Source organism: Saccharobesus litoralis, from assembly GCF_003063625.1.
GTDB lineage: Bacteria > Pseudomonadota > Gammaproteobacteria > Enterobacterales > Alteromonadaceae > Saccharobesus > Saccharobesus litoralis.
In genome coordinates, this window is the sequence record NZ_CP026604.1 from 230,686 (window position 1) to 288,356 (window position 57,671).

38 protein-coding genes (1 of these 38 running past the window's edge) are annotated in these 57,671 nt (G+C 40.0%); 25 read left to right on the plus strand and 13 right to left on the minus strand.

The genetic code is table 11. From position 1 onward, the window contains the following. Positions 1-230, plus strand: partial view of a GGDEF domain-containing protein gene (locus tag C2869_RS00825; RefSeq protein ID WP_108601150.1) — the 3' portion only. 685 nt of this gene lie to the left of the window's left edge; only the last 230 of its 915 coding nucleotides appear in the window; its start codon lies off the left edge, out of view; it ends in the stop codon at positions 228-230. 182 nt (positions 231-412) lie between these two features. Here the strand turns inward: C2869_RS00825 and C2869_RS00830 are convergent, their stop codons facing one another. Next, a complete protein-coding gene (locus tag C2869_RS00830; RefSeq protein WP_108601151.1) occupies positions 413-2,461 on the minus strand; it encodes a methyl-accepting chemotaxis protein in 2,049 nt (682 codons plus the stop codon). Between the two features lie 167 nt (positions 2,462-2,628). Beyond that, the gene (locus C2869_RS00835) at positions 2,629-5,046 is read right to left on the minus strand and encodes a beta-galactosidase (RefSeq protein ID WP_108601152.1); all 2,418 of its coding nucleotides are present in this window, start codon (positions 5,044-5,046) and stop codon (positions 2,629-2,631) included. Positions 5,047-5,374: 328 nt separating this feature from the next. Between C2869_RS00835 and C2869_RS00840 the strand changes: the two genes are divergently transcribed. The 7 genes from C2869_RS00840 to aldA all read left to right on the plus strand — a co-directional run bounded on the left by C2869_RS00840 (position 5,375) and on the right by aldA (position 13,615). Then, positions 5,375-6,457, plus strand: a complete 1,083-nt coding sequence (locus tag C2869_RS00840) for a glycoside hydrolase family 117 protein (RefSeq protein ID WP_108601153.1) — start codon at positions 5,375-5,377, stop codon at positions 6,455-6,457. Between the two features lie 284 nt (positions 6,458-6,741). Next, positions 6,742-7,854, plus strand: a complete 1,113-nt coding sequence (locus C2869_RS00845; protein ID WP_108601154.1) for an L-rhamnose/proton symporter RhaT — start codon at positions 6,742-6,744, stop codon at positions 7,852-7,854. 19 nt (positions 7,855-7,873) lie between these two features. Further along, positions 7,874-8,923: an aldose epimerase family protein gene (locus tag C2869_RS00850; protein ID WP_108601155.1), complete on the plus strand. Its 1,050-nt coding sequence runs from the start codon at positions 7,874-7,876 to the stop codon at positions 8,921-8,923. Positions 8,924-9,128: 205 nt separating this feature from the next. After that, positions 9,129-10,268 carry a mandelate racemase/muconate lactonizing enzyme family protein gene (locus tag C2869_RS00855; protein ID WP_108601156.1) on the plus strand — a complete coding sequence of 380 codons (1,140 nt, stop codon included), beginning with the start codon at positions 9,129-9,131 and terminating at the stop codon, positions 10,266-10,268. 13 nt (positions 10,269-10,281) lie between these two features. Then, positions 10,282-11,304: a zinc-dependent alcohol dehydrogenase gene (locus C2869_RS00860; RefSeq protein ID WP_108601157.1), complete on the plus strand. Its 1,023-nt coding sequence runs from the start codon at positions 10,282-10,284 to the stop codon at positions 11,302-11,304. A gap of 77 nt (positions 11,305-11,381) precedes the next feature. Then, positions 11,382-12,146 (plus strand): 2,5-didehydro-3-deoxy-L-galactonate 5-reductase, encoded by a 765-nt coding sequence (locus tag C2869_RS00865; protein WP_108601158.1) that lies wholly within the window; start codon positions 11,382-11,384, stop codon positions 12,144-12,146. A gap of 5 nt (positions 12,147-12,151) precedes the next feature. Then, positions 12,152-13,615 carry an aldehyde dehydrogenase gene (aldA, locus tag C2869_RS00870; protein WP_108601159.1) on the plus strand — a complete coding sequence of 488 codons (1,464 nt, stop codon included), beginning with the start codon at positions 12,152-12,154 and terminating at the stop codon, positions 13,613-13,615. A gap of 128 nt (positions 13,616-13,743) precedes the next feature. Here the strand turns inward: aldA and C2869_RS00875 are convergent, their stop codons facing one another. Next, positions 13,744-14,901 carry a sugar efflux transporter gene (locus C2869_RS00875; protein ID WP_228710729.1) on the minus strand — a complete coding sequence of 386 codons (1,158 nt, stop codon included), beginning with the start codon at positions 14,899-14,901 and terminating at the stop codon, positions 13,744-13,746. A gap of 295 nt (positions 14,902-15,196) precedes the next feature. On the opposite strand from C2869_RS00875, the gene C2869_RS00880 reads away from it, so the two are divergent. The 3 genes from C2869_RS00880 (at position 15,197) to C2869_RS00890 (ending at position 20,192) form a co-directional block, all read left to right on the plus strand. Next, positions 15,197-17,674 carry a glycoside hydrolase family 42 gene (locus C2869_RS00880; protein ID WP_228710730.1) on the plus strand — a complete coding sequence of 826 codons (2,478 nt, stop codon included), beginning with the start codon at positions 15,197-15,199 and terminating at the stop codon, positions 17,672-17,674. 284 nt (positions 17,675-17,958) lie between these two features. After that, positions 17,959-18,654 (plus strand): phosphoglycolate phosphatase, encoded by a 696-nt coding sequence (locus tag C2869_RS00885; protein WP_108604908.1) that lies wholly within the window; start codon positions 17,959-17,961, stop codon positions 18,652-18,654. A 23-nt stretch (positions 18,655-18,677) separates the two neighbouring features. Continuing rightward, the gene (locus tag C2869_RS00890) at positions 18,678-20,192 is read left to right on the plus strand and encodes an FAD-dependent oxidoreductase (RefSeq protein WP_108601161.1); all 1,515 of its coding nucleotides are present in this window, start codon (positions 18,678-18,680) and stop codon (positions 20,190-20,192) included. A gap of 14 nt (positions 20,193-20,206) precedes the next feature. Here C2869_RS00890 and C2869_RS00895 read toward each other — a convergent pair whose 3' ends face one another. Then, positions 20,207-21,028, minus strand: coding sequence for a hypothetical protein (locus tag C2869_RS00895; protein WP_159083965.1), 822 nt, complete (start codon positions 21,026-21,028; stop codon positions 20,207-20,209). Between the two features lie 488 nt (positions 21,029-21,516). Here C2869_RS00895 and C2869_RS00900 point away from each other — a divergent pair, with 488 nt between their 5' ends. Genes C2869_RS00900 through C2869_RS00910 form a run of 3 tightly spaced genes read left to right on the plus strand, consistent with a single transcriptional unit; the run spans position 21,517 to position 27,779 of the window. Continuing rightward, the gene (locus tag C2869_RS00900; RefSeq protein WP_159083966.1) at positions 21,517-23,289 is read left to right on the plus strand and encodes a cellulose binding domain-containing protein; all 1,773 of its coding nucleotides are present in this window, start codon (positions 21,517-21,519) and stop codon (positions 23,287-23,289) included. A 15-nt stretch (positions 23,290-23,304) separates the two neighbouring features. Continuing rightward, positions 23,305-26,532 carry a DUF1592 domain-containing protein gene (locus C2869_RS00905; protein ID WP_108601164.1) on the plus strand — a complete coding sequence of 1,076 codons (3,228 nt, stop codon included), beginning with the start codon at positions 23,305-23,307 and terminating at the stop codon, positions 26,530-26,532. Positions 26,533-26,549: 17 nt separating this feature from the next. Continuing rightward, a complete protein-coding gene (locus tag C2869_RS00910; protein ID WP_108601165.1) occupies positions 26,550-27,779 on the plus strand; it encodes a DUF1552 domain-containing protein in 1,230 nt (409 codons plus the stop codon). Positions 27,780-27,845: 66 nt separating this feature from the next. Here the strand turns inward: C2869_RS00910 and C2869_RS00915 are convergent, their stop codons facing one another. Continuing rightward, positions 27,846-28,784: a helix-turn-helix domain-containing protein gene (locus C2869_RS00915; RefSeq protein ID WP_108601166.1), complete on the minus strand. Its 939-nt coding sequence runs from the start codon at positions 28,782-28,784 to the stop codon at positions 27,846-27,848. A gap of 318 nt (positions 28,785-29,102) precedes the next feature. On the opposite strand from C2869_RS00915, the gene uvrA reads away from it, so the two are divergent. Next, positions 29,103-31,931, plus strand: coding sequence for an excinuclease ABC subunit UvrA (uvrA, locus tag C2869_RS00920; RefSeq protein ID WP_108601167.1), 2,829 nt, complete (start codon positions 29,103-29,105; stop codon positions 31,929-31,931). 232 nt (positions 31,932-32,163) lie between these two features. On the opposite strand, the gene C2869_RS00925 is transcribed toward uvrA, so the two are convergent. Then, positions 32,164-34,380 (minus strand): NADP-dependent isocitrate dehydrogenase, encoded by a 2,217-nt coding sequence (locus C2869_RS00925; protein WP_108601168.1) that lies wholly within the window; start codon positions 34,378-34,380, stop codon positions 32,164-32,166. 404 nt (positions 34,381-34,784) lie between these two features. On the opposite strand from C2869_RS00925, the gene C2869_RS00930 reads away from it, so the two are divergent. Then, a complete protein-coding gene (locus tag C2869_RS00930) occupies positions 34,785-35,444 on the plus strand; it encodes a pseudouridine synthase (RefSeq protein WP_108601169.1) in 660 nt (219 codons plus the stop codon). A 247-nt stretch (positions 35,445-35,691) separates the two neighbouring features. On the opposite strand, the gene C2869_RS00935 is transcribed toward C2869_RS00930, so the two are convergent. After that, positions 35,692-38,202, minus strand: coding sequence for a beta-propeller domain-containing protein (locus C2869_RS00935; protein ID WP_108601170.1), 2,511 nt, complete (start codon positions 38,200-38,202; stop codon positions 35,692-35,694). A gap of 244 nt (positions 38,203-38,446) precedes the next feature. On the opposite strand from C2869_RS00935, the gene C2869_RS00940 reads away from it, so the two are divergent. Genes C2869_RS00940 through C2869_RS00960 form a run of 5 tightly spaced genes read left to right on the plus strand, consistent with a single transcriptional unit; the run spans position 38,447 to position 42,294 of the window. Beyond that, positions 38,447-39,442, plus strand: coding sequence for a MipA/OmpV family protein (locus C2869_RS00940; protein WP_159083967.1), 996 nt, complete (start codon positions 38,447-38,449; stop codon positions 39,440-39,442). Positions 39,443-39,485: 43 nt separating this feature from the next. Further along, positions 39,486-39,809: a DUF3019 domain-containing protein gene (locus C2869_RS00945; RefSeq protein WP_159083968.1), complete on the plus strand. Its 324-nt coding sequence runs from the start codon at positions 39,486-39,488 to the stop codon at positions 39,807-39,809. Further along, a complete protein-coding gene (locus C2869_RS00950; RefSeq protein WP_228710731.1) occupies positions 39,806-40,519 on the plus strand; it encodes a response regulator transcription factor in 714 nt (237 codons plus the stop codon). The genes C2869_RS00945 and C2869_RS00950 overlap by 4 nt, the downstream gene beginning before the upstream one ends. A gap of 5 nt (positions 40,520-40,524) precedes the next feature. Then, entirely contained in the window at positions 40,525-41,829 is a 1,305-nt protein-coding gene (locus C2869_RS00955; RefSeq protein ID WP_108601173.1) for an ATP-binding protein, read from the plus strand. An 18-nt stretch (positions 41,830-41,847) separates the two neighbouring features. Further along, the gene (locus C2869_RS00960; protein ID WP_108601174.1) at positions 41,848-42,294 is read left to right on the plus strand and encodes an NUDIX hydrolase; all 447 of its coding nucleotides are present in this window, start codon (positions 41,848-41,850) and stop codon (positions 42,292-42,294) included. A gap of 342 nt (positions 42,295-42,636) precedes the next feature. On the opposite strand, the gene dxs is transcribed toward C2869_RS00960, so the two are convergent. The 3 genes from dxs to xseB are packed head-to-tail and all read right to left on the minus strand — an operon-like array spanning position 42,637 to position 45,655. Beyond that, positions 42,637-44,511, minus strand: coding sequence for a 1-deoxy-D-xylulose-5-phosphate synthase (gene dxs, locus C2869_RS00965; protein ID WP_108601175.1), 1,875 nt, complete (start codon positions 44,509-44,511; stop codon positions 42,637-42,639). Positions 44,512-44,523: 12 nt separating this feature from the next. After that, the gene (locus tag C2869_RS00970; RefSeq protein ID WP_228710732.1) at positions 44,524-45,432 is read right to left on the minus strand and encodes a polyprenyl synthetase family protein; all 909 of its coding nucleotides are present in this window, start codon (positions 45,430-45,432) and stop codon (positions 44,524-44,526) included. Continuing rightward, positions 45,413-45,655 carry an exodeoxyribonuclease VII small subunit gene (xseB, locus tag C2869_RS00975; RefSeq protein WP_108601177.1) on the minus strand — a complete coding sequence of 81 codons (243 nt, stop codon included), beginning with the start codon at positions 45,653-45,655 and terminating at the stop codon, positions 45,413-45,415. Before xseB ends, C2869_RS00970 begins: the two co-directional genes overlap by 20 nt. A 515-nt stretch (positions 45,656-46,170) precedes the next feature. Here xseB and pomA point away from each other — a divergent pair. The 4 genes from pomA to C2869_RS00995 all read left to right on the plus strand — a co-directional run bounded on the left by pomA (position 46,171) and on the right by C2869_RS00995 (position 51,648). Next, a complete protein-coding gene (gene pomA, locus C2869_RS00980; protein ID WP_108601178.1) occupies positions 46,171-46,932 on the plus strand; it encodes a flagellar motor protein PomA in 762 nt (253 codons plus the stop codon). A 9-nt stretch (positions 46,933-46,941) separates the two neighbouring features. Then, positions 46,942-47,865, plus strand: coding sequence for a flagellar motor protein MotB (locus tag C2869_RS00985; RefSeq protein WP_108601179.1), 924 nt, complete (start codon positions 46,942-46,944; stop codon positions 47,863-47,865). Positions 47,866-48,125: 260 nt separating this feature from the next. Beyond that, entirely contained in the window at positions 48,126-50,069 is a 1,944-nt protein-coding gene (acs, locus tag C2869_RS00990; RefSeq protein ID WP_108601180.1) for an acetate--CoA ligase, read from the plus strand. A 463-nt stretch (positions 50,070-50,532) separates the two neighbouring features. Next, a complete protein-coding gene (locus C2869_RS00995; protein ID WP_108601181.1) occupies positions 50,533-51,648 on the plus strand; it encodes a LacI family DNA-binding transcriptional regulator in 1,116 nt (371 codons plus the stop codon). Here C2869_RS00995 and C2869_RS01000 read toward each other — a convergent pair. The 3 genes from C2869_RS01000 to C2869_RS01010 form a co-directional block, all read right to left on the minus strand. Beyond that, a complete protein-coding gene (locus C2869_RS01000) occupies positions 51,640-53,046 on the minus strand; it encodes a diguanylate cyclase (protein ID WP_159083969.1) in 1,407 nt (468 codons plus the stop codon). The genes C2869_RS00995 and C2869_RS01000 overlap by 9 nt on opposite strands. A gap of 117 nt (positions 53,047-53,163) precedes the next feature. Further along, positions 53,164-55,662 (minus strand): DUF1592 domain-containing protein, encoded by a 2,499-nt coding sequence (locus C2869_RS01005; protein WP_159083970.1) that lies wholly within the window; start codon positions 55,660-55,662, stop codon positions 53,164-53,166. A gap of 62 nt (positions 55,663-55,724) precedes the next feature. Continuing rightward, positions 55,725-57,017, minus strand: coding sequence for a DUF1552 domain-containing protein (locus C2869_RS01010; RefSeq protein WP_199915612.1), 1,293 nt, complete (start codon positions 57,015-57,017; stop codon positions 55,725-55,727). Between the last annotated feature and the right edge of the window lie 654 nt (positions 57,018-57,671).

Here is a 57,671-nt window from a genome sequence, read left to right on the forward strand (position 1 = left end):
CAGGGTTAAATGACACCACCGAAAAAATACAGTCTGCACTTAAATTACCTCAAAAAATAAATGGCATATCTATCGAAATTAAAACATCAATTGGCGGCGTGTGTGTTGATCGCCACCATCAGGAAGCACTCGATAAAGCTATATTGCTGCGTTATGCCGATGAATGTGTTTATAAAGCTAAAAAACTGACAGCCCCACGAGTAGTGATCAAAATGCTAGAATCAGAGTAAGTTTTATGAAATTGAGTGGATTAGTTAGCATTCATTTAACTTAGGCCTTAATACATCTAAAGGACCATGTTTTCATGACCTACACTGGTTATTTTCCACAATATTTCCCACAAAAGATACCTATTTAACAGGTTATAAAACCCTATCAATGCCATTACGCTGAATGATTACATTTAGGTCAATTATCTGAGCTTGAATTCCCCAATATATTGATTTAACCGCTCACCAGTTTGTTTCAAGCCTTGTGCAGCTTGTGCTGTATCTTGTGTTTTATGGGTGATATTGTCAGTATCATCGCGAATAGCCACAATGCGCTCGTTTATTTCGTTGGATACACTGGTTTGTTCTTCTGCTGCAGTCGCTATTTGTAACGCCATTTGCGTAATAGTGTCGAGTTCAGTTTTCATAACACTAAAGGCTTTAGAGCTTTCAATGACGTTTTCTACCGCTTTATTGCCTTCTTCTTGTAAACTTGTCATATTCGCTGTGGCAGCATTAGCCCCTTTTTGCAGGGTTTCTATTTGTTGACGAATTTGCTCAGTTGACTCTTGAGTGCGACCAGCTAAGCTTCTTACTTCGTCAGCAACTACGGCAAAACCCCGCCCCATCTCACCTGCACGCGCAGCTTCTATAGCAGCATTTAGCGCGAGTAAATTAGTTTGTTCAGCGATGCCTTGAATAACATTTAACACGTTACCAATTTGATTGGACTCTTCGTTTAGCTGGTTTACGACTTGGTTGGTCGCACCAAGTTCTTGTGTAAGGTTACGCATCATATTTTGACTGATTTCAGCTTTTTTCGAACTGTCTACAGAAACATCAAAAGCTTTTTGTACGATATCAGAGGTACTACTTGCCATATTTGACACCTCCTCAATTGTTGCTGTCATTTCGTTAATTGCTACAGAAATACTATCAGTGGCTTGTAGTTGATTGTTCGAAAGTGCTGTTGATTCAGCCATAGCATTGGCTACACTATTGGTTTTTTCATTAATGATATCAGCTTCAGATTGCACGTTAGATAATGTGCCTTTTAAGCTGTGTAGCAATACATTAAATGCATGGCTAAGTTCGGCAAGTTCATCACTGCCTGATTCATCAACATCGACAGTCATGTCTTTATGTTTGGCAATGGTTGTAAAAGATGCCACCATGGATTTTAATGGGCTGGTAATGCTTCGGGCAATAAAATAGGAAATAACGCCAATAGCAATCAATAAACCTACCATTAATATGAGAGTTTGATTGACTTGGCTTTGAGCATTAGACACTAATTGATCTTTTGTGTTGATCAATTCGTCTAATACCACTTGCATGGTTTGTTCGTATAAGGCCGCCACTTGATTGTTAGTTTTATTCCAGTCTATTGACGGATCCACTTCAACTCGCTTATTGACGTTTTGATAAATATTACTGCGAGCTGCTAAAGCGACTTTTTCGTAGGTTTTGTAATCATCATTCGCTCGCATTTTATTTAAAGCGTCGCGCGCTTTAGCGCTGGCAAAGGTTTGAAATAGCTCAAGGCGAGCTTGTGCGGCAGTCGCACCGCGATATATCTCACCAAAAATATATACGTCGATATTCAGGGTTATTGCTCGGTAAACATAGCTATTGTGAAATGACGTTTCAGTATTGGCCACTACTAAGTTGTAATAAGCGTTAGACATTTTGCCTAGTTGCTCGTTTTGACCGGCGATAACCACTATTTCACTGATGGTTAATACCAAACGGCGTACTGTGACCATGGTTTCCCACATGGTATGAATATCGCCTTTTTCTGTTTTATGGACATGGTTTTTTGCATCAGCACCTTTGCGGATCAACTCCATTCGTTTGATCATGTTACGTAAGGTTTTAAGGTGGTTGTTAAGCGTTTGAAATTGGCTCAGTGTATCTTTGTGTTTATCGATAAATTGTAAATACGTTCTTTCTCGTTTAAGGGCAATTTCTCGGCTTTGTTGTAAAGAATTTAGCAATTGTGCGGTTTTTGCTTGTTGATCTTCTTTGCTATCAATGTAAAGCCGTGCATAAAACGCTTCTTGCAGTAAACCTGAAATATAAGGGTAAGTGACATTAGCGTAGTCTAACACTGTGTCGAGTTTTTTGATTTTGTCCTGTTGTTCAAAAGCATTATTTAACCTTTCAAACGACAATATAAAAGTCACAATCAAGGGGATTAAAACTAAAAATACTATCCTTGTTTGTATTTTAAATCGTTTGAAAAATTGCATGTCTCGTGTTCTCCCCACTTAAATGACTTGGGTGTTTAACTTTGTGTTATTCGGAGTGTGTCTGTGTTTTTAGTATTGACGACAAATTTAAATTTGCCGATTATTTACAGAAAATATTTCATACACAAAAGCCAACCTATTTTAGGTTGGCTTTTTGTATTTATTGGCTATTTTTGTTTTAGATGACCCCAGCGACGTTCATATAACTCGGTATGAAGTTCACGAGCCGCTTTTACCATGGCGTTATAGGGCACGTCAGTAACCGATACAAAACCTACGTTATAGTTTTCACCATCATAAGCTCGGCCGGTAATTGGTGAATCAAGATATTGGAACCAGTGTGCGCCAATAAAGTAGTTATTGTCGATAATTGAATGCATATAGTCTTTATACATACGAGCACGATCTTCCTGACTTGCAGCATGGATAAGACCTGGGTGGAAGAAGCCTGATGCCGTAGTACCCATGTGGAATTCACCAATAACGGTTGGTTTATCCATTTCTTCAAGGAATTTCCATTTGTTTTTGGTTAAGCCTTCTTTATATAAGTTAAAGCTAACAACATCGGTATATTTAGCTGCTGCTTTAACTACAGGCTTAGGCATACCCCAATCTGCGAAACGCACGCCCATATACATATGGTTTGGCATATATTTTTCTAATGCAGCATCAACAATGCGGAAGTACTCGGCAGCATATTCATAAAGTAGGTCTTCGTAATCTTTGGTTTGAACTGGGTTGCGTAATTTAGTATCAAAACCACCTTTTTGGAACGCATCCCAAGACGCTAAGTTAACGCCCCATGCTTTATTAAGTTTGCTGATAGCACCGTATTTAGCCTTCATTTTTTCGGTGAACATGTTCTTAGTCGGAACATTATTACCGTCACGAGTTAGGGTATGGATTACGATACCTAATTCGGTAGTTGGTGACTCAGGACGTCCCCAGCTTTTTTCATTGTCGATAAATACACCAACACACCAAGGGCTGCCTTTGACTTCTTTAGCGATTTGCTTAACAGTTACATCTGCACGTTCAGCGAAAACTGGGTCGAATACATCCGGTAAACCACCCCAGAAATCGTTACCCGAAGAAACTGTTTTAAAGTCACCTATGATCCAGCCATTAGCAAAGTAAGGGATACGATCATTGTCGTAATACATAGGATCAACCCAGTTACCGAAAGAGGTAAAACCCCAACTTAACATACGGTCTACGGTTACTTTAGACCAATCTTCTAAGTAAGAGTATGGTGTCGTTTCACCGTATTTACGTTCTAAGTTAGCCATATAGAAACTAAATACCTCACCGCGAGACAATGGCCCAGAGTGAGCACCACGACGATAGCCGAAATTGTTAGCTAGAGGATCGTTATGATCCTTTGGCAGCCACTCAAACATATTAGCGCGTGTTTCAGATACTAAATGACGAGTGTTATGCGCGCGTTTCGGTGGCGGGTTTAAGCCTTGTGAATCTTCTGGGGTTAAGTCACCCGCTGTGCGTTGATCTATGGTTTTTTGGTCATAGTCATAACCGGTTAATGTTGTCGCATTCGACATACGGATATTATCGATACCTGTGGTGAAATAGATGTAACCTTCAGGATCGATCAATGACCATTTTTCGCCAATTTTCTGGGTGCGGAAGTAACCTGTCGCTTCAAAGCGAGGGCCATCTTTCCAACCACTAAATTTAGTACGGTCGTTTAACGGTTTACCACCTTGTAACTCTTTTAATTCCTTGTCTTTAGCCGCTAATAATTCAGCTTCAGAAAACACTTTTTCTTCATAATCTAAACGACTAGGCTGGCCAAATTTATCAACGATGTGAGTTAGGTATTTTTCGTTCATTTTAGGGTGTGGCATTAAACGAAAATTATCAATGGTGACTTCTTTATCGTGCAAATTATATTGCACGCTTAACGACACTTCGCGAATGCCTTCAACATTGAGGTTTTTATTACCCCACATCCAAATAAATTGAACATCGTCTGTTTCCCAAGTTTCTGGATTTGAGCGCAGACCGGAACTTAAGTTAAGTTCAACATTTTCACCAACACCGGTTTTAGGGCTACCTAAATCGTGGCCTTTCATTTTTGAATAGTAGGTTTTAGAACCCCCAACAGGTACATTAACCGAACGGGTATATACCTGACCATTAGTATCAAATACGTTTAAAAATAGTTGGGTAGAGTACTGACCTTGGTTTGCAATATCAAAAGCGATACTAAAGCTTTCATATTCTTTCCAGTTCCAAGGTTTTTGCGGTTTAAAGCTAACTGATGTCCATTCATGTTGTTTGGAATTGAATTTTACGCGTAACGCTTGTTGCCCTTGAGAAATACCATTACCTGAGGTAACCAGTTCGCCAGTTGCGTTAACCAATTTTACTTCAACGGGAATTTGTTGGCCCTCAAAGTCAAGAATAGTTTGCTCTTGTTGGCTATTAGTTGCGCTGCCTGTGCCTTCGCTAGTATTAGATTGACATCCCATAATAGTGACGCCCGCCGCTATCCCAACAATGGGGAGGCATAGTGCTTTTTTCAATCCTGTCAAAAAAGGTGTATTGCTACAGGTATTTTTCATTTTTTAAGCCTTCTGTATAAGGTTATAAAATATTTGAGTCGTTATAATGGTATATCATTTTAAAGTATATTGTTAACAATGATTTGAAATAATATTTATTTTTTTATAATCTTTTTTGTAAAGAATAGATAACAAATGAATTTTTGCGCGATTTATTAAAATCGCCGCTCAGAATAAATAACAATTAAAATTTAAAAAGTCATATTGCTTTTAATATAATTGTTAACAATATACTATTAGTGAGTTATAGTTTGATATAAAAGCTGTTATCGAAATCTAAAACCGTGTTGTTATAAAACGCGAGTCAGTTGGAATTAGAGGTTAAGTCATGTCACAACAAAAAAAGTTAAGTGCAGCAAGTCTTCGTGCCATTGAGCGCGGTTACGACAGTAAAGATTCATCTTGGTTAATCGAGTTTGATGAACAACCGTTAAAAGGAGATTTTGAGTACCAAGAAGGTGTTATTCGTCGTGATCCTACTGCTGTAATTCAAGTAGATGGTACTTATCATGTTTGGTATACCAAAGGTGAAGGTGAAACTGTAGGCTTCGGCTCAGATAACCCAAATGATAAAGTTTTTCCGTGGGATTTAACTGAAGTGTGGCATGCATCATCAGAAGATGGCATAACGTGGAAAGAAGAAGGTCGTGCAATAGGCCGTGGTGAGCCAGGCTCATTTGATGACAGAGCGGTTTTTACGCCAGAAGTACTAGCGCATGATGGCAAATACTACTTGGTATATCAAACAGTACAATTCCCTTATACCAACCGTCAGTACGAAGAAATTGCTATTGCATGGGCTGAGTCACCTTATGGTCCTTGGAACAAATCAGATGCCCCTATTTTAAGCCCATCTAAAGATGGCGAGTGGTTAGGCGATGAAGACAACCGATTTCATGTTAAAGCCAAAGGCAGTTTTGATAGCCACAAAGTGCACGATCCTTGCTTAATGTTTTTCAATGACAAGTTTTACCTCTACTACAAAGGTGAAACCATGGGCGAGGGCATGAACTTTGGTGGTCGCGAAATTAAACATGGTGTTGCCATCGCCGACGATATTTTAGGTCCTTATACAAAATCTGAATACAACCCAATTTCAAATTCGGGTCATGAAGTCGCTGTTTGGCATTATCAAGGCGGTATTGCTTCTTTGATCACCACAGATGGTCCTGAAAAGAACACAATCCAGTGGGCAAAAGATGGTGTTAACTTTGAGATTATGTCGCATATAAAAGGCGCCCCAGAAGCACTCGGTATTTTCCGTAGCCCTAATGAAGGCGAAGGCCAAGCACCTGGTTTAGAGTGGGGTTTATGTCATAAATATGATGAAAGCTGGAACTGGAATTATATTTGTCGTTATCGTGTTAAGCGCCAGATATTAGATTCAGGTACTTTTCAGAATTCAAACTAGTAAAGTTTTGTTAAGTAAATAATTGTATTTATAAATAAAAGGAGGTTCTAACCTCCTTTTTGTTTTTAATACACCTGTTTATTGAGAAAAACTATTAAATAATATTTGTTTTACGGTATAAATGACTTAATTAAAGTTTATATATAATCATGTAATATTAAATACGGTTAAATCTCTTTGGTCTATTGTTGACAATGTGTAGAATGGTTATGTGTCAATTTAGTTACGAACACACATTAGGTAGCTAAATTCACTAAAATTCTAACTACAAAAAGGTAACAACAATGATTGAAGGTATTATTTGGGCATTACTTGGCGGCTTAATGCTAGGTTTATATGCGCTTCCCGGAAAATTTACTAAGCACTTTGAAGAAGAAAATACATGGGGCTTGTTTTTTATGCAAACCATGTTTTTGGTTCCCATTTTAGTGTCAGCTTTATTAATTCAAGGTGTCGGTGACATATTTTCTGATCCCGCTGTACAAGCTGCATTACCTGGCATGATCATCGCGAGCATGCTGTGGGGTGTTGGCGTTATGTTATGGGGTAAAGCGATCCATCACATAGGCTTGTCACTTGGCTTTTCGTTGTTTATTGGCACAGTGATTTTAGTCGGTACATTAATGCCAATCATCATAAATATGATTGAAAACGGCTTAGTTGCTGGTGCGCCTGAATCTGGCCAATTTGTACTGATTTTAAGTGGTGTCGCCATTATTTTACTTGGCATTTTATTTAACGGTAGAGCCGGTATTTTACGAGAAGCCGACGCACCTGCTGAGGAAGATAGCAAGGGTGAAGCGAAATCAATGAAGGCTGGTATAACCATAGCGATTGTTGGAGGTTTATTGGCAACCGGCTTTAACGTTGCTTTTACGTTAGGTGGTGGTCCGTTAAGTAATGCTGTTGTGGCTGCAGGTAATCCTGATTGGATGGTATCGCTTGCAGTTATGTTGGTCGTATTTTTAAGTGGTGGCGTGATCATGGCGGGTTATTTCGGCTGGCAGATCACGGCTAAAAAGCGTTGGAAGCATTTTTCAACGCCAAGTTTTGCTATTAATTTTGCGTTGATTTTTGTCATGGCGTTTTTCCATTATGCCGCGTCAGTTGCCTATGGCTACGGTGCCAGTTTGTTTGCATTAGGCCCAGTTGTGGTATACGCCATTTTCAATACGACCTGTGTTGGCGTTGCGGTTGTCAGTGGTCTTATTACCAAAGAATGGACCGAAGCGCCAAGCCAAGCACGTAAGGCATTGTATTTAGGCTTAGGTTGCATGATTGTTGGTGTAGGCGTTTTGGCCTCGTCACAATATCTAGCCAGTCAGCCTACAGCTGAAGTTGCCACGGTAATTAATGCTGAAACAATCAAAAGAATTAACCTAACTTCTCAAGGTTAACAAAGAAGGAAAATAAAAAATGAAAATAAGCACTCAAGCATTTGGTACTTTCAAAAACCAAGACGTGTCATTGTTTGTTTTAAGCAACGACAACGGCGTAGAAATAAAATTAACTAACTATGGCGCGACTATGACGTCATTAGTGGTTCCTGAGGGTGACAAACAAGTTAACCTCGTTTGTGGTTTTGATACGTTAGAAGGTTATTTTAGCGAAAAATATAAAGCCAACTCTCCTTATTTTGGTTGTACTGTCGGTCGATATGCAGCACGTATAAAAGATGGCAAATTCACCCTTGATGGCGTCGAATATACGCTAGATACTAATGATGGTCCTAACCATTTACATGGTGGTGTTGAAGGCTTTGATAAACGCCTTTGGCAGGCTGAAACGGTAGAAAATGAGCAAGAGATCGGCGTAGCATTTACTTTAGTTAGTGAAGATGGCGACCAAGGTTACCCTGGTAAAGTCAATGTTGGTGTTACCTATTGGTTAAATAATAGCAATGAAATTCGTATTGAATTTAAAGCAGATACTAATAAAGCGACGCCATTATCATTAACCAACCATACTTATTTCAATTTGAGCGGCTTTAAAAACAATATTAAAAGCCATCAACTTAAATTAAATGCCAGCCAATATTTAGCGGTGGACGAAACTAATGTTCAGCCGGGTGATAGAGCTCCGGTTGAAAATACGGTTTGGGATTACCGAGAAAGCAAAGCTATTAGTGCGGTTTTTGCTGAAACTGACATGGGCTTTGAACATTTTTACGTTTACGATAAACCCTTCGGTGAGTTAGCTGATGTTGCTTGGATAAATGATCCAGAATCGGGTCGTTCTTTGACGGTAGCAACAACAGAACAAGCTGGTTTGTTTTATAGCGGCGTTTATACTTCTGATGAATTATGTCGTGAATCTGGTGATCAATTTGGTCAATTCAAAGGTTTTTGTGTGGAGGCGTCTCGTTTCCCTAATGGACCCAATATTGAAGATTCGCCAGCAAGCATAACAACACCTTCAGAAGGTTTCACTTCAACAACTGTATTTAAACTCGGGTTGGGTGAATAATTCGTGTCAAATTATTATCTGTCTTTTTCTGGTCAAAATAAATTGTCAACAGTGAGTTGTACTCTTTATATGATGATCATATATTTAAAACGACTGGTTATAAACATAGCCAATAATTGTTTTATTTATGATAGATAATAATTTGAATTATATTGTTAACAATGTACAATGAATTTATGTTGTTTAAGATAGTTAGGAATTTGTAGTGACTATAGCGAGAACCAATGACGCAAATGTTATTGATGCGACCCGCATAGAGGCGGTAAAAGTCGAATATTACCAAATCCCGTTAGCGGAAGTGTTATCTGACGCTAAACACGGTGATCATACCCATTTTGAAGTATTAGCTTGTCGCATTCGAACCAAAGACGGCTATGAGGGTATGGGTTATACCTATACCGGCGGTAAAGGTGGCCGAGCAATATACTCTTTGCTTAATGATGAGCTAAAACCTTTCTTAATTGGTAAAGATGCCGCGCGCATTAACCATATTTGGGAAGAAATGGGTTGGCATTTACACTACGTCGGTCGTGGTGGCTTATTAAGCTTTGCTATGTCTGCGGTAGATATTGCGTTATGGGACATTCACTGCAAGCGCTTGAACCAACCACTTTGGAAAGTTGCAGGTGGTGAGTCGAACACTACACGTTGTTATGCCGGTGGTATCGATCTTAACTTCTCGCAAGAAAAGTTATTAAACAATATCCAAGGTTATCTGGATCGTGGTTTTAAAGCGGTCAAGATCAAAGTGGGTAAAGAAAATTACAAAGAAGATGTCGCGCGCGTTGCGGCGGTACGTGAACTTATCGGTAACGATATTACCTTTATGGTTGACGCTAACTACTCTTTAACCGTTGAAACTGCAATTCGCTTTGCTAAAGCAATCGAGAAATACGACATTACTTGGTTTGAAGAGCCGACCATTCCTGATGATTATCAAGGCTATGCGCGAATTGCTGAAAGCACTGATATTCCATTAGCTATGGGGGAAAATTTGCATACGCCATACGAGTTTAACTATGCCGTACAGCAAGCCAAGCTAGGTTTTGTGCAACCTGATGCATCAAACATTGGTGGTATTACTGGTTGGCTAAAAGTCGCTAACTTGGCGTTCGTCAATAACTTACCTATCTGTACTCATGGTATGCATGAGCTACATGTTTCATTAATGGCTTCACAACCTAATGCTGGCTTGATGGAAGTGCATTCATTCCCAATAGATGAATACACCACACACCCACTAAGACTAGACGATCAAGCTCGCGCTGTGGCTCCTGATATGCCAGGAACCGGCGTTGAATTTGACGAAGACTTAGTAAAACCACACCTTATTAAACAATCTTAAGAGAAATATAATCATGATCGCAGCTCAATATGTAGGAAACAAAGGTTTCGAAATTGTACAAGGTACAGATCAAGCGCCTGAAGCAGGTGAAGTTAAATTATCTGTTGGCTATGTGGGTATTTGTGGTACGGACATGCACATTTATCACGGTGTAATGGATCAGCGTGTTAATCCACCGCAAACGATCGGTCATGAAATGTCAGGTACTATCACCGCTATTGGTGCTGACGTTGAAGGTTTCGAGATTGGTGAAAAAGTGGTTGTTCGTCCATTAGACTGGTGTGGCGAATGTCCAACATGTAAAGCAGGCTTAACGCATATTTGTCAAAACCTTAAGTTTATGGGTATCGATTCGGCTGGTGCCATGCAGTCTAACTGGACTGTTAAAGCGCGTACTTTACACAAGTTACCTGAAGGCGTGAGCTTAAAAGAAGGGGCTTTAGTAGAGCCATTATCTGTTGCTTGTCACGATGTGAGTCGTTCACGTTTAAAAGCGGGCGAAAAAGCCGTCGTGTTAGGCGGTGGTCCTATCGGTCAATTAGTGGCTGCGGTAGCAAAAAGTGTTGGTGCTGATGTATTGGTATCAGAGCCTAACGAGAGCCGTCGCGCATTTGCAGAAAAGTTGGGTGTACAATCTGTTAACCCACTTGAAACTGATTTAGCCGCTTTTGTTGATGACTGGACAGGTACTAAAGGTGCTGACGTCGTATTTGAAGTATCAGGTGTTAAACCTGCTATTGATGCAATGACACAAATCGCTGGTCGTCGTGGCCGTATCGTTATGGTTGCTATTCACTCGCAAGCACCTGAAATTGATTTATTCCAATTTTTCTGGAAAGAACTAGAGCTATTAGGCGCACGTGTATACGAAGCGGCTGATTATGACTGGGCTATCGAATTGATTGCTTCAGGTAAAGTTGACCCGGCTCCATTTATCAGTTCTGTAACGCCATTAGAAGAATTAGGCAAAGCGTTTGCCAGCATGGATAACAATCCACAGGGCATGAAAGCCCTTATTGAATGTAACGCGGGTTAATCGCAAGTCACCCTTTTAATAAGGTTGGGTTTAGCCCCAGCCTTAATCAATTTTAAATTTTATACAAGAGTACCGACATGTTAGAAAAATTTAGTCTAGAAGGTAAAGTTGCCCTAGTAACAGGCGCTAAGCGTGGTATTGGTAAAGGTATCGCATTAGGTTTAGCTGAAGCAGGTGCCGACATTATCGCTGTTTCTGCTAGCTTAGAGCTTGAAGGTTCTGAAGTAGAAAAAGAAGTAAAAGCACTTGGCCGTAACTTTAAAGCTTACCAATGTGATTTCGGTGATCGTGACGCGTTATATTCTTTCATTGCTCAAGTTAAAGCTGATTTTCCTAAAATCGATATCCTAGTAAACAACGCCGGTACTATTTTACGCGCACCTGCTGCGGAACACGGCGACGACTTATGGGATAAAGTGATCGACGTTAACCTAAACTCACAATTTGTATTAAGCCGTGAAATCGGTAAAGACATGGTTGAGCGTGGAGAAGGTAAAATCATTTTCACTGCTTCATTGTTGACTTTCCAAGGCGGTATTACTGTTCCTGGTTATGCAGCAAGTAAAGGCGCAATTGGTCAGTTAGTTATGGCTTTATCAAATGAGTGGGCAGGTAAGGGCGTTAACGTTAATGCTATTGCTCCTGGTTATATTGATACAGATAACACAGAAGCTTTACGTAATGACCCTGAGCGTTCAGCTGCAATTTTAGGTCGTATACCACAAGGTCGTTGGGGTAACCCAGACGACTTCAAAGGTCCTGCTGTTTTCTTATCTTCTGAAGCAGCTTCATATGTTAACGGCGCTATCTTATTAGTAGATGGCGGCTGGATGGGGAGATAAGCATTATGAATTTCCAAAACCTTTCGTTTCAAAACAATGTAAATTTTATTAATGGCGAATACGTTAAATCAGCAGCCGATGGCGTAATAGAAGTATTAAGCCCATCAACTGGTGAAAAAATTGGTGAGATCCCACGTGGGTGTGCAGAAGATGCACAACACGTATTGGAAGTGGCTGATGTTGCACAAAAAGCATGGGCTAAGAAAACCGCTCGTCAACGCCAAGCTATTCTTCGTGTTTTTGCACAAAAAATTCGCGAAAACAAAGACATTCTTGCGCCAATGCTAGTCGCTGAGCAAGGTAAACTGATTTCAGTTGCTGAAATGGAAGTTGACGTTACGGCTACTTTTATTGAATACGCTTGTGACCACGCGTTAACCATTGAAGGTGATATTCTTCCTTCAGATAACGAAGATGAGAAAATCTACATCCACAAAGTACCACGTGGTGTCGTTGTTGGTATTACAGCTTGGAACTTCCCTCTAGCTCTAGCGGGTCGTAAAATTGGTCCAGCATTAATTACTGGTAACTCAATTGTTCTTAAGCCAACACAAGAAACACCATTAGCAACAACTGAATTAGGTCGTATCGCCAATGAAGCTGGTCTTCCTGCTGGTGTGTTAAATGTGATCAACGGTTCTGGCTCGGTTGTCGGTCAGTCTTTATGTGAAAACCCAATCACTAAGATGATCACTATGACAGGTTCAACTGTTGCTGGTAAGAAAATTTATGAAACCAGCGCTAACTACATGACACCAGTTATGTTAGAGCTTGGCGGTAAAGCACCTATGGTTGTAATGGAAGATGCCGATATCGACCAAGCCGTTGAAGGCGCATTATGGGGCCGTTTTGCTAACTGTGGTCAGGTTTGTACTTGTGTTGAGCGTTTATATCTTCACGAAGCTATCTATGACAAGTTTATGGACAAGTTCTTACCATTAGTTGAAGGCCTTAAAGTTGGTGACCCTATGAACCCAGAAACGCAAATGGGTCCTAAGTGTAACCAACGTGAAATCGACAATATTGATCATATTGTTCAAGAAAGTATCAAGCAAGGCGCTAAAGTTGCGACTGGTGGTAAAACAGCATCAGTTGAAGGTTTTGAAGGCGGTTGCTGGTACGAGCCAACAGTATTAGTAGATGTTGCGCAAGACAATATTGCAGTACACGAAGAAACATTTGGTCCTATCTTACCTATCGTTAAGGTAAAAGATATGGATCAAGCTATCGAGTTCTGTAACGACAGCATCTATGGCTTAAGTGCTTATGTTTATTCTTCAAACTTCTTCGAAATCAATAAAGCAATCAATGATTTAGAAGTAGGTGAAGTTTACGTAAACCGTGGTATGGGTGAGCAACACCAAGGTTTCCACAATGGTTGGAAACAAAGCGGTTTCGGCGGCGAAGACGGTAAATTCGGTTTAGAGCAGTACTTAGAGAAGAAAACCGTTTACTTAAAAGAGAAGTAAAAAATTCCCTTTGATTTGCTGATATTTCCCAATATCAGCAATGATTTGTTTTGTGTGTGAGCAAAGCCATTAATTGTTAGGCAATTAATGGCTTTTTTTATGGTTAGATTTTACTGCTTTTACCATTGCTAAACTGACTTAGATTTTTGTAAAAGCAAAAAATATAAAATCGAAATTAAGGCAATACTAATACAAAGCAAAGCACCAATATTAGCGTATTGAAAACGTGAAAATTGCGCGATTAATCCCGTTCCACTGGTTCCTATCATAAGGCCAACTTTCATCGAATTGGCATAAAATGCTGAACTAAAACCTGTTCTACCTTCTAATTGCGATTGTAATAAAGTTAACCCTACGCCAGCATATAAACCATAAAACAAGGCATTAAATATTTGTAAACAGACTAGCTGCCAAATTTGCCAACTATAAAACATGCCTATATAAAAAATACCGGCAGAAACAAAAGCACAAGCCATTAATTTGGCTGGTCCTATGTGACGCGACAAACGCGCCGAAAACAACATTATCGGGATCTCTAACGCCGCGACTAAGCCCATTAATAAGCCGGGTAAATAATTTGGTAGCTTTAACTCATGCAATACATACAAAGGCATAGAGGAGCCAAACATCATATGCGCAGCAAAACCAAAACAAACAGCTATCGCGACCAAGTAAAAGCTAAGTGGTACATTTGCTTGCTGCTCTTGTTTTAACTTTGTTCTATTTTGCGTAATTTGGTTGGGCACGTAAAAGCTACAAAAGCTAATAGCCAGTACAACGCAAATTAAAGAAACTAAAAAAGATGCGGCAAAGCCACACCGGCCAACTAATGCGAACGCGATCGCCGGACCTAAAATCCATGCTAACGAAATTGAAGCACGTACTTTTGAATTAAACGCTGTTAAGTCAATATTTGCACTTTTAGCCCAATTGATAGAAATGGTTAGCATTTGTGGGATAGATGCAGCGCCTACAGACATAAACACCACACCTGCGAATAAAACCCACCAAAATGACTGGCTAATTGAAAATACAACCAGTGCTAAACCAAATGCAGTTTGCGCTAGACGATAAAGGTTTTTTGCCTTAACGCCATGATCAGCCAAATATCCAAAATATTGACTAACGACAAGGCCGGTTAAGGTCACTGCAACCGTATATACGCCAATATAAAAAGGTGCAACTTGCAGTTCATCAACTAAAAAATAGCTCATAATTGGCGTAATAAACGCTGAGCTTAGACCGGTTAATAAACTTAATACAAGAAAGGGGATTTGTGCTTTCAAAAAACTAACCAATAACGCAAAAGGCGCGAATTATATAGGGTTGGGGTTTTTAATCCACCTGGCTTTACCATTTGTGTACAGGAGTTTGTAACAGGGTTTGTAATAAATTTATTGATTACTTTTTATTAACCTTTTTTGCGCAATTAACAAAAAATAACTTTAAAACCTAAACATCATATGTATACTTAATTAATACCTATATAGCATCGAGGTGAGCTTCGGGCGTAATGGTGCGACTGTTCTCTGTATTAAGAATCAATTGCTTGGTTTTGAGTTTAAAGTAAAAGAGTAAAGTATGTTTAAAAAGCGCAATTTAATGTCATGCAAGTCGATTGGCTTGCCCTGTGTTCTTAGCTTAGCGGTATCTTTAGCCGCTTGTGGTGAAAAAAGTTCGACTGCGGCGGCAAGTAAAACTGAAGCAACGTCGCCAACCGTTAATGTTTCTTCAAGCAACTTATATGAAACAACTGCCCTTAAAAAAATTAAGTTGTTAGAAAATTTAATGGCTAGTGCTCAACAACAAAAACTCGATGTTACGCGCGAAGAAACACTCGTTTGGTTTGCCAAAGAATTTTTAAATTTTGCTAATTGGGATGAACAAAACCAAGACGCAGTAGCTTACATGTTCAATGCTTATGGCCCGTTTAAAAATGATAAAGATAAGCTGGCGGCTGAATTACCGGATTTTCAACGTAAAAAAGTTATTGAAATTTTAGATGCTGGTATTGATGAACTAAACCAAGTGATCAGCGGTGAAATTGTTCGCCCGCCAGTACGCAAGGTTGACTGGCAAAATACGGTTGCTGGCGACAATATGTTTGTGAGTAATGGTAAGCCTATTTTCTTGTATGACTATTTTTCTAAATCAGTTGGCCAGCCTTTAGGTCAACCAGATGTGTACAACGATCACTTAGGGGCTATTTACCACGGTGGTGAAAACCTATATCCAGTTGATCATGACCGCGCAATTAACTCATTCCTGCTTAATGAAGACGGTACTTGGAATGAAGCGTTAATGAAAGAAGTGACCGATATTTCAGATGATAATATTGGTTTCTTAATATATTGGAATATGGGGCTGCCTGAGTGGATTGAAAAGCAAGAGCCAGAAGCGCGTAAAGGCCGTTCTCTGTTTACAGGTTTCGATATTGATAACCCGTTAGTACGTGATGTTTGGGGTAAAATTGCTAAGCATACGGGTGAACTGACCAAAGATAAAAAAGTCAGTCGCATGGGCTACATTTTATCAAATGAGCCACATTATTATTCTGAAAAAAATGGCGACAGAAAACACTGGAGCCATCAGTTTAAAGAGATGAATGATATTTCATCTTACACTCTAAATAATTTTAGAACTTGGCTCGATAACAAATACAGTGGCGATATTGCTACGCTAAATAAAAATTGGCAAACAAGCTTTTTCAGTTTTGATAAGGTAGAAATCGACATCCCAATTGATATTTCTCATCGTGGCAAACCTATGTGGTATGACTGGAACCGTTACCACATGGATCGCACCACAAACTGGTTTACTTATTTACAAGGTGAGTTACGTAAAGGTAACCCTGACGCGCATACGTCAATCAAGATCATGCCAAATATGTTTAGCGAGAATACGCGTTCACACGGTATCGACGTCGAAGCGTTAACTGATCTAACCTCAATGATAGGTAACGATGCGCAAACGCGCGAAAAACGTAAACTTAACTTCAAAAAAGACGAAGAGTGGCAATCACATTACGGCTGGTACTGGGAAGAGCTTTCTACCTCTTACGACTTTATGGAGTCAGTATCGCCAAACAAGATCCACTTTAACTCAGAATCACACTTCTTATCAGCGTCTTGGTGGCGAGATATGGATCCTTCAGTAGAGTATGTGCACAGTGTTTATTGGTTAGCGACTATGCAAGGTATGGATGCCAACCTAGCTTGGTTCTGGGCGCGTGATCCTGACGGTTCCCCAGAAGATCGCTTAGAAGGTGAGATGAACTTCTTTGATCCCGCGTTAGCCGGTTCATTTGCCGGTTCAAACAACCAACAACCGCATATTTCTAATGCTTTCACGCAAGTTATGTACGATATGAACAGCTTGTCTGAAGAGATTGTCGCGCTACGTGAGCAACGTCGGCCAATTCGTTTGTTCTACTCAGAGACTTCGGCCATTAATAAGCCGCGTCATATGACTGAACATTTCAAAATGTACGAAAAAATCTTCTTTGATGGCTTCCCAGTTGGCTATGCGACACAGAATATTATTAACAAACAAGACAATAGTTCTTGGGATGCAATCCTTGTTTACAAAACCGAGTTTGTTACGGCTGACGAGCTAGCTGCTCTGCAATCATACTTAGACCAAGGCGGTACGGTTATTGTCGATAGTGCGTTAAGCTTAAGTAAGAACGAATACGCTCAACCTCATGCCAAAGCTTTAAAAGCTAGCAAAGGTAAACTCATTGAACTAAATGGCAAAGCAGACGAAGCGGAACTTCGAGAAGTAGCTCTAAAGGCCGCAGAATCTGGCTTACCTGATTTAGTGCTAACAGAAGATAACGGAACTAGCTATAAAGGTGTTAACTGGCGTGTTGTTAAACAAGCAGACGGCAGTTATTTAGCTAATTTAAATAACTTAGGTAAACACACTGCTAAGCTAAAACTTACGCTAAAAGATGGTAGCCAAGTATCAGCCAAAGACATGCTGACTGGCAAAGTGTTGGACAGCGAATTTGAATTAGCACCTAAAGGTGTCTTGATGCTTGAAGTTTCGGTTAAATAAGTGAGTTAAAGCTTTTAACTAGCTATTATTTACGTTACTCCTATAGATAAGAGTATCTGATAAAAGCCTAGTTACGCCAAACTTAGCAGTTTGTCGAACTAGGCTTTGGTTTATGTTGGCTATTACATAACCATCTGCTTACCCGCCTGCTTATCCCTACGATTGGCACTTAACTAAACAGTCTTGTCACTTCGCGTTTAAATCAATATTTAAAACATAGCAAAACAAAGCCTAAAACGTTAAACTGCGCGACTTTGACGCCCTTTAACTCTTTAGGTCAAGATTTGAAATTTACCAATAAAGAAGTGCTTATATTTGATTTAGACGGCACTTTAATTGATAGCGTTCCTGATTTAGCACTAAGTACTAATTTAATGCTAGAAGCGCTCGACAAACCAACTTATCCAGTTGATACCATTCGTAGTTGGGTCGGCAATGGTGCAAGTGTACTGACACAACGAGCGCTATCTGGCAGTATTGATATATCGCCTGATCTTGATCCGCTATTTGTAGAAAAAGCCCTCTCTATATTTCTCGACTTTTATAAGCAAAATGTTTGTGTAAACACCTGTGTTTATCCTAACGTTAAAACCACATTGCAAGATTTAAAAGAGTTGGGATACCGACTAGTTATTGTGACCAATAAGCCGGAGCAGTTTATTGCCCCTATTTTACAAAAATTGGGTTTGGCAAATTTATTTGAAATGCTTGTTGGCGGCGATACTTTACCTAAGCGCAAACCTGATCCCATGCAACTTGAATATGTTTGCAATAAGCTCGGTGTTAGTGCTACTGACTGCGTGATGATTGGTGACTCGAAAAACGATATTTACGCAGCGACAGCAGCCAATATGCAAAGCATAGGTTTAACTTATGGTTATAACCATGGCGAAGATATTAGCACCCAAGGCGCAAACCTAGTGTTAGACGATTTTGCTGATATTCTATCAGCCATGATATCAACCGCGGATGCCTGCTGATTTAACACTGTAATACCAGTTATATGACAAGCAAAAGCGCGCAACAACCAGACATTCGAGTCGGCATTATAGGTGGTGGTGTCGGCGGCGCAACAATCGCGTTACAGCTGAGTGCTTTAGGTGTAAAAGTCGTTTTGTTAGAAAAAGCATCAAGCTTAGTCAGTGGCCCACCTTTTTGCCATCTTCATGCGGGTGGTAATTTATATCGCGATATTTCCGACCAGCAATGTTTTGGATTGCTTAAACAGTCTATAGACACTGCAAAGCTGTATAAACAGGCCATCGACTATCGCCCAACTATTGTTGCAGTGCCTAAACGTGACAAAGGTAGTCCAAACGATGTCATTGTTCGGCTTAAAAAACTCCAACAAGAATACCAAAGACTAATTCAAGCCGATCCGCAAAACCAAGTTTTAGGCAAAGCATCGCACTATTACACCTTGTTTGAGCGCAAAGAAATTGAGCAACTCGCACAGTTACCCACGCCTGACAATCCGCAAACACCACAACAGTGGATGATTGAATTCGCTAAAAACGTTGACTTAGAGCAACTGCAATTTCCATTGGCTTTGGTGCAAGAATATGGAATTAGTACTTTTCGTTTAGCCGCAAGTGTTAGCCTTGCTTTACAAAACAGTACAAATTGTCAGGTATATACTGATACTCAAGTTACTGGTGTTAGCCAGAATGAAAATAGCAATACTAAATACAATCACAATTCCAATACCAATACCAAACACAATAATAAAGGCTGGGTAATTACCGCAGAGCATCAAGGAAAGCCGCAAACCTTTACGGTAGATTATTTAATTAACGCCTGTGGTTTTAAAACAGGCAGTATTGATGACATGCTTGGTTTAAATCGCCCTCGCATGGTGGAATTCAAAGCGGCTTATATTAGCCGTCGGCCGTCGGCTAGCAATAATTGGCCTGAGGTAGTATTTCATGGCGAGCGCGGCACGCATAACGGCATGACACAATTAACGCCATACCCTGATGGATATTTTCAAATACACGGCATGACCCCCGAAATTACTTTGTTTGAACAAGGTTTAGTGGCGTCTAAACAACATACCGCGCAGCCACAACTACCCGCTAAATTTTTAGCTAAAGTAGAACACCAATGGGATCAAAAAATAGTCAACACCAGAACTAATAAAGCCATTGAACAAGTTGCCCAATTTATACCAGCTTTCGCCAATGCCACAGTCGGCAGCAATCCTATGTATGGCGCGCAGCAAATACCGGGGCAAGATCCAACCCTACGCGTTGCTGATGTCACCTTTGATCAACACAATTATGCGCGATGTGAAATTGTTAAAGCATCTGCAGCAATATCTGCAGCGGAAACGATAGTCGAAAATTTGTGTGGTTTAGGGTTAATCGCAAACGACATGAATGCAAAACAAGTTTTTAGCCTTACTGATGCTTTAAGTGCGCAACAAATAGCAGAACAAGCTGATAAATTAGCTAAAGAAAGAGGCTATCCGCTAGCCTTGGCAAGGCGTAATAACCCAAGTGTTACGAACTCTTGTTAGTTTGCGTGCAAAAGCTAATTCGTGACAGCTTTTGTAGATTCTTCAAGCAATTGCTCTGTTATCGTCTGCGCTGACCCTACGTTATCGATACTTGCACTATTTAAAATTCGTTGTTTATACCAATCTAATTTTAAATAGGTTTCATTGTCATCTGTTGTTTGCAATCCGAGATCAGCATAGGCAAGTGATTTCACTAGGTTGGGGCTTTGACTAACAGGATCATAATTCAAATAAGCGCTTACCAGTTTCAATAAAGCTTCATTGTTACCAATAATTGCAAACTTATGCGCTAGTTGGTATTTCAAACTTATAAATTTTTGTCTTTGATTGAGAGTCTCTTCAGTTGTTAAAGCTTTTAAATTCGAAATGTTAAAGTACTCTTTTTCAGAAATCTTCCAAAACTCCAGAAAAGCTTCTCTAGAACCATATCGGGCTTCACGAATAAGTACTTCAATGTAATTTAGCTTACGTGCGTCAATGTCAATGTCAATGCAATAATCATAATCAGAAATAAGTTCGTTAATAAAAGCCTGTGGTTCATCATTAACTGCGGCTTTGTGTAGCTTTTTATCAAGTTCAATTTCGTTCTTGGCTGCTTTGGCACAACGTCTCAAATCTTTACCTGAAACGTTAAGTTTTTTGGGAGTATATTTTATCGTTTCGTCTATCGCTTTTTTTGAACTATTTTCAGAATCCTCATTATAAAATTGATTTGATTGATTGTTCTGTGTAACAAGGGATCTTTTATCTTTGAAATTAAAATCTTCGAGTAGGTAAAATATTGTGATTACAATGGCTGAGCAAATAATGAACATTGGAATGTATTGTTTTTTCACTGGGGCTACTTTTTGCGAGATTTTTAATTGAAGATACCGTATTAGTTAAGTGAGCCTATGTCACGTATGCTGCATGTTACGTAAACAAAGTCTATTCGAACAGGATTTGTTTAAAGAAACCCGATACAACACATAACTTGAGTTGATTTTTGTTTATGTCGGGTGGCGTGGCTTCGCCACTTAACCGACCTACGAAAAACGGTTGGTTGGATAAGCCTCAGGCGCCATCCAACTTTGCCAATTAATTTTGTGGCTAAACCTTCCTACAAAAAATCAATAACTTCTAATCGCCCATATCATAGTGTTAAAGCGCAAATTATCCATTTTGTGAACCAGTCCTACAGTTAAATGCAACCTTAAAAAAACATGCACAGTGTTTGCACATTTCACGAGTATTTTCATTTTTGAAGCAAAATAACTAACAAAAAGCGTTAGTTAATTTGTTGGGTTAAGGCATGTTGTTTTACTCATTCAACGAGGATGAAAAAATGAAATCTAAGTTAGAAAAGCTAGTGTATATGATGCTGCTTTTTAGCATAGGCACTGGATCGAGTTTAGCCGCTCTGTGCGAGTTTAGCTTGAACGGAGAATGGGGTAGTGGATTTAATGCTACCGTTAAAATTACCAACGATAGTCAGCAGGATATTGAAGGTTGGTCTGTTGATCTTAAATATAATGATGCAACCAAAATTAATCATATGTGGAATGCATCTTTATCTAACAGTAATGGCGTATATACCGCAACTAACGCCAATTACAATCGAGTAATAAAGCCAGGTAGTTCAGCTTCATTTGGGTTTAATAATGCTAAAGCGAATCATGGTGAGGCTGCCAGTATTCCACAATTAACGGGAATATGTGCTGCTAGTGATGGCGTTAATAAACCTGTTGCTGAGATAAGTGCTTCACAAAGCTCGGGCAGTATTCCATTTACAGTCGAGTTTGATGCCTCGCAGTCTACTAGCCCTGAAAATTCAGCGTTAAATTATTTATGGGATTTTGCTGATGGCACGCAATCAACCGATCCGCAGCCAGTAAAAACCTTTGAGCAGATAGGTGATTATCGAGTGTCTTTAGTGGTTAGCAGTGATGGCCAAACTTCTCAACCCAGTTATTTCAATATTCAAGCGGTTGCCCCACAACCCGAGACAGCGCAATGTGAATATATGATCAAAGAAGAGTGGCTTTCAGGTTTTACCGCGCAGATTAAAATAGTTAACCAAGACAGCTGGGCCATAAACGGTTGGTCTGTCGATTTACAATATACAGATGGAACCCGTATATCAGGTTCTTGGGACAGCAAACTAATTGGCAGTAACCCCTATCAGTTAGCTAACGCAAATTACAATGCCAATATCGCGCCGCAACAATATGTGACATTGGGTTTTAATGCCCAAAAAGGCACTGAAGGTGATGCACCATCTCGGCCCATATTAGGCGGTATTTGCAATAATGACTTTGTGTTTAACCAAAAACCTACGGCTGTCGCCAATGCCTCTGTTATTCAAGGGTTTGCGCCTTTATCGGTCGATTTCGACGCGAGTGGTTCAAGTGATCCCGATGGTGACGATCTGAGTTATCTATGGCAGTTCCCTAACGGCGAAACATCTGAGTTAGTCGATCCTTCTTTGGTTTTTCAAGAATCCGGTAGTTACCCAGTTCAATTGACGGTCAACGATGGTAGTTTAAGTTCTGAAACAGTCGAGCTAACTATTGAAGTTGAGCAGGCACCAATCAAATATAACTATCAACTTGATGCTGCTAAGTCCTCACTATTTTTCGTTTCTACCAAGAAAACCCATATTGTTGAAGCCCATCACTTTACTAGTCTTACTGGCTCTATCAATGAGTTTGGTCAAGCTCAGCTTAATATCGATTTAACTAGTGTTGAAACCAATATTGATAAACGAAACGAGCGCATGCGTTTATATCTGTTTGAAACCGACTTATTCCCCACAGCGGCTGTATCTTTGGATATTGATTCAAATCTTTTGCCAAATATTGAGGTTGGCAGCGCGATAGAACTTGATGTAACGCCTATTTTGGATTTACACGGTGTTCAGTTGGAATTACCAACCAAGGTCAAAGTATCCAAGTTAACTGAAACAAAACTATTGGTACAAAATTTAACCCCAATTATCTTGCAAGCGACTGATTTTGATTTAGCTGAAGGGGTTGAAACGTTAAGAGAATTAGCGGGATTACCGGTTATTAGTTTAGCTGTGCCAGTTAATTTTAATTTAGTGTTTGTAGCGCAATAGTAGGGAGCAAAGATAATGATTACGTTAAACAATCTAATATCACTTGCTTGCTATAGCAAGCGACAAAAAGGTTCCAATATTAGCGCGGCTAAAGCGTTGTTTACTTCAATATTGATGCTTGGCAGTTTCAAAACGTTTGCTGCTGTTTGCGATTTTAATGTGGTAGATGAATGGAACACTGGCTACAAAGCTGAAATTACCTTAAATGCCCAATCACAGGTTATCGATAGCTTTGCGTTAAGTTGGCAACAGAGTGATAGCCATTCGGTAGACAACTTTTGGAATGCTGAACTAAGTTGTTCGCAAGGTCAATGCGAAGCCAATTCGTTAGCGCATTTTAATGCTTTACAGATTGGTCAATCTTTTACTTTTGGTTTTATCGCCCAGAAAAATGGTATTGAGTTGAACACAATTCCCGTTGTTGAAGGCGATATTTGCAACGGTACAACTGGTAATTCGACTAACAGTTCGGCAACTCAAGAGGGTGCAACAGACTATGACGTTAATTCTTCACCAAGTGTAGCCTCAGATTGGTATTTAAATCCAGAGACATCATCACTGAGTTATATCTCGGTTAAAAAAGATCATGTAGCCGAGGTGAATCAATTTATTTCTACTGACAGTTTACAGGCGCTAAATGGCGAGATAACCGCTGCAGGCGATATTCTGTTGACGATAAATTTAAACACGGTTGAGACAAACAACGAGACCCGAAATGGTCGTTTGTTATCCATGTTATTCGAAACCGAGTTGTTACCGACCGCGTTTATTAAAGCGAGCGTTGCGCCTGAGTTACTTTCTAACCTAGAAGTCGGTGATACCATAATTCATGATTTAGACGCAGAGCTATCACTTCACGCGGTAACTCAGCCAATTAATGCGCGTGTACTAATTGCAAAGCAATCAAACACTGAAATAGCGGTTTCGACAATCCAACCTATTAACATCGACAGCAAAAGCTTTGATATGGCACTTGGTATTGAAGCGTTACGGACCGTGGCCAGCTTATCGTCAATAGGTGAAGTGGTACCTGTATACTTTCATTTGAATTTTGCTACTCAAGCGCCTACAACGGGTGAACAAATAGTGCCACCTGAAGCCGTTAGTGCACCGACTGATTTAGCCGGAACCTTTGTTGATGATGAAAATATCACCGAACTGCATTGGTCGGATAACAGTAATAACGAGACTGTATATCTGGTAAGGCGCAAACCAATAGGTGGCAATTGGGCAACCGTTGCCGAGTTAAGTGCCAACAGTACTTATTTATCGGAAGGTTTACCAGAAGCCGGCGAATTTGATTACAAAGTCATAGCCGTTCGCAATAGCTATCCGTCAGCTCCGACAAATATTGAAAGAGTAACCGTGACTGCGGGTAATCAATTGGTACGTGGTCAACAATTGTTTTCTGAGCAATGCGCGGGGTGTCATGGTAACAATGGTGAAGGCTTAGGGAGTTTTCCGGCTATTAATGTTGAGCGCGATGTTGATAATATGATCAACTATATCCGCGATAATATGCCACTAAACAGTGCGGCAAGTTGTGATCAACAATGTGCTGAAGATGTTGCGACTTTTATTCAAACCTTATGGGTAACAGAAGCGACTTGCGATATTGCCCAAACGCCAGTCGTATATGGTGCGCGCCAGTTAAAAATATTAACTAAATCTGAATACCAGAACAGTATTGCGGATTTATTAGGTGTCGATTTTGATGTGACGGATGGCCTTTCTGCCGATGTTCAAATTGGCTTGTTTAAAAACAATACCTTTGCCTCTGTATTGCCTTCGTCTTACAGCAATTACTTATTGGTTGCCGAAGAAATTGCGCAATGGGCATCGGATAATCAGTTTTCGCCGGCGCTGAATTGTCCTGAACTCAATCAAGATTGTGCTGAAGATTTAATAAATAATCTTGCGCCTAAAATATTTCGTCGCCCATTAACCAATGAAGAGCAACAAACCTATTTAGCGATAGCTGATGGCAGCCAAACTGCCGGTGATGTGACATCGGGTATGCAACTGGCACTTGAAGGTTTATTGTCTTCTCCACAGTTTTTATATCGCCATGAGTTAGGTGAAGTTAATCCAGATAATCCGAGCATTGATAACGATGCTTATGAGTTAACCTCATATGAGATGGCAACCTTCTTAGCCTATACCTACACAGGTTCAACGCCAGATGAACAATTGTTAGCGGCTGCGGCCAGAGATGAACTACGCGACGAGCAACATATTATCTTGCACGCTAATCGTTTAGCTTCCAATGCTAATAGCGTACTAAGTGAATTTGTCGGGAGTTGGTTGGGAACAGCTGATTTAGAGCGCGCGGCTAAAGATCCTCAAATCGGCACTGGCTTTGCCAATCTGGTTCCTGATATGAAACAAGAAATAAACCAAGTGTTTGCCCATATTATGCTGGATGATCAACAAAGCTTTGCGGCGTTTTATTCTGCCAATTTCACTTTTGTCAATGAGGCGCTAGCAACCCATTATGGTTTAAGTGGTGTCAGCGGAGACGAAATGCAAAAAGTTGAAACTTCACAACGCGGTGGCATTTTGGCTAATGGTGCGTTTATGGCGCGCTGGGCGGAGTCGGTTGAATCATCACCTATATTACGCTCGGTTCGGGTGCGCCGTCGTATGTTGTGCCAAGATCAACCGGATCCACCCGCTGGCACTTTTGCTGCACGCGAAGCAAAACTCGCAGAATTATCTGAGTTATTGCAAGACCCAACAACCACTAACCGTACCAAATATCATCGTTTAACCGAAGATGCGCCATGTACTAACTGTCATACCCAATATATCAACCCACTTGGCTTTGGTATGGAAGATTTCGATACGCTAGGGCGAGCCAGAACCCATGATCAGCAAGGCAATATCATAGATGCATCAGGTGAATTGTTTGCTCCGGAAAATTACAGTGATATTAGTTCTTCAATTGTGTTTAACGGCACAAAACAATTGGGCAATGTGTTATCGGGTTTATCGTCTGCGCAATCTTGTATTCCTAAACAAATGTTTCGATACGTGATGGGTTTGGGCCATGATGAAATCGACAGTGAGAATCCGCAAGGTACGCAACTTAGCGATGATGAAAAATCAGGGTATGCCTGTGCGATTGATGAACTAACCAACACCATGATGACTAATTCACCCCGTGCCATGTTCGAAAAGTTTGGTTCGCTAGATGCGGTGCGTTACAGAAAAGCATGGGCTCGCGACGAGTTGACGGATTAAGGATATCGGAGGAAATTATGAAAAAACACAATTTACATTCATACGCCATGACACGTCGTAATGCTTTAAAAACGTTACTGGCTTCGGGGTTTTCAAAAGCCTTGCTTAGCAGTTCGCCTCTGATCTCTGGGTTATTATTATCAAGGCAGGCTCAGGCAAATACGTTACCAAATAAATCTATTGCTATTTATATTCCTGGTGGCGGTATACACGATATGTGGGCGCCGAGTGGTTCGGGTTCTAACATGGTGATGCAAGCCATGTCATCCAGTTATGAATCTGTTAAAACAGACTGTAATTTTCTGCTTAACATGAACCATACCAATGCCGGACACGGACAAATGCCGCGCATCTTATCTAATAGTTGGTCGGGTAGTGGGGTAGATAGTTACGACGTTTACATGGGTAAACAGCTCGGCGCTGAGTTACCTTTTACCTATGTCAATTTAGGGGTGCACAGTAACGGTAAAGGTTACTTAACTCGCGATGGCAATACCCAAATACCATTTGAGGACAATCCATTTACTGCGTTCAAATTGCTGTTTGGTGCTAATACAGGCGGAAGTGCTAAAACACCAATTTTGGATGCACATGCCGATGCAGTTAATTCGATTAAAAATCAATTGGCTGGTTATGAAGTAGAGCGTTTAAATGAGCATTTAGATGCGATTTCAGATACCCAGCGTCGGTTAGATGATTTAGTCGGCAGCAGTTCTTGTAGTGCAGCGCCAGACAGTAGCGAATTTAATTTAACATTTGATACCTTTAGCCAGCAAGCGCGTTTGCAGGCTGACATTGCGGTAGCGGCACTTAAATGCAATATCACACGTTCGGTGTCTATTGCATTTGGTAATCATCAATGTGAGTTTCGTATTCCTGAGTTAAATTACACAGGCAGTTATCATCAATCGATCCATGGTGGTAGTAACGGCCAAGCCAATTACCCTTACTATACGGAAATGCGTAATCATCTGGGTAGCTTTACCGCCTATTTGATCCAAAAATTAAAGGATGAAAACTTATTGAATAGCACAGTGGTGATTGAAACGACGGATATGGGGCATGCTGACAAACACAGTAGTGTCGATGTACCTTTGATGATTGCAGGGGGCGGCAGTGCTATGTTCCGCGGCGTATCTACACCAACCGGAGGACAATATAATCAGTTGGATGCATTGCATACTGCGGCGGCTGTTTGTGGAGTTAACTTACCTTACGGACAACAAATACCAGGGGTGTTAACTTAATAGGGTATTACTAAGCAGTAGCACTTGGTGATAGGTGTTACTGCTTTTTATAGCAGGAAAACTGTTTTAATTGGCAAAGCGCATGGTCTGCTTTGGGTACTCTCCAAACAATTTAAAATAATCATTAGCAAAACGACCCGTATTAACAATGCCGTAATTTTTCAATAAGGGCGTTATTTTCTCTGAAGGCTTGCCCAAAAGCTGTTTACGAATTTGATGTAAACGATACTGTATTAAATATTGCTTAGGCGTCATTTTTAATATGGTTTTAAATGCGTATTCTAATGTTCTAACACTACAAAAACTGGCTTGGCAAAGCTCATTAATTGTAATTGGGTTAGGCGCGGTTTCGTTAATGAATTGCAATGAACGCATTACAACATTTTGCCGAGTCGACATCGACGGTGGACTGGTATTTCCACAACGAAACACAGGTTCAATAAGTTCAACTAAGAGCAAGGCTACCGTGTCTAATACATCTTGTTGTAATGTAGCATTTTGGTAGTCAAGCGAACCATCTAACACGCGAGTAACAAAAGCCAGTAACTTAGTTTTGATTTGGATCGCTTTGGGTAAGACAAGTTGATTAAAAGTGGTTTCTAAACAAAGATCGACGTAGGTTTTACCATAGATGCCTAAATAGCGGTGTAAAATGGTTTTATCAATTGAAATGGTTATACCGTGAAAGACAGCCGCGTGTCGCGTCACAATATCGCGCTTATTATCACAAACAATTAAATGTTCGTCTGCCATCTCCAATCCGCAATATTGGTATTCAATACCAAGTTGAGGAACAACAAAGAAATAATGTTCGTTGGCAATAGTGCCGTAATTCAGGGTTTCTCCTTCAGTTGTACGATAACCCAAAATAAGATCAGGAGAGGCTACTAATTTATGTCTATTATTAAATACACCACTAGAAAGCTGCATAGCATCTAAGCTAGCTTCTTGTATTGCATCAATATACTCTTCAATTGTGGTGTAACTTCCGTCAGTTAATTGCATAGCCGTCCATTATCTCAATGTATTTCAATTTAATTATAATGATTAATGGCATCCTTGCTTATAAAACCCATTTATACTGCACTACGTTTAAGCTATAAACACTATCGTTATGGCTGCATATATAACCTTGAGCCCTAACTTTATTCAAACCAAGATAAAGCTTAGTAAAGCTAAATTCATCTTAATTAACAAATCACATAAAAATTAATAAAATATTCACTAGATCCCACTGTTTTTTTATTCAGTAGACGGTTCAAAAGCAATTCGATAAATGCCATACTGCGCGTTTGCTTGTTTAGCCCGCTATCGGAAGAATACATGGATAAAATAGAAGTTCGTGGTGCCAGAACGCACAACCTTAAGAATATTAATCTTGAACTACCAAGAGACAAACTTATTGTCATTACAGGGTTGTCTGGCTCTGGAAAATCTTCATTAGCTTTCGATACACTTTATGCCGAAGGGCAACGTCGCTACGTTGAATCACTTTCTGCTTATGCTCGTCAATTTTTATCATTGATGGAAAAGCCCGATGTTGACCACATTGAAGGCTTGTCACCAGCCATTTCAATTGAGCAAAAATCAACCTCGCATAACCCGCGATCAACCGTCGGGACAATCACTGAAATATATGATTATTTACGTTTATTGTTTGCACGAGTCGGTGAACCTAGGTGTCCAACACATGATGTTGCCTTAGCTGCGCAAACTGTCAGCCAAATGGTTGACCAAGTTATGGCCATGCCGGAAGGTGCTAAACTCATGTTACTGGCCCCTGTCGTGCAAGAACGAAAAGGTGAGCATGTAAAGACCCTTGAAAACCTTGCTGCTCAAGGATTTATTCGTGCGCGTATAGATGGTGAAGTGTGTGATTTAAGCGATCCACCCGCATTAGACCTACATAAAAAACACACGATTGAAGTGGTAGTCGATCGTTTTAAAGTACGAGAAGACTTAAAACTGCGATTGGCAGAATCCTTCGAAACTTCGTTAGAGCTAGCTAATGGTGTAGCTAAAATAGCGTGGATGGATGAACCAGAAAAAGACGAAATTGTATTTTCTGCCAATTTCTCTTGTCCGCACTGTGGTTACAGCATGGCTGAAGTCGAACCGCGCATGTTCTCTTTTAATAACCCAACCGGTGCTTGTAAAACATGTGATGGCTTAGGTGTTCAACAGTTTTTTGACCCAGAGCGTATTGTCGTTAACCCTGAAGTTAGCCTAGCAAATGGGGCAATAAAAGGCTGGGATAAACGCAGTTTTTATTATTTTTCTATGTTGAAAACGGTTGCTGAGCATTATGACTTTGATATTAATCAGCCTTGGCAAGAGATCTCCGACGAACATCAACAAATCGTTTTACATGGTAGCGGCCGAACTAAACTCGAATTCAAATACATGAACGACAGAGGCGATGTGATTAATCGTACTCACACGTTTGAAGGGGTGATCCCGAATATGGATCGCCGCTATAAAGAAACAGAATCCAATGCTGTTCGAGAAGAACTAACTAAGTTACTCAATACCGCTAAATGTGGTTCATGTAGTGGCTCGCGATTAAGAGAAGAAGCGCGTAACGTATTTATTGATAACACCAATTTACCGCACATTGCAGACTTATCGATTCAAGATGCGTTACGTTTTTTCCAAGGGCTAGCTTTAACTGGTCAGCGAGCGCAAATCGCAGAAAAAATCTTAAAAGAAATTAATGACAGATTAGGTTTCTTAGTCAACGTGGGTTTAGATTATTTAAACCTTTCGCGTAGTGCAGACACCTTATCTGGTGGTGAGGCGCAGCGTATTCGCCTTGCAAGTCAAATTGGTGCAGGGCTTGTTGGTGTTATGTATGTGCTAGATGAGCCTTCTATTGGTTTACACCAACGTGATAACGAAAGACTATTGGCTACGCTTAATCATCTTCGTGATTTAGGTAATACCGTTATCGTGGTAGAGCATGATGAAGATGCAATTCGTTGTGCTGATTATGTGGTGGATATTGGCCCTGGTGCAGGTGTGCACGGCGGCGAAGTCGTTGCGTGTGGTAATGTCGAAGAAATTAAAGCGTCACCTAAATCATTAACCGGTAAGTATTTATCTGGCGAAAAGAAAATAGCCGTGCCCGCTAAACGCCACGAACCAAGTGAGCGCTGGTTAACGCTAGAAGGCGCAACTGGAAATAACCTTAAAGATGTAGATTTAGCAATACCGGTTGGTTTAATGACCTGTATTACTGGTGTGTCGGGTTCAGGTAAATCGACTCTGATTAATGATACTTTATATTCAATTGCTCAACGTGAGTTAAACCGTGCACAATCCAATGATCCAGCGCCTTATCGAAAGATAACGGGTTTGGATATGATGGACAAAGTTGTTGATATTGATCAAAGTCCAATTGGCCGAACACCACGCTCAAACCCAGCAACTTATACCGGCATATTTACGCCAATTCGTGAATTATTTGCTGGCACGCAAGAAGCACGTTCACGCGGTTATAAACCGGGGCGATTCAGCTTTAACGTGAAAGGTGGTCGCTGTGAAGCGTGTCAGGGTGATGGTGTTATAAAAGTCGAAATGCACTTTTTACCTGATGTTTATGTTCCTTGTGATGTATGTAAGGGCAAACGCTACAACCGTGAAACCTTGGAAATTAAATATAAAGGTAAGAATATTCATGAAGTATTAGATTTAACCGTAGAAGACGCTCGTGAATATTTTGATGCCGTGCCCGCCATAGCAAGAAAATTACAAACCTTAATGGACGTAGGATTATCCTATATCCGCTTAGGTCAATCCGCGACAACCTTATCTGGTGGTGAAGCACAACGGGTTAAGCTGGCGCGAGAATTATCTAAACGCGACACCGGTGACACCTTATATATTCTTGATGAACCAACCACAGGTCTACATTTTGCGGATATAGAACTACTATTAACCGTATTACACCGATTACGTGATCACGGTAATACCATAGTGATCATTGAACACAATTTAGATGTTGTAAAAACTGCGGATTGGATAGTTGATCTTGGCCCTGAAGGGGGCAGTGGTGGCGGACAAATATTGTTTAGTGGCACACCAGAAGCATTATGCGAAACCGATTGTGGTTCTCATACAGCGAGATTTTTAAAGCCATTGTTAGAACAATAATACGCTAATATTAATAGTTAAAAAGTTTAATAAAGCCCAATACTCATTTTTTAGTGTTGGGCTTTTTTGTTTGGGTCGTACTATTCGCGTCTTTCATTCGGTGTGTAAATTACATTAAAGAAAGAGGCTTTTAAAAACGCTAGAAACAAAAAAAGCGAGGCAAACTAGCCTCGCTTTTTAATTCTAAACTCGTTAGCGTACTACAATAAGTACGCTAAACGTTGCGTGCGTATTAAAGCGCTTCGATTGCTGCGTTTAATGTTGCACTTGGACGCATTGCTTTACCCGCTAATTCAGCATTTGGCTGGAAGTAGCCACCTACATCTTGAGCTGGACCTTGTGCTCCATTTAATTCACCAACAATCTTGTCTTCGTTAGCTGTTAAGCTTTCAGCTAAAGGAGCAAACTTAGCTTGTAACTCAGCATCAGCAGTTTGTGCTGCTAATTCTTGAGCCCAGTAAAGTGCTAAGTAGAAGTGTGAACCACGGTTATCAATAGAACCAAGCTTACGTGCAGGAGACTTATCGTTTAATAAGAATTTACCCGTTGCTGCGTCTAATGTGTCAGCTAAAACTTGCGCTTTAGGGTTGCTAGCGAAGTTTGATAAGTGCTCTAAAGAAGCCGCTAATGCTAAGAACTCACCTAGAGAATCCCAACGTAAGTAGTTTTCTTTTTCGAACTGTTGAACGTGTTTAGGCGCAGAACCACCAGCACCTGTTTCGAATAAACCACCACCGTTCATTAATGGAACGATTGAAAGCATCTTAGCTGAAGTACCTAATTCTAAAATTGGGAATAAATCAGTTAAGTAGTCACGTAATACGTTACCCGTTGCAGAGATAGTGTCTAAGCCTTCTTTACAACGCTTCAATGTGACTTTAGTTGCTTCAACAGGCGATAAGATTTGTATATCTAAACCTGAAGTGTCGTGATCAGGTAAGTATTTTTCAACTTTCGCAATCATTTGTGCATCGTGTGCACGGTTCTTATCTAACCAGAAGATAACTGGTGTGTTAGATAAACGTGAACGAGTCACTGCTAATTTAACCCAATCTTGAATAGGAGCGTCTTTAGCTTGAGACATACGGAAGATGTCGCCAGCTTCAACAGCTTGTTCCATTAAAACTTCGCCGCTGTCAGAAACAACTTTGATTGAACCAGTGCCAGAAGCTTGGAAAGTTTTATCGTGTGAACCGTACTCTTCCGCTTTTTGTGCCATTAAACCAACGTTAGGAACAGTACCCATAGTTGTTACATCGAATGCGCCGTTTTCGATACAGAACTTGATAGTTTCGTCGTAAACACCAGCGTAACAACGATCTGGAATGACAGCTTTAGCGTCTTGCTCTTTACCTTCAGCATTCCACATTTTACCGCCACCACGGATCATCGCAGGCATTGAAGCATCGATGATTACGTCAGAAGGTACGTGTAAGTTAGTGATGCCTTTGTCTGAATCAACCATAGCTAATGCCGGCGCTTCAGCGTATAACGCTTCAATGTCAGCTTTGATTTCAGCTTGCTTAGCTTCGTCTAATTGACCTAATTTAGCATATAAGTCACCGATACCGTTGTTTACGTCAACTGCTAAACGCGCTAATACTTCAGCGTGTTTTTCGAAAACGTCTTTGTAGAATACAGATACACATTGACCGAAGATGATAGGATCTGAAACCTTCATCATGGTTGCTTTCATGTGTAAAGAGAATAAAACGTCTTTTTCTTTAGCATCAACGATTTGCTCAGCTAAGAAAGCTTGTAACGCTTTAGCACTCATGACTGATGAGTCGATAACTTCGCCAGCTAATAAAGGTGCAAAACCTTTTAATTCAGTAACTGAACCGTCTTCTGCTTGGAATTCGATTTTGAACTGGCTGTCAGCTTCAACAGTAACAGATTTTTCAGAACCGTAGAAATCACCACCTGTCATTGAAGCAACATGTGCTTTAGAATCAGACTTCCACTCACCCATGCGATGTGGGTTTGCTTGAGCGTATTGCTTAACAGCGCCTGGCGCACGACGGTCAGAGTTACCTTCACGTAAAACAGGGTTTACTGCAGAACCTAAAACTTTTGCGTAAGCCGCTTTGATGGCTTTTTCTTCGTCATTTTTTGGCTCTTCAGGAAAATCAGGTAATGCAAAACCTTTACCTTGTAATTCTTTAATAGCTGCAATTAACTGAGGGATAGAAGCTGAAATATTCGGTAATTTAATGATGTTAGCTTCTGGTGTTTTAGCTAAATCACCTAATTCAGCTAGTGCGTCAGCTGTTTTTTGATCTTCAGGTAAGTAGTCTGAAAGATTAGCAAGAATACGACCAGCGAGTGAAATATCACGAGTTTCTACTTCAACACCAGCTTGACCAGCGTAAGCTTGGATAATAGGTAATAATGAGTGTGTCGCCAACGCTGGCGCTTCGTCTGTGATCGTATAGATAATTTTAGACATGTTTTTCCCTTGTTATATAAGGCTAACTAATTAAGTTTTAAGCAATCATTGCTCGCATCTTAACGTTTTGCCCAAGTTTAAAGTGTAAAATACGAAAACCATATCGCTCTTGGTTTTTAACAAGCCATGATGCTTGCTGATAAAAAGCTCATTTGGTTTTAGTATTAATTAATAAAACCTCAACCCCATAGTACTAAGTACAAAATTACCGAGTCATATTAGGCGCTGCAGTATATCAGCTAAGCGAGCCAATATTATAGTCGAATTATGGCTATCTTCTTAATGTTCGGCGCTTTTTACCTTATACTGACCATAACTTTGAAAAATACCCGTAGGCAATATCATGCATACTGGTTATGCCAATTTTCATTTTACCAACGTACTTTATTGAGTTGTAAATCACAGTGCCAAAAACAAATTTTTCAACTTTAAAAAACAAACCTAATCGCTTTAAAAAAAGAGTCGGCGCGAAACCAAGTAATACAAAAAGTCAGTTTAAGCGTGACTCCGAACCAGAAAAAATCCTAATATTTAACAAACCCTTTGATGTACTCACTCAGTTTACCGATGATGAAAATCGAAAAACGTTAAAGGATTACATCGATATTCCGCATGTTTATGCGGCAGGTCGATTAGATAAAGATTCTGAAGGGCTTTTGGTCTTGACCAATAATGGTAAATTACAACATCAATTAGCGAACCCCCAAAATAATAAACAAAAGACTTACTGGGTACAGGTTGAAGGGGATGTTGATGATGCAGCAATTAGTGACTTACAACGAGGCGTGTTACTAAAAGACGGCCCGACGAAACCAGCCAAAGTTAAAAAAATGGCTGAACCTAAAGTATGGCAGCGGGTGCCGCCGATCAGAGAGCGTAAAAATATTCCTACGACTTGGTTAGAGTTAACCATTACTGAGGGGCGTAATCGCCAGGTTAGAAGAATGACGGCGCATGTCGGATATCCCACATTGCGCCTTATTCGTTACTCAGTAGGGGACTACAAATTAGGTAATTTGCAGCCCGGTCAATACCAAGTTATAGACAAAGCGATCGGGTTTTAGGGGCAGGTTTCTAGTTCCAGACGAAACCTAAGTACTTACATCCATGTAAGCAAAGCCGTCAAAGCTACCGCGTCCTGCTCACGCCCCTTACCTGCATCCATGCAGGCAAGCTTCGAATCCCTATGAGCATATGCTCTATTATGTGATTGGGGTCGCCTAAATGGATTTAGGTGTTAGAACGACGCAGGAGCCAAAGTCGAGAGTAAGCGCTGACAATGAACCATAAGACCCGAGCGAGAAGACTATATTACTGGCTAACTTGTGTTATAGGAGAGCAGTCAACATCGATTAACTCATTTCCAAAAGCACTAGCTTTGCTAAAGCCAAGTTGAATAGCAGTACTTAAATCAACAGTGTTGATTTGATGAGCATTTAGCTCGCCCGTACTGGCACCACAAACAGCAGGTACGGCCAATCCGCCCATACATTTAGAGCCAATAACTGATACATTGGCATCTGTCAGCTTTTGAGCAGAATCGGCTAGTGACGTGCCGCCGCCTTGGCATTGTAAAATACCGCGAGATTCAACAACATATTGTTGAGCTGGCATAACAGCCTGTTCAACTGTTGCACTTTCGGGTGATTGCCAAAGTGCTGACCAAACAGTATGTCCATGCACATAGAACAATTGATCGTTATGAATAACGCCTCGGCCATTTGAGCCATACGTGCGCCAGCGTTTATCATCACTGCGTTGTTCCGCTTTAATTGCGCCGTTGTAAGCCAAAGGTTGAGTGGTATTAGTTAAATCAATATTGAATGTCTCTAAGCCTGAATATTGCCAAGTACCCCATTGACGATCAGCCGTTTTTTGCGAAATACTGCTTGGTATAGCCAATCTGAATGTGGAATCACTGGTTTTTAACATAGAAATAGCTTTATGTTCATATAACGCTTCGCTGCGACTACCGCTATCGCCTAACACTAAGCTTTGAACTTCTATAGGGTTATTAATATCACTGATATTAAAAATACCAAATTTTATACCGCCTTCACCTTGAGTAACTGAATGACTCGGTGTTTGAGAATCACTGCTCTCATCGGCTAAGCTACTATTTATTATTTCACCAAACCTACCTGTTGCATCCTCACCTATGCCTAGAATATGGTTATCGTCTAAAGGATGAAGATAAGTAGAGAAGCCTGGGATTTCTAATTCGCCAGTGATTTTCGGGTCGTTAGGTTGGCTAAGGTCAATCACATATAGTGGATCAATGCGTTCAAACGTAACCACATACGCTTTGTCGCCAATAAATCTAACGGCATAAATATCTTCGTTATCTTTACCGATTTTTTTCGGATAGGTGTCATTAGGTAATTGAGCTATGGGTTCTAACGAGCTTTGTTGCTCGTTAGTTTGTAAAACAAAGAGTTGATGATCAAAGTTATCATTAGGATCGCCAGTACGTTTAGTTGTAATGACCCTGAATAGATCATCTTTTTCATTCATTTTAAATGATACTCCACGCCAACCAAGATAACCGGGGACACTGCCGGAAGCAGTATATTCAACACCTGTATCTGTCACATCTAACTTATGAATAGCTAAAGAGGATTCTCCTTCATTGTATACTTGGCTGGTCAAGTAAATAGCGTTTTGCGACATATAAAAGCCATCTGTGTAAGTATTTAAACAGCTCGTCGAATAGTTGGTTAAATCATCCACATCAAAAACAGTGACAGATAAAACATTGCCATATGAACTATGTTCGTCACTGTTGTCTGGCAAATAACATGTCGCCATATCACCCAATGCAACGGGCTCTGCATCATTAATTGTAATAGTTGGAAAAAGCTGTTGGCTTGACAATGCATTGACTAAATCAACATTCTTTTTGTAGTCTTCTTTAGTTTGCGGCGCATAATCTAATTCGGCTGGGTAAGCAGGGGAAAATTGACTAACAACATAAAGCTTATTGCCGATACGTCGACTGCGAACTAAATAACCTGAAATACTCACGTTATGTAACTTAGCGGGCTGACTGGCATCGGCCACATCAAAGCTAACAATATCAACTGAGCCATTTTGCCAAATACCAGGATAACGCCAGTCGTCATAGGTCCAGCCCCAAGTATTTTTAGTTGCAAAAGCGGTGAGCTTATCGTTACTTAAATAGATATTTTGGTAGGAATGATGATCGCTTGGCGAATCAATCCGGGTGACTTCTTGCATAACATCGAATTCATCTTTTTGCATAACACGAATAAATGATTCGAAATCCTGTGGATACCAAACATCTGGGGCAATAGGACTGGAAGCAGCTGTAACCTGAGCAACGCGAGGTTCAATCAATAAATCGTCACTGGTGTGGTTAACACTTATGAAAAGACTTTCACCGTCGTACTTTACAAAGTCGGCTTCATCTACGCCTTGTTCAATTAAATTGGTCGAACTAAACCCAGCATCATCGTTTAAAGAATCAACCGCATTTTCTACATTACCATCAGCACTAGCAGGCGCGGATGTCGTATCAAAAGTCGTTCGAGTTTTAGTATTAAAAATGTAATTATGATTCGAGTTAACTAATAAGCTATTTTTAATGCGCGTTAAGGTTTCGTCGGCATTTTGCGCCTTTCTTAATTTGGCTAATGTTGGGGTTTGCTCAGACAATTGAATAACTTCAAACGTTGACGGACCCGTTCCTCCATTGTTGTCGTCACTGTCTGATGAAGAACTACCGCCACAATTTACTAAAGTAACCGCTAATGCAGTTGTCATGATAGCCAAAGCTATTTTATTATACTTATAAGATTTCATCGTGCTTTCCTTGAGTCTATGTTCAAAAGTTATAGCTAAATTTAGTTCACCTTGGCTTGTGTTTCTGTTTCAATTATCAATGAAAATGTAACTAAATGTAATTATAGGATGTGGACATTAGGTTTTGTCTTTTTCAGGTGTTACATTTTTATCAGTTGTTATTGTTTGTAAAATTATTTTAATGTCGTTTAATTATTTATCATGGTTCACAATTCGAGCTGCACTGTTTAGTGTTTCGCTATTATTGATTACTTTCACCAACAATGTGAATGCGAATGAGCCTGTCTGCGATGTTAATGATGTATTAGATGAAACCTGTACTGAAATAGGTGATTTAAACTTTAGTATTGCACTTGGTTATGGTGTAAAACAAAACCCTTACTTTTATCGTGATGATATCCCACTTATCGCGTTGGTCGATGTTAATATTTACTGGCAACGTTGGTTTCTGGATGGCGATACCTTAGGTTACACTTGGCACGATTCCGAAAACCATACATTAAACATTATTGGCCGTTTTAACGAAGATTCAGCCTATTTACATGATTGGCATATAAGCAACTTTACTTCGCCTCAGGTTTCGTCGGGTAATTCGACGCCGCTTAATAATGATCGATTTAGTGACGTTATCAATGTTGAATCTGGCCAAGATAAATCTATCGAAATTTCACCACCCAATTTTGATGTTTCAGTGCCTAATACACCCGATAGCGGATCACCAACAGAGCCAACTACTCCGGCCCCGCAAGTGCCAGTAGCAGACAGCCCACAACAGCCAGAAAATAGCCACTCGTTTGTCGACGTAAAACGTAAAGCGTCTTATCATTTTGGTTTTGAATACCGCTACCATGTAGGCAATGGCTCGTTACGCAGTCAAGTCGTTTATGATATTAGCCAAATTCACAAAGGATTTGGCGTACTCGTTGAATGGCAAAATACCAATACATTTGGTGATTGGTTATTTATTAGTAAGCTGGGTGCACAATACAAAAGTGGTAAATGGTTAGACTATTATTATGGTGTAGATGCAACTGAAACAAATTTACAAAATTGGTTGTACAAGGCGAGTGCTGGTGTTAATGCCCATGCAGAATTGACTGCTGTATATAAATTGAAAGAAAACTGGTCATTGCTAAACAGCCTTCGTGTACAAAAGTTGAGCTCGCAAGTCAGTGATAGTCCTTTAGTCGACAAGTCATCTTTAGTTCGTTGGTTCACAGGAGTGGCGTACCATTTTTAATTGGCAAAAAATGTCACGCAGTGGCTTTATCGTTTTTTTGTTTATGTTAGTGATAAAAAATGCCAGTGCAGCTAACCTATCTCTTAAACCTAGAGCCTGTAGTGTAGATAAACACGGTCAGTGTAATTTGGATATTGTCGTTGTATATCAAGTTAAACAACCGGCGTGTCTTTTTGTTAACGATACACAACTCACTTGCACAAATAATACTGAATTAAATCAATACACTTATTCCTATAATAGTGACCAGCCACTTGTTTTTAGTTTGGTTAACCAACAATCTCAGCCTATTGTCGAAGTTGAATTTTTACGATTACAACTTTCAAAATTTCGCCGCAGGCAACGTAACCCTTGGAGCTTATTTTGATAAATTCCACCAAACACATCATTCTTGTTGAAGATGATATTAAATTATCTCGCTTAATTTCCGATTATTTGGAAAGTAACGGTTTTACCGTTGAAGTGATCAACAATGGCGCAAAAGCCATGGTGCAATTAGTTCAAGCTAAAGCGGACCTCATTATTTTAGATGTCATGTTGCCCGGTACCGATGGTTTTGAAGTTTGTAAAAAAATTAGACCGCATTATCACGGACCTATTTTATTTTTAACAGCTAAATCTAGTGACTTTGATCAAGTGCTAGGTTTGGAGATTGGCGCTGATGATTTTATCGCAAAGCCGGTTGAACCTAGGGTATTACTGGCTAGAATTAATGCCATATTAAGGCGCTTTGCACCGCATGAAACGACAGACAACGAGCTAAATAATTTACATTTTGGTCAATTGCATATCAACCAAAGTGCTCGTACGTTAACTTTATCAAGCCAAGAGATAACACTGACTAGCCACGAGTTTGACATGTTATTAGTATTGGCCAGCAATGCTGGAGAAATATTAAGTCGCGAGTATTTAACTCAAGTATTAAAAGGGCGCGATTATAATGGTTTAGACAGATCAATTGATGTACGGGTATCTAAGCTTCGTAAAAAACTCGGTGATAACCCAGACAACCCCAGTCGTATTAAAACCATTTGGGGAAAAGGCTATATTTTTGTCCCAGATGCTTGGGGTAACTAAGGATAATGCGTAAACTGTTTGCCAGCTTATTTGTTTTACTACTGGCTACTTTTGTTTCCTTGGGTTTATTACTCGATTGGATATGGGAAAAATCTAATACCGCTCAGCCTATTAGTCAGCGTCATGTAGCAAGCATCGCGTTACTGATTGACAATGCTCAGCAATCAACACCTGTATTGTTAAATGAACTTGCACTGGTCAATGATGTTGAAATGTCGCTTACTGCCATTGAAGAGGCTGGACTCGATAAAGCCAGCATAGATTTAATTCAGCAACAGCCCACTGTGTTTTATGATCAAAAGGGCAATGAGCACATTTATACCTGGTTAGCCAAACGCCAAGCTTTGTTGGTAATTAAGCTGCCTAAAAGTCCTAATTTTATCTATAAAATTATTTTAGCTATTTTTTTCTATGTTGTTGTAGCTGCGGTAGTTTGGTTTTGGCTTAGGCCTTTATGGCGTGACTTATCCAAATTAGCTCAAGCATCTAACGCAATTGGCCAAGGACAATTCGACTACCCACTCAAAATATCAAGCCATTCAAGTATCATTGAGATAGCCAATACCTTTAAAAATATGCAGTCTCGCATTCGTTCTCTTATATCATCCCATAAAGAGTTAACCTCAGCAGTCTCGCATGAAATTAAAACACCGGTTGCGCGAGCAAAATTTGCTAATGAAATGATGATAACAAAAGTTAATAATGAGGATTATCAAGCGGCACAAGAGTATGCTGAATCTATTTCAGAAGATTTAGATGAAATCGATCAGCTAGTTTGCGAAATGCTTAACTACGCCAAATTTGAACACGCTGATCCCAAGTTACACCTTAGTCCTGTTAACATTGCTGATTTAGTACAAAGTAAAATAAATCAAACACAGAGCCAATACCCGCAAATTGAGTTTAAAGTGGATATGGCTCAACCACTCACTTTGCAATGTGATGGACACTTTGTAGATCGAGCCTTACAAAACTTAATAATTAATGCGGCCAAATATTGTCAAAGTAAGATCCAAGTCAGTGTTTATGTTCAGCAAAAAGGGCCATCAAACGCTTTTTTAGTTATTCAAGTAGAAGATGACGGGGCTGGTATTGCAGATGAAGATCGAGATAAGGTTTTTTTACCTTTCAGCCGTTTAGATCAAAGTCGCGCTAGAGTCTCTGGTGGATTCGGTTTAGGGCTTGCCATTGTTTGTCGAATTATGCAGTGGCACAAAGGTATTGCGATTGCTGAAAAAAGTAAAATGTTGGGTGGCGCCCGATTTGAATTGCATTTCCCCTTAGCAACTAAGACAATAAGTTCAACTTAACCTTGATATTTGTGAGCTATGTTTAAACCCAATACGACTGTTGCCTGGGTAATAAAATGCCAAGATAAATTTTTACTGGTTGAAGAAATCGACGATGGGGTAAATGTATTAAATCAACCAGCGGGTCATTTAGAAGAAGATGAAACCTTGTTAGAGGCAGCAAAGCGAGAATTATATGAAGAAACAGGCTTACAGTTAGAGCCCGACTTCCTCGTAGGTATATACCAAAGCAGCGTACCGCATAAAAACATTCAGTATCTACGATTTTGTTACGGATTAGAATTAAAAGGCGAGCTGCTAAAAACAGCACCACAAGATAGCGATATAATCCAAGCTCTGTGGTTAACTGAAGCTGAAATAAAACAAAAGTTCAAACAACATCGCAGCCACCTTGTGCAAACTTGTATAAATGATTTTATAGCAGGTAAGCGACTACCATTAGAATATATAATAAGTGATCGGTAAAACAGCGGTATTAATTTGACAGCAATAGAGTTAATTACTTCTTCCTAACTCGTTTATCGAACAACCTTTTATAGTCTTCTCGCTCAGGTCTTATGGTTCATTGTCAGCGCTTACTCTCGACTTTGGCTCCTGCGTCGTCTTACTACCTAAATCCCTTTAGGCAGCCCCAATCACATAATAGAGCATATGCTCATGGGGTCTCGAAGCTTGCCTGCATGGATGCAGGTAAGGGGCGATAGCAGGACGCGGTAGCTTTGACGGCTTTGCTTACATGGAAGTAAGTACTTAGGTTTCGTCTGGAACCAGAAACCTGCCCCCTAAAACCTGATCGCTTTGACTATATCAATCAGCTAGGAATTTAGATATTTGGGCAACTAAGCCTTTTGCATCTAATTGATAGATTTGATAAATCTCTTGCTGAGTACCGTGTTTAACAAATTCATCCGGTAAGCCTATATTAAGTAAAGAAGTTGCAAGTTTGTTTTTCATCACAAATTCGTTTACTGCGCTACCGGCACCGCCTGCTATAACATTGTCTTCAATGGTCACTAGTGTATCGTATTGCTTAGCTACCTTTGTAATTAAGGCGTGATCTAACGGTTTAACAAAGCGCATATCAAATACTGCTGCGCCGAGTTCATTAGCAGCGTCTAATACGTTTTGCTTTAATGTACCAAAATTTAACAATGCTATTTTGTTATTATCGTTACCCTTAAGCAATTCGATACCTTTACCAATTGGCAGAGCAACCATTTCTTGTTGAATATCTGCGCCACATCCCGTACCTCGCGGGTAACGCACGACACTGGGTTTATCGAGTTTATGGCCTGTGTATAGCATTTGGCGACATTCATTTTCATCAGACGGGGTCATAATAACGATATTCGGTACACAGCGTAGGTAGCTTATATCGTACAAGCCTTGATGAGTTGCGCCGTCCGCACCAACAACACCTGCGCGGTCAACGGCGAACATAACAGGTAAATTTTGCAGAGCGACATCGTGGATAAGCTGATCATATCCACGTTGTAAAAAAGAAGAATAAATTGCGACTACTGGATTTAACCCTTGGGTTGCCATACCTCCGGCAAGGGTAACGGCATGTTGCTCAGCAATCGCCACATCGAAATATTGCTTAGGAAACTCTTTTGAAAAACGCACCATGCCAGAGCCTTCTCGCATGGCTGGTGTAATAGCCATTAGCTTAGGATCTTGCTCAGCCATGTCACACAACCAATCACCAAATATTTTTGAAAAGGTCGGTAAACTGCTGGCTTTTTTCGGTAGACTGCTTTCTTGCGGGTTAAATTTAGGAACCGCATGATAACCAATAGGATCAGCTTCTGCAGGTTTATAGCCTTTACCTTTGGTTGTCACTATATGTAACAGTTGCGGACCTTTAAGCTGTTTAATACGTTTTAACGTATCCACTAGACTGCGGACATCATGCCCATCAATAGGACCAATATAGTTAAATCCTAGTTCTTCAAAGATAGTTCCCGGAACTACCATGCCTTTTAGGTGCTCCTCGGCCTTACTTGCTAGCTCCTTAATAGGCGGTAAGCCACTCAGTAACTTTTTACCACCTTCACGCAAAGTGGTGTACATAGAACCTGACAAAATACGAGCAAAATGACTATTAAGTGCGCCAACATTCTCAGAGATAGACATATCGTTATCGTTAAGTATAACAAGCATATCAGCGTCTATATCGCCAGCGTGATTCATGGCCTCAAAAGCCATACCAGCAGTCATCGCACCGTCACCAATAACAGAAACAACTTTGCGGTTTTTACCTTCTTTTTGTGCAGCGATAGCCATTCCTACAGCAGCACTAATTGAGGTTGAAGAGTGACCAACACTGAATGTGTCATATTCACTTTCTTCACGCCAAGGAAAAGGGTGTAATCCATCTAATTGGCGGATCGTTTCTATTTTATCTCGGCGACCCGTAATAATTTTATGTGGATAAGCTTGATGCCCCACATCCCAAATCAACTGATCAAAAGGCGTGTTATAGACATAATGCAATGCAATTGTTAATTCAACTGTACCTAAACCTGAAGCAAAATGGCCACTACTATTACTGACGGCCGCTAATAAATATTGGCGTAATTCATCTGATGCCGCTTTTAATTCAGACAAGGGTAGGCTACGCAAATCATCAGGCGTGTCTATCAAGCGTAATGTGGGATAAAGGCTAATGTCTGTACTCATCGACGTCTAATTTTAATGGTTACGGTTAACAATATAGGCAGCGAATTCTTTTAACAAGGCGGTGCAATAGGGCAAGCTATCTAAAGCCGCAATTGCGGCATCATATAAATCATCAGCTTTTTGCTGAGCCTGTTCTAATCCTAACAATGATGGATAGGTACTTTTAAGTAATTTTGCGTCTGACCCTTGGGGTTTACCTAGCTGTTCAGTGGTTGAGGTAATATCTAAAATATCGTCTCTTACCTGAAAAGCTAATCCGATATTTTTAGCAAAGTTTGCAATGGCTTGCTGATGCTGTGCGGGTAAATCCGGCTTAGCAACACAAGCTAATTGTACTGCACAACTGAGCAATGCGCCCGTTTTTAACCGGTGAATATTTTCTAGTTCAGATAACGAAACTTGTTCATCTTCAGCAAGTAAGTCTAAGCTTTGACCGCCGCACATACCTTTGTAACCGGCGGAATCGGAGAGTAACTCTACCCAACGGACTTTAATGTCAGCACTAACACTTGCTTGCATTAAATATGCAAAAGCCAAAGGTTGTAATGCATCACCGGCAAGAATAGCGTGCGCTTCGTCAAATTGAATGTGACAAGTCGGTTTACCGCGTCTGAGCTCATCGTTGTCCATCGCCGGCAAATCATCATGAACTAAGGAATAACTGTGGATCATTTCTAACGATGCGGCCGCGGGTGCAACTAACTGTTTATCTAGGCCTATCATTTCTGCAACCGCGAAAACTAAAAACGGCCGAACACGTTTACCACCATTTAACAAGCTGTAGCTGATGGCTTGATGTAAACGTGGCGCAATTTCACTACCTATTTGACTTAGTGATTTAATTAACTGATCTTCAACTAACTGTTGTGATTCTTGAACTGACGCTTGTAAACCCACTGAACTATTTCTCTTCTGGCTCAAAAGACTCAAGTGGTGAATCAACGCTATTTTGCGTCATAATTTGGACTTTTTGCTCTGCTTGAGCCAATTTTAACTGACTGGCTTTAACTAAACTCACACCACGTTCAAATTGTTTTAAAGAATCTTCAAGCGGTAATTCGCCTTGTTCTAGGTCTGCCACTAGGCTCTCTAGTTCTTCAAGACTGGCTTCTAAGCTCATGTTTTCTGGTTTCTTCGCGGCCATGATAAATAAGGGTCAATTTAGGTGCGCAAACACTACATCAGCACCTTACTAGTTGCAACTTTATTACAGTATTTAAACACCATAATTTATGGTTTTATTAGATAAAAAATAGTCCCTTATCAATTAGTATAAAAAACGACATTTTTTGCTGCAATTGTATGCAAATTAAAGCTAGCGCAACGCCTGCCGATATATTGCTTGGTAACGTACTGTTTTCTATAATAATTAAACATTGAATTAACTAAATTATGTTTCGCGTTATTGTCGACTAATAATCAGATGCGCATTATAGTTATAGTCAAAGCGATCAGGTTTTAGGGGAAGCCGTCAAGCTTCGAATCCCCATGAGCATATGCTCTATTATGTGATTGGGGTTGCCTAAAAGGATTTAGGTAGTAGGACGACGCAGGAGCCAAAGTCGAGAGTAAGCGCTGACAATGAACCATAAAGCCTGAGCGAGAAGACTATATAAAAAATAAAAATCATCATTTGAACGACCCCTCTAGGAGAACAATGTGGATATAGCAACGCTGGTTGGCTTGTTAGGATCAATTGGTTTCGTGTTAGCGGCCATGTTTCTTGCCGGTGACATTGGCATGTTCGTTGACGTGCAATCAGTTTTAATTGTGTTTGTTGGTTCTATATTTGTTGTTATGTCTAACTACACCATGGGGCAATTTGTCGGCATAGGTAAAGTGATGGGCAAGGCGTTTATGTTTAAAATTGAAACGCCTGACGAATTAATTTTAAAATCTGTTGAAATGGCTGATGCCGCTCGTAAAGGCGGTTTTTTAGCATTGGAAGAAGCCGAAATTGAAAACGCCTTTATGCAAAAAGGGGTTGATATGTTGGTCGATGGTCACGACGGCGAAGTCGTTAAAGCAACTATGCAAAAAGACATCGCCTTAACGACAGAGCGGCACGAAGCAGGCGTTGGCTTGTTGAAAGCACTAGGTGACGTTGCGCCAGCCATGGGTATGATAGGTACATTGATTGGTTTGGTTGCCATGCTTTCAAACATGGATGACCCAAAAGCAATCGGTCCTGCTATGGCGGTTGCATTGTTAACCACACTTTATGGTGCTTTCCTAGCTAACGTAATAGCGTTACCCTTAGCCGGCAAATTACAGATCCGCACTGAAGAAGAAAAACTCAATCAACGTTTAATTTTGGATGCCATATTAGGTATTCAAGACGGTCAGAACCCGCGTGTAATTGAGGGAATTTTGAAAAACTACATTGCCGAATCGAAACGCGGCGAGCCTGCAGAAGAATAGGGGCGTTTTATGTCAGATGAAGAATGCCCCAAATGTCCCCCCGAAGGCCTACCCGCTTGGATGGGAACATTTGCAGACTTAATGTCGTTATTAATGTGCTTTTTTGTACTTCTGCTCGCGTTCTCAGAAATGGACGTATTAAAATTTAAACAAATTGCAGGTTCGATGAAGTTTGCATTTGGTGTGCAAAATAAGCTTGAGGTAAAAGACATTCCGAAAGGTACCTCGGTTATTGCTCAGGAATTTAGACCCGGCAGACCCGATCCAACGCCAATAGAAACGATACAACAGCAAACAATTGAAATGACTCAACAAATGCTTGAGTTTCAAGCCGGTGATGAAGATTCAGCGGGCGGAAGGCAAAAGCAACGAGGCAACCAGCGTGGCGGTTCATCGCAAGAAACCGCAAGTCAGCAAGCTAGTCAGTCTGAGGCGCAAGCATCGCAAGAACAAACTAGTGAATTGGTTAAAAAGATAGCGATGCAGTTGGAAGATCAAATTGTTGATGGCGCTATCGAGTTAGAAAGCCTTGGCCAACAAATTATTATTCGCGTTAAAGAGAATGGCGCCTTTCCAGCAGGTTCTGCTTTTTTACAACCGCAATTTAAACCTATAGTGCAAAAAATTGCTCGCTTACTCAATGACGTACCTGGTGAAATTACGGTTTCTGGTCATACAGACAACCAAAATGTCGAAACTGAGCTGTACACGTCTAATTGGGATTTATCGGCTAAACGAGCGGTCGCAGTTGCACATGAAATGGTACGCACCCCGAGCTTTGAACAAAATCGCTTAGTCGTTATAGGCCATGCTGATACTCGCCCGTTGGTTCCGAATAACACGGTGCAAAATCGCCGTCGTAATCGGCGTGTAGAAATTGCCATAATGCAAGGTAAGGCAAAAGAATCACGACCTATTGAAGTTAAGCAATAGAAATAAATGCGGCGTTAGTTTAACTCTGTTAGCTAACGCCTTTTTTGTTTATCACTATAAACTTTCACAAGCCCCTTTCAAATATAGTTTGTTATAAAAACACTTAAATTTTTTTACATTTCCTGTTACGCTTCTATCCCAATTAACACGGGTGTTTACAGACACAATAGATGTTAAAAATTTTAAAAATAAAAATGATTTAAGGATCCAGGTAGGGTGGTGTTTACAACAATGAAACCCCAATTTGGAGTGATAAAATAATGACTAAAAATTTGTATCCTGTGCCTCAAGCTGTAAAAGACAGAGCATTAATTTCTAACGAAGATTATTTAGCTATGTATCAAGAATCGGTCGCTAATCCCGATTCTTTTTGGGCTGAGCACGGCAAACGTCTTGACTGGATAAAACCATTTACTCAAGTAAAAAACACCTGTTTTGAACCTAATAAAGTTTCCATAAAATGGTTTGAAGATGGTTTGCTAAATGCATCTTACAACTGTATCGATCGTCATTTAAAAGACAATGCTAATAAAACAGCCTTGATCTTCGAAGGTGATTCGCCTGAAGTCTCTTATTCAGTGACCTATCAACAAGTTCACGACAATGTCGCCAAAATTGCCAACGGTTTGAAAAAGCTTGGGGTAGAAAAGGGCGATAGAGTTGCTGTTTATATGCCTATGACGTTGGACGCAATTTATGCCATGCAAGCTTGCGCACGAATAGGTGCCGTTCACTCTGTAATTTTTGGTGGATTTTCACCAAATGCCATAGCTGATCGTATTGTAGATTCACAAGCTAAAGTGATCATTACTGCTGATGAAGCACGCCGCGGCGGAAGAACCGTTCCGTTAAAAGCCAATGTTGACGAAGCATTAGCCCGAAAAGACGTAACGAGTATCACGCATTGTTTAGTATTTAAAAATACCCAAGCTGATGTTGATTTTGATCCTGCCATTGATGTTTGGGCACATGAGTTAACCGCAGATTTACCCGCGGTCTGTGAACCCGAAGCCATGAATGCAGAAGATCCTTTGTTTATTTTGTATACATCGGGTTCAACGGGTAAACCTAAAGGGGTTATGCACACTACAGGTGGCTACTTAACCTATGCGTCCATGACTCAAGAATTTATTTTTGATATTCATCCAGACGATATTTATTGGTGTGCAGCTGATGTGGGTTGGATCACAGGTCATTCTTATATTGTATACGGCCCGATGGCAAATGGTTGTACACAAGTGATCTTTGAAGGCGTTCCCACTTATCCTTCTAGTTCACGTATTGGTGATGTTGTTGATAAACATCAAGTTACCGTTCTCTATACGGCACCTACCGCTATACGGGCATTAATGGCCAAAGGTGATGAGCCTTATGCAACGAATAAACGTGATACCTTGCGTGTGATGGGTTCGGTAGGTGAGCCTATTAACCCTGAAGCATGGAACTGGTATTACGAAAATATTGGTAACAGCCAATGCCCAATTGTTGATACTTGGTGGCAAACGGAAACCGGTGGCATCATGATAACGCCTTTACCAGGTGCAACAGATTTAAAACCAGGTTCAGCCACCCGACCTTTCTTTGGTGTGCAACCTGCATTAGCCGACGCTGATGGTAATTTATTAGAAGGCGCTATCGACGGTAATTTAGTTATTTTAGATAGTTGGCCGGGTCAAGCTCGTACAATTTACGGAGACCATGAGCGATTTGAACAGACCTATTTTAGCACCTATGCAAATCGTTATTTTACAGGCGATGGCGCACGACGTGACGAAGACGGTTATTTTTGGATAACTGGCCGAGTAGATGATGTATTAAATGTCTCTGGTCATCGTCTAGGCACAGCAGAAATTGAAAGTGCTTTGGTTGCCCACGAATCGATTGCGGAAGCTGCAGTTGTTGGTTATCCGCACGATATAAAAGGCCAAGGTATATACGTTTATGTGACTCCTGTTGAAGGAATCGAAGCTGACGAAGAATTAACGAAAGCAGTTCGTAATTGGGTTAGAAAAGAGCTAAGCCCTATAGCGACACCTGATTTAATCCACTGGACAACAGGTTTACCAAAAACACGCTCAGGTAAAATTATGCGCCGTATTTTACGTAAAATTGCGGCAAATGAGCACCAAGCATTGGGTGATACATCAACATTAGCGGATCCATCTGTTGTAGACGATTTAATAGAAAATCGTTTAAACCGCTAATATAGTCTTCTCGTTCAAGTTTTATGGTTCATTGTCGGCGCTTACTCACCCCAATCACATAATAGAGCATATGCTCATGGGGTCTCGAAGCTTGCCTGCATGGATGCTGGTAAGGGGCGTGAGCAGGACGCGGTAGCTTTGACGGCTTCCCCTAAAACTCGATCGCTTTGACTATAGTTATCTAAATGTTGGCGTCTAAAATCTTTTTGGCGCCAACATTTCTTTTACCCCTAAAACGTGTTTACTTTTTATCATTCACATTTAAGTCGGCAAACCAGCTACAAGCATAAATGCTTATCAGCAAAGGCAAGCCGCTTATCTTAAAGCCTAACCCAATGTTAACAACAACCAATGTTAGCGTATGGCATTTTCGCTATTAAATACCTAATCTTTATACCTTTTACTTGTTTCAATCCGCTGATTCGCTATGATAACGGCATAACAAAATAGCGTTATTTAAGATATGACTGACAAGCAAAAAAGTAAGAAAAAAAGTTCAGCCGCCGTTCGCGACAGTATAACCATGCAAGATGTAGCAAACGAAGCGGGCGTATCTTTAATGACAGCATGGCGAGCGCTGAATGGTGAGACCAATGTTAAACCTTCAACTAAAAAACGCATTGAAGATGCAGCCAAAAAAATCAATTACACGTTAAATGTGGGTGCTCGGCAGTTAGCCGGTAGCCAATCTTATCAATTTTTATTGCTTTATAGTCATCAAAATACGGGATGGCGAGGTGAAGTGATGATTGGCATGCTAAACGCGTCACGACGATTAGGCTATCATTTATTAATTGAAGGCTTACACGAAAACATTGAAGCGACACCGGCCAATCCATACGCTAAGTATGATAGTTCGCCGTTAGAAAAGTTGTTTGATAAACCCAATTACGATGGTGTTATTTTAATACCTGATGTCTGTTACGACGATCAAGTACTCGCGCTCATTAAAAAAAGTGGTTTACCTTGCGTACGACTAAGTGAACGACCGCAATCCGGTATTTTACCGCGAGTCAGTATTGATAACTTTCAGTCAGCTTACGAAATTACCAGTTATTTAATTGAGCTAGGCCATCAAAAGTTAGCAATAGCAGCAGGGCCAGAAGAACATTTTGAATCTAAATTGCGACTAGATGGCTTTAAAGCTGCGTTAGTCGATGCCGGTATTGAACCTAATCCTAAATGGATCCGCCATGGCAGTTGGAATGTACAATCCGGAACAAAAATAGGTCACTATTTACTGTCTAAAGAAGATCGACCCACAGCTATTTTTGCTTGTAACGACGATATGGCTGCCGGAGTCATGGCGGCTGCCCAACAAGCAGGTATCAAAGTGCCTGACGATTTAAGTATTTGCGGCAATGGTAATACCCCACTGTCTACTTCAATATTCCCACAACTGACTACTATTGAACAGCCACTCAATGAACTAGGCGAAGCCGCTGTTGAAATACTTGCATCCATTATTAAACAGAATAAATCGAGTTCAGGTTCAGATAATGATGCCAAAAATTTAGTTAAGCATGTTCCTCATAAAATATATTACCGAGGGTCAACTAGCTCAATTAAATCAGTTTAGTTCGACTAAATTTTTACCTTTCCCTTTCGCTTTATATAAAGCTTGGTCTGCGCGTAAAACAATATCTTGTTGAGAGTCACCTTCACGAATAGTTGTTACGCCTAAACTACAGGTTTTGTGTCCAACTTCAGGAAAAGAAAATTGTTCAACTTCAAAGCGTATTTTATCGGCTAAAAACTCGGCGCCGATTAAATCTGTTTCAGGGCAGAGAATAATAAATTCTTCGCCACCCCAGCGTCCGACAAAATCCATGTTTCGGGTATGAGTTTTCAGTAACTTAGCAAACTCAACTAAGATTAAGTCACCCGTTAAATGGCCGTATTCATCATTAACTTGTTTAAAATTATCCAAATCCAACAAGATAACTGAAAAGACTGAATGAAAACGATCGTAACGGTTTAGCTCGACTTCAAATGATTCTTCAATTTTTAATCGATTATGTAAACCGGTCAGCATATCGACAGTGGCGAGTTGTTCTAAAGATGCATTTTTTTCTTCAAGCAAGGTTTTGGCTGCATTCAGCTCGTTAACCGCTTTTCGGGTTTTTTCGTTGGCTTTTATTAACCGTCGGTTCCAATACAAAGATAAAATCAAAAAAGAACCGACTAATAATAAAACTTGTAGCGCTAAAGAATAATCAAACCCTTTTTCAAAACGAATGGATACCCAAGTGTTATATATCGCTTGGCGTTCTTCTTTAGTTATAGAGGCTAGTGCTTTATCAATAACGTTTACCAATAAAGGTTCGTCATTACGAACTGCAATAGAAGGTGAAGAGCTGTAATGTAATTGGCCTGATACTTTAATATCGAGCGTTGCACTTTGTTGTATTTTATAACCAATAGCCAAAGCTGAATCGACATAAGCAAACGACTTTTTTTCTCGAACTAATTGGATCCCTTCGTCTATATTGGCAACCTCTATTAAATTCAAGGTCGGATACTGTAACTTTAAATGCTCTGTTACCGCATATCCTTTAACTGCAGCAATTGTTTTGTCGGCAATTAGGTCAAAAGATTCAATAAACGGTTGATCGACAAGTGTAGCAACAACAAAAGGGTAAGTTATATAAGGTTGGGTAAAGTTAAAATAGGCTTGTCTATCTGCAGTTTTACGCGCCATAGAAATAATATCGCAGCGCCGTTGTTTAGCAAATTCGAGTGTTTGTGCCCAAGAATGAGTGCGTACCAGTTTGACCTGTATATTTAGCCGTTTGGCGACCAAAGATAAGTAATCCGCTGCAATCCCTTCATGGTGGCCGAATTGATTTATCCTTTCATAAGGCATCCAATCTGGATCGACACACATTTTAATAGCCGATGTTTTCTGTAAATAAGTTAACTCGCTATTGGTTAACTCAAGTGAAAAAGCGTTATAAGGCAAAGCGATAGCAGCCAAAAGCAAATAAAATTTATATATAGTGGTGGTTATCGCTTTGCACATTTACGCGTACGAACGCTCGGTATAAAAATGATATTCGGCGATTATGCCATAAACCGTTTGTTTTTAGCACGCTTAGGGTGATTGAAATATATCACTCATTACGACATAAGCGAGTAGCACCTGCATACCATAGTCACGCTGCTTAATACCCTCGACTATTTCATCTATTGTTGCATCGTCCTGATAAGTCATTTCTCTGCCTGTGGCATAGGTCAGTAGTTTTTTAACTAAATTTTTAGCAAAAATATCTTTGCGTTTAAGCAATTGCTTTTTTAAATCCTTTTCATTAGTCACCACATCACCGGATAATAGTTGAGCATGGCCATCAATATTTTTTGCTAACTTTTTAGCTTTTTTCCATGGTATGCCGTGCGGAAAATACTTATAGCGCAAGCCACCAATCGGATTATAAAACTCTAATGGAAAACCCCACGAGTCTATTTTTGCATGACAATCATTACAGGTGTCTATGCTTCTGTGTTTTGCTAATTGCTCTTTAATTGTCGTTGCGCCTCGTGTATCTGGCTCTATCGGCGGAACATCTGCCGGCGGAGGTGCGGTTGGTGTTCCCAATAAACTTTCTAATACCCATACACCGCGTAATACGGGGGACGTATCAACCCCATTTGCGCTGGTGGTAAGCACACTGGCATGCCCGAGTAATCCGCCACGACGAGCTTGTTTGGGTAATTTCACATACTGTAATTGCTCGCCAAACTCGCCATCAATTTTATAGTGTTTGGCTAGGCCGTCATTGATAAAACTGTAATCAGAGTTTAAAAATTCAGTAATAGGGCGGTTTGCTTGAAGTATAAAATCAACTAAAGCTTCGGTTTCGGCCAACATAGCCGTTTCTAACCTATCGTTATAATAAGTCGGATATTGTTTAACACTGGGTGCCATTGCTCCAATTTTATCTAACCTCAGCCAAGCACGAGTAAAATATTTTGCGAATGCTTTTGATTTGGGATCCTCAAGCATACGTTGTGTTTGTTGCCATAAAATTTGCGGATCATTGAGTTCATCCCGTGCCGCTAACGACAATAGTGTCTCATCTGGCATTGAGCTCCATAACAAATAAGATAGCCGTGTCGCAATTTGGTAACTATTAAGCTTAGCTTGCTCACTGCTGCCTTCATCTAAATACAAAAAACGAGGCGACGTTAGAATTGCGGTCAAGCCTTGTTTAATGGCTAATTCCGCACTTTGCCCACTTTTAATACGAGTTTGTATAAAATTAATATAAGGTTGAATTTGTTGTTTAGTGATAGGTTGGCGAAACGCCTTGCGCGCAAAATTAATTATCGTTTTTTCGATATTAACGTCATTGGCATCTGTGGTATCACCAACTATATCGACATGGTTTTTCGGTGGCCATTCATTGTTAAAAGGACCTTGTAATCGCATACCATGAATACGTACACGAGGGCCTTGATAAAGTTCGGAAAACGCTTGGTAATTATCTGCTAACTTGGGAACTGGCTTTCCTTCTTTTAATAAGCGCTTTTTATCATTATCGTTTAATTTAATTGTTTCAGGTAAATAGCGCTTTTGAACTTGGTTAATGATACCAAACGTTCTGCCAGGGCCATTTATCCAGTGCACGTAAAATGATGAACCTTTAGGTAGCCAAACTGAAACTTCATAGGTTTTTGCTTGCTCAGTTAAATCAAACGCTCCAATAAAGACTCGACCATCACTTGCCCCCGGTTTTAGCAATTCGGGTTTAGGCACATGCCATAACCCTAGCTTTAACGGTTTATCGTGATCGATTTTAATTATCTTTTTATCATACGGGTGATCCAAACCAACGGCAGAAGCCGCGACGGTAATTTTGTATATACCGTTGGCCGGTACACCTTTTTTACTAAAACGAGTAGGATAAACTGGCCAAAATTCATCAACTTCACCATGGCCTATATCGACATATTTATGATCTTTATCTATCACCCGATATGAAACAGATGGACGAGTGATTTCTTTTTTATGAAATAACTTGGTGGGCGGAAAATGCCAAGTTTTATTACGTGGCTGGCTTTGGTTAAAAACCAAAGTTTGATCTAAGTAATGATCAGCAGCTTGCATATATAACTGCAGTTGATAGTCAGATAATATTTGTTTATCACCCAAATTCGTAAACCCATGATGGCTTTCATCACGAGGAAATGCTGTTGTTGCGTCGGATGCATCTGGGTATACACCTAAAAGGTCACGCAACGTATTCTTATATTCATAACGCGTTAATCTGCGCAATATCGTATGTTGAGTTTGTGCAAGATGTTCTTTGTGAGTGAGGTAATCCGTCATTTGCGCAATAATATTTTTACGTAATTCGTGACTAGGTTGTTCACCTTCATCTGGCGGCGGCATTTCACTTAAATTCAATTGCTCTAGCATGTCATGCAGTGAGTCATCGTCTAATGGTTTTTCACCGTTAACAAATGGAACAAAGTTTAAATCACCTTCTTCATCTTCTGGGTTATGACAACTGACACAATACTTATCGACAAATTGCATAATAGAAGGATCGATATTATTAGTGTTATTAACGGCCCAGGCATTAGAATTCAACAAAAGGTAACACAAGAGTGATGGTATAAACTGAGCTTTTAGCATTTTAGTTACCGTAGACATTAGCTTGATCTCAACTGCGTTAATGAGCCAGTAGCTAAATTAAATGAGTCTGTTTCAATACCAAACTGTTGCAACATAGAAACATATAAATTAGCGGCAGGTATTGAGTTACCCGAATTATTTTGTGATGAAAAACTTAAATGCTGACCATGTTTAAATCCGCCACCAACCAATAACAAAGGCAGGTTTTTATTTGAATGAGAATTTGCATTGCCCATACCACTACCAAGTAATGTCTGCGTATGACTTAGCAATGATGAACCATCACTTTCTTTTATTTCATCTAGTTTGCTAATAAAGCGAGCGAATTGTTGAGTATGAAATTTTTCAATAATAGATAATTCGTTAATATATTCTGTCACTTTACCGTGGTGAGATAATTGATGATAACCTCGACTAATATCTAAACCGCCGGCATTGCGGCCAATATCATAAATTTCGAAGGTGACGATACGGGTTAAATCTGTTTGTAATGCAAGGGCGATCAAATCATAAAATAGCGGTACTCGATCAACAAAATCCGCACTATCAGCTCCCATGGATAGGTCATAATCAACTTGAGGTTTAGGAGTATCGATCCACGACTCAGATTGTTCTAATCGTTTTTCGACTTCACGAACACTAGTAAAATATTCATCCAATTTTTGCTTATCTTCAAAACCAACCCGTTTTTCAAGAAACTTAGCATCGTGTCTAACTAAATCGAGAATACTGGTTTGCGCCGCTATTTCTTTTCGTTTTAACTGTTTTTGATGTTGATTAAAAGGCTTAAACAACATGTCGAATGTTTGATTCAAACTTTCGATAGGTGGAATAGCCGAACCATGGGCATTCCATGACATTCTATTGGTTAAATCAGAACGTGGTGATAATTGTAGTGATGGGAAACGAGTTAACTTACCAACATGCTGAGCTGCTTTTTGATCTAGGCTGATATTAAATTCAGGAAAATTCTTCGCATTCTTAGATAAAATACCAGACAAAAAAGCATGTACACCGCGATGCCCACCAGTCGCGTTTTCACCATGGTCGAGACCAGATAAAACAGTAAACTGATCTTTAAATTTTGCTAGCGGGCTTAACAAAGGCGGTAAAGAATAATTTAAACCTGTTTGATTTGGAAAAAACAAATCGGGCACAAAACCAAAATGTGTACCCACACAAACCATGCGCTTAGGTGCAGGAATCTTATTTTTTGGGCTAGCCATCACATTCAATTGAGGTAATGCCATTGCAACACCACCTAAGCCTCGCAAAAAACTGCGCCTATTTAACGTTAATGTTTTGTTCATTTAACCCAAAAACTACATAGTATAAATATTGAAAACATCATATCTAACAAGATTTAACAATCATCAATATTTACAAAGTTTTACTTTTACAGGTGAAATGCATTTACTACACCGAACCCATGCAACCGATAATGTAGATTATGTTAAATATAATCTAAACTGGACTTGGTTCCAGTTGGTTTAGATAGCGCCATTCAAATCGAGAATTTCCGGCACAAAGTTAGCTTTTCCCCACTAAAAGTAAATGTCGATTTAATACCAAGTATCAATAATTAGTGTAATCCTGGACGTTTAACTAGGTTTCACTAAAATTTACCAAGTTAAAAACCGTATTTAAGTGACTTATATTTGTAGTCACACAAAGTTTACTCCATATACTTAGTAACCCTATTTAATTAGCGCAAACTTTAGGGTTACCGATGACATTAAAAACAAACAAATACAATTACTTTCTTAAACTAATACTTTTAATAATATTGTTACTCATAAGTTTTAACGTTGAGTAAAAACACCAAGAAACAAATTTTTTATTTGATCTAGTTAACAATTCGGCTTAGTCACTTAAGGTTATGAATGGCTTTAAGGTGTTACGCACTAGGCTACCAATTCAATTTAATTTTGATTAGTTGAAATCTCACTTGTTGTTGAGGCTCG

Bases quoted from the DNA above. Each gene is read 5' to 3' on its own strand.
- C2869_RS00830 (WP_108601151.1), bottom strand. From the start codon at position 2,461: ATGCAATTTTTCAAACGATTTAAAATACAAACAAGGATAGTATTTTTA.
- C2869_RS00890 (WP_108601161.1), top strand. From the start codon at position 18,678: ATGACAAGCAAAAGCGCGCAACAACCAGACATTCGAGTCGGCATTATA.
- C2869_RS00835 (WP_108601152.1), bottom strand. From the start codon at position 5,046: ATGAAAAATACCTGTAGCAATACACCTTTTTTGACAGGATTGAAAAAA.
- C2869_RS00925 (WP_108601168.1), bottom strand. From the start codon at position 34,380: ATGTCTAAAATTATCTATACGATCACAGACGAAGCGCCAGCGTTGGCG.
- C2869_RS00995 (WP_108601181.1), top strand. From the start codon at position 50,533: ATGACTGACAAGCAAAAAAGTAAGAAAAAAAGTTCAGCCGCCGTTCGC.
- C2869_RS00915 (WP_108601166.1), bottom strand. From the start codon at position 28,784: ATGCAATTAACTGACGGAAGTTACACCACAATTGAAGAGTATATTGAT.
- C2869_RS00955 (WP_108601173.1), top strand. From the start codon at position 40,525: ATGCGTAAACTGTTTGCCAGCTTATTTGTTTTACTACTGGCTACTTTT.
- aldA (WP_108601159.1), top strand. From the start codon at position 12,152: ATGAATTTCCAAAACCTTTCGTTTCAAAACAATGTAAATTTTATTAAT.
- C2869_RS00845 (WP_108601154.1), top strand. From the start codon at position 6,742: ATGATTGAAGGTATTATTTGGGCATTACTTGGCGGCTTAATGCTAGGT.
- xseB (WP_108601177.1), bottom strand. From the start codon at position 45,655: ATGGCCGCGAAGAAACCAGAAAACATGAGCTTAGAAGCCAGTCTTGAA.
- C2869_RS00860 (WP_108601157.1), top strand. From the start codon at position 10,282: ATGATCGCAGCTCAATATGTAGGAAACAAAGGTTTCGAAATTGTACAA.
- C2869_RS00900 (WP_159083966.1), top strand. From the start codon at position 21,517: ATGAAATCTAAGTTAGAAAAGCTAGTGTATATGATGCTGCTTTTTAGC.
- acs (WP_108601180.1), top strand. From the start codon at position 48,126: ATGACTAAAAATTTGTATCCTGTGCCTCAAGCTGTAAAAGACAGAGCA.
- C2869_RS00865 (WP_108601158.1), top strand. From the start codon at position 11,382: ATGTTAGAAAAATTTAGTCTAGAAGGTAAAGTTGCCCTAGTAACAGGC.
- C2869_RS00880 (WP_228710730.1), top strand. From the start codon at position 15,197: ATGTTTAAAAAGCGCAATTTAATGTCATGCAAGTCGATTGGCTTGCCC.
- C2869_RS00935 (WP_108601170.1), bottom strand. From the start codon at position 38,202: ATGAAATCTTATAAGTATAATAAAATAGCTTTGGCTATCATGACAACT.
- C2869_RS01010 (WP_199915612.1), bottom strand. From the start codon at position 57,017: ATGAACAAAACATTAACGTTAAATAGGCGCAGTTTTTTGCGAGGCTTA.
- C2869_RS00985 (WP_108601179.1), top strand. From the start codon at position 46,942: ATGTCAGATGAAGAATGCCCCAAATGTCCCCCCGAAGGCCTACCCGCT.
- C2869_RS00840 (WP_108601153.1), top strand. From the start codon at position 5,375: ATGTCACAACAAAAAAAGTTAAGTGCAGCAAGTCTTCGTGCCATTGAG.
- C2869_RS00910 (WP_108601165.1), top strand. From the start codon at position 26,550: ATGAAAAAACACAATTTACATTCATACGCCATGACACGTCGTAATGCT.
- C2869_RS00945 (WP_159083968.1), top strand. From the start codon at position 39,486: ATGTTAGTGATAAAAAATGCCAGTGCAGCTAACCTATCTCTTAAACCT.
- dxs (WP_108601175.1), bottom strand. From the start codon at position 44,511: ATGAGTACAGACATTAGCCTTTATCCCACATTACGCTTGATAGACACG.
- uvrA (WP_108601167.1), top strand. From the start codon at position 29,103: ATGGATAAAATAGAAGTTCGTGGTGCCAGAACGCACAACCTTAAGAAT.
- C2869_RS00850 (WP_108601155.1), top strand. From the start codon at position 7,874: ATGAAAATAAGCACTCAAGCATTTGGTACTTTCAAAAACCAAGACGTG.
- C2869_RS00960 (WP_108601174.1), top strand. From the start codon at position 41,848: ATGTTTAAACCCAATACGACTGTTGCCTGGGTAATAAAATGCCAAGAT.
- C2869_RS00905 (WP_108601164.1), top strand. From the start codon at position 23,305: ATGATTACGTTAAACAATCTAATATCACTTGCTTGCTATAGCAAGCGA.